At 69.9% G+C, this 51,171-nt stretch carries 37 protein-coding genes and 1 pseudogene; 18 read left to right on the top strand and 20 right to left on the bottom strand.

The window, feature by feature from the left end:
• Positions 1 to 125: 125 nt before the first annotated feature.
• The 3 genes from ACFW01_RS08060 to thyX form a co-directional block, all read right to left on the bottom strand.
• Positions 126 to 1,811, bottom strand: coding sequence for a ribonuclease J (locus tag ACFW01_RS08060; RefSeq protein WP_122615089.1), 1,686 nt, complete (start codon positions 1,809 to 1,811; stop codon positions 126 to 128).
• 153 nt (positions 1,812 to 1,964) lie between these two features.
• On the bottom strand, positions 1,965 to 2,864 hold the full coding sequence (dapA, locus tag ACFW01_RS08055; RefSeq protein ID WP_234961435.1) for a 4-hydroxy-tetrahydrodipicolinate synthase: 900 nt from the start codon (positions 2,862 to 2,864) through the stop codon (positions 1,965 to 1,967).
• A gap of 197 nt (positions 2,865 to 3,061) precedes the next feature.
• Positions 3,062 to 3,802, bottom strand: coding sequence for an FAD-dependent thymidylate synthase (thyX, locus tag ACFW01_RS08050; protein ID WP_384502638.1), 741 nt, complete (start codon positions 3,800 to 3,802; stop codon positions 3,062 to 3,064).
• Positions 3,803 to 3,978: 176 nt separating this feature from the next.
• Between thyX and ACFW01_RS08045 the strand changes: the two genes are divergently transcribed.
• Together ACFW01_RS08045 and ACFW01_RS08040 are read left to right on the top strand one after the other, a co-directional pair.
• Positions 3,979 to 4,218 carry a hypothetical protein gene (locus ACFW01_RS08045; protein ID WP_234961436.1) on the top strand — a complete coding sequence of 80 codons (240 nt, stop codon included), beginning with the start codon at positions 3,979 to 3,981 and terminating at the stop codon, positions 4,216 to 4,218.
• A 126-nt stretch (positions 4,219 to 4,344) separates the two neighbouring features.
• Positions 4,345 to 4,899 (top strand): hypothetical protein, encoded by a 555-nt coding sequence (locus ACFW01_RS08040; RefSeq protein WP_234961437.1) that lies wholly within the window; start codon positions 4,345 to 4,347, stop codon positions 4,897 to 4,899.
• A 47-nt stretch (positions 4,900 to 4,946) separates the two neighbouring features.
• Here the strand turns inward: ACFW01_RS08040 and ACFW01_RS08035 are convergent, their stop codons facing one another.
• The 6 genes from ACFW01_RS08035 to eccD form a co-directional block, all read right to left on the bottom strand.
• Positions 4,947 to 5,402 (bottom strand): hypothetical protein, encoded by a 456-nt coding sequence (locus ACFW01_RS08035; protein ID WP_234961438.1) that lies wholly within the window; start codon positions 5,400 to 5,402, stop codon positions 4,947 to 4,949.
• Positions 5,403 to 5,438: 36 nt separating this feature from the next.
• Positions 5,439 to 6,191, bottom strand: coding sequence for a 4-hydroxy-tetrahydrodipicolinate reductase (gene dapB / locus ACFW01_RS08030; protein ID WP_234961439.1), 753 nt, complete (start codon positions 6,189 to 6,191; stop codon positions 5,439 to 5,441).
• 26 nt (positions 6,192 to 6,217) lie between these two features.
• Positions 6,218 to 7,597, bottom strand: coding sequence for a M16 family metallopeptidase (locus ACFW01_RS08025; protein ID WP_384502637.1), 1,380 nt, complete (start codon positions 7,595 to 7,597; stop codon positions 6,218 to 6,220).
• Positions 7,594 to 9,813: a polyribonucleotide nucleotidyltransferase gene (locus ACFW01_RS08020; RefSeq protein WP_234961441.1), complete on the bottom strand. Its 2,220-nt coding sequence runs from the start codon at positions 9,811 to 9,813 to the stop codon at positions 7,594 to 7,596. Before ACFW01_RS08020 ends, ACFW01_RS08025 begins: the two co-directional genes overlap by 4 nt.
• Positions 9,814 to 10,145: 332 nt before the next feature.
• Positions 10,146 to 10,433, bottom strand: coding sequence for a 30S ribosomal protein S15 (gene rpsO / locus ACFW01_RS08015; RefSeq protein WP_064730122.1), 288 nt, complete (start codon positions 10,431 to 10,433; stop codon positions 10,146 to 10,148).
• 230 nt (positions 10,434 to 10,663) lie between these two features.
• The gene (gene eccD, locus ACFW01_RS08010) at positions 10,664 to 12,133 is read right to left on the bottom strand and encodes a type VII secretion integral membrane protein EccD (protein WP_234961442.1); all 1,470 of its coding nucleotides are present in this window, start codon (positions 12,131 to 12,133) and stop codon (positions 10,664 to 10,666) included.
• A 161-nt stretch (positions 12,134 to 12,294) separates the two neighbouring features.
• On the opposite strand from eccD, the gene eccCa reads away from it, so the two are divergent.
• The 7 genes from eccCa (at position 12,295) to ACFW01_RS07975 (ending at position 23,218) form a co-directional block, all read left to right on the top strand.
• Positions 12,295 to 16,260, top strand: a complete 3,966-nt coding sequence (gene eccCa / locus ACFW01_RS08005; RefSeq protein WP_384502636.1) for a type VII secretion protein EccCa — start codon at positions 12,295 to 12,297, stop codon at positions 16,258 to 16,260.
• A gap of 71 nt (positions 16,261 to 16,331) precedes the next feature.
• On the top strand, positions 16,332 to 16,820 hold the full coding sequence (locus ACFW01_RS08000) for a hypothetical protein (protein WP_234961444.1): 489 nt from the start codon (positions 16,332 to 16,334) through the stop codon (positions 16,818 to 16,820).
• 56 nt (positions 16,821 to 16,876) lie between these two features.
• Positions 16,877 to 18,379 (top strand): WXG100 family type VII secretion target, encoded by a 1,503-nt coding sequence (locus ACFW01_RS07995; RefSeq protein ID WP_384502635.1) that lies wholly within the window; start codon positions 16,877 to 16,879, stop codon positions 18,377 to 18,379.
• A 31-nt stretch (positions 18,380 to 18,410) separates the two neighbouring features.
• Positions 18,411 to 19,769, top strand: a complete 1,359-nt coding sequence (gene mycP / locus ACFW01_RS07990) for a type VII secretion-associated serine protease mycosin (protein ID WP_384502643.1) — start codon at positions 18,411 to 18,413, stop codon at positions 19,767 to 19,769.
• A gap of 64 nt (positions 19,770 to 19,833) precedes the next feature.
• A complete protein-coding gene (locus tag ACFW01_RS07985) occupies positions 19,834 to 20,265 on the top strand; it encodes a hypothetical protein (protein ID WP_234961447.1) in 432 nt (143 codons plus the stop codon).
• Positions 20,266 to 20,276: 11 nt separating this feature from the next.
• Positions 20,277 to 22,538: a DUF6571 family protein gene (locus ACFW01_RS07980; protein WP_384502634.1), complete on the top strand. Its 2,262-nt coding sequence runs from the start codon at positions 20,277 to 20,279 to the stop codon at positions 22,536 to 22,538.
• 338 nt (positions 22,539 to 22,876) lie between these two features.
• Entirely contained in the window at positions 22,877 to 23,218 is a 342-nt protein-coding gene (locus tag ACFW01_RS07975; RefSeq protein ID WP_234961449.1) for a hypothetical protein, read from the top strand.
• Between the two features lie 480 nt (positions 23,219 to 23,698).
• Here the strand turns inward: ACFW01_RS07975 and ACFW01_RS07970 are convergent, their stop codons facing one another.
• The 6 genes from ACFW01_RS07970 to ACFW01_RS07945 form a co-directional block, all read right to left on the bottom strand.
• Positions 23,699 to 24,061, bottom strand: coding sequence for a hypothetical protein (locus tag ACFW01_RS07970; protein WP_234961450.1), 363 nt, complete (start codon positions 24,059 to 24,061; stop codon positions 23,699 to 23,701).
• A complete protein-coding gene (locus ACFW01_RS07965) occupies positions 24,058 to 28,545 on the bottom strand; it encodes a putative T7SS-secreted protein (RefSeq protein WP_384502633.1) in 4,488 nt (1,495 codons plus the stop codon). Before ACFW01_RS07965 ends, ACFW01_RS07970 begins: the two co-directional genes overlap by 4 nt.
• A gap of 23 nt (positions 28,546 to 28,568) precedes the next feature.
• Entirely contained in the window at positions 28,569 to 29,069 is a 501-nt protein-coding gene (locus ACFW01_RS07960; RefSeq protein WP_234961452.1) for a hypothetical protein, read from the bottom strand.
• A complete protein-coding gene (locus ACFW01_RS07955; protein ID WP_234961453.1) occupies positions 29,066 to 29,569 on the bottom strand; it encodes an SseB family protein in 504 nt (167 codons plus the stop codon). The genes ACFW01_RS07960 and ACFW01_RS07955 overlap by 4 nt, the downstream gene beginning before the upstream one ends.
• Before the next feature lie 145 nt (positions 29,570 to 29,714).
• Positions 29,715 to 30,026, bottom strand: a complete 312-nt coding sequence (locus ACFW01_RS07950; RefSeq protein WP_234961454.1) for a WXG100 family type VII secretion target — start codon at positions 30,024 to 30,026, stop codon at positions 29,715 to 29,717.
• Between the two features lie 36 nt (positions 30,027 to 30,062).
• A complete protein-coding gene (locus tag ACFW01_RS07945) occupies positions 30,063 to 30,395 on the bottom strand; it encodes a WXG100 family type VII secretion target (protein ID WP_234961455.1) in 333 nt (110 codons plus the stop codon).
• Positions 30,396 to 30,741: 346 nt separating this feature from the next.
• Between ACFW01_RS07945 and ACFW01_RS07940 the strand changes: the two genes are divergently transcribed.
• Positions 30,742 to 31,038 (top strand): DUF397 domain-containing protein, encoded by a 297-nt coding sequence (locus ACFW01_RS07940; protein WP_234961456.1) that lies wholly within the window; start codon positions 30,742 to 30,744, stop codon positions 31,036 to 31,038.
• A 25-nt stretch (positions 31,039 to 31,063) separates the two neighbouring features.
• On the opposite strand, the gene mycP (ACFW01_RS07935) is transcribed toward ACFW01_RS07940, so the two are convergent.
• Together mycP (ACFW01_RS07935) and eccB are read right to left on the bottom strand one after the other, a co-directional pair.
• Positions 31,064 to 32,275 carry a type VII secretion-associated serine protease mycosin gene (mycP, locus tag ACFW01_RS07935; RefSeq protein ID WP_234961471.1) on the bottom strand — a complete coding sequence of 404 codons (1,212 nt, stop codon included), beginning with the start codon at positions 32,273 to 32,275 and terminating at the stop codon, positions 31,064 to 31,066.
• 96 nt (positions 32,276 to 32,371) lie between these two features.
• Positions 32,372 to 33,898, bottom strand: a complete 1,527-nt coding sequence (gene eccB / locus ACFW01_RS07930) for a type VII secretion protein EccB (protein WP_234961457.1) — start codon at positions 33,896 to 33,898, stop codon at positions 32,372 to 32,374.
• A 184-nt stretch (positions 33,899 to 34,082) separates the two neighbouring features.
• Here eccB and eccE point away from each other — a divergent pair, with 184 nt between their 5' ends.
• Positions 34,083 to 35,417 carry a type VII secretion protein EccE gene (eccE, locus tag ACFW01_RS07925; protein ID WP_384502632.1) on the top strand — a complete coding sequence of 445 codons (1,335 nt, stop codon included), beginning with the start codon at positions 34,083 to 34,085 and terminating at the stop codon, positions 35,415 to 35,417.
• Positions 35,414 to 36,214, top strand: coding sequence for a hypothetical protein (locus tag ACFW01_RS07920; RefSeq protein WP_234961458.1), 801 nt, complete (start codon positions 35,414 to 35,416; stop codon positions 36,212 to 36,214). The genes eccE and ACFW01_RS07920 overlap by 4 nt, the downstream gene beginning before the upstream one ends.
• A 36-nt stretch (positions 36,215 to 36,250) precedes the next feature.
• Here ACFW01_RS07920 and ACFW01_RS07915 read toward each other — a convergent pair whose 3' ends face one another.
• Entirely contained in the window at positions 36,251 to 37,837 is a 1,587-nt protein-coding gene (locus ACFW01_RS07915; protein ID WP_384502631.1) for a PQQ-binding-like beta-propeller repeat protein, read from the bottom strand.
• A 409-nt stretch (positions 37,838 to 38,246) separates the two neighbouring features.
• Between ACFW01_RS07915 and ACFW01_RS07910 the strand changes: the two genes are divergently transcribed.
• From ACFW01_RS07910 to ACFW01_RS07885, 6 genes are all read left to right on the top strand, one after another.
• The gene (locus ACFW01_RS07910) at positions 38,247 to 41,432 is read left to right on the top strand and encodes an SCO5717 family growth-regulating ATPase (protein WP_234961460.1); all 3,186 of its coding nucleotides are present in this window, start codon (positions 38,247 to 38,249) and stop codon (positions 41,430 to 41,432) included.
• A 304-nt stretch (positions 41,433 to 41,736) separates the two neighbouring features.
• Complete coding sequence (locus tag ACFW01_RS07905; RefSeq protein ID WP_384502630.1) at positions 41,737 to 43,596, top strand: ABC transporter substrate-binding protein; 1,860 nt, start codon at positions 41,737 to 41,739, stop codon at positions 43,594 to 43,596.
• Positions 43,589 to 44,701, top strand: a complete 1,113-nt coding sequence (locus ACFW01_RS07900) for an ABC transporter permease (RefSeq protein ID WP_234961462.1) — start codon at positions 43,589 to 43,591, stop codon at positions 44,699 to 44,701. The genes ACFW01_RS07905 and ACFW01_RS07900 overlap by 8 nt, the downstream gene beginning before the upstream one ends.
• Entirely contained in the window at positions 44,698 to 45,630 is a 933-nt protein-coding gene (locus ACFW01_RS07895) for an ABC transporter permease (RefSeq protein ID WP_234961463.1), read from the top strand. The genes ACFW01_RS07900 and ACFW01_RS07895 overlap by 4 nt, the downstream gene beginning before the upstream one ends.
• The gene (locus tag ACFW01_RS07890) at positions 45,627 to 46,667 is read left to right on the top strand and encodes an ABC transporter ATP-binding protein (protein WP_234961464.1); all 1,041 of its coding nucleotides are present in this window, start codon (positions 45,627 to 45,629) and stop codon (positions 46,665 to 46,667) included. Before ACFW01_RS07895 ends, ACFW01_RS07890 begins: the two co-directional genes overlap by 4 nt.
• A complete protein-coding gene (locus ACFW01_RS07885) occupies positions 46,664 to 47,707 on the top strand; it encodes an ABC transporter ATP-binding protein (protein WP_234961465.1) in 1,044 nt (347 codons plus the stop codon). The genes ACFW01_RS07890 and ACFW01_RS07885 overlap by 4 nt, the downstream gene beginning before the upstream one ends.
• A gap of 3 nt (positions 47,708 to 47,710) precedes the next feature.
• On the opposite strand, the gene ACFW01_RS07880 is transcribed toward ACFW01_RS07885, so the two are convergent.
• A complete protein-coding gene (locus ACFW01_RS07880; RefSeq protein WP_234961466.1) occupies positions 47,711 to 48,670 on the bottom strand; it encodes a bifunctional riboflavin kinase/FAD synthetase in 960 nt (319 codons plus the stop codon).
• Between the two features lie 99 nt (positions 48,671 to 48,769).
• A pseudogene (locus tag ACFW01_RS07875) lies at positions 48,770 to 51,171 on the bottom strand (hypothetical protein); the annotation flags it as partial.

Below are 51,171 nucleotides of genomic sequence, written 5' to 3'. Positions count from 1 at the left end.
CCACCACCCGTGGGGGGGGGCGGCGCGCCCCCTTGGCATTTGTTAGTTGGGCGGGTGGCGCGTTAACTCCACCCTCGCGCCCCCCCCCCGCTCCAGGTTGACGCTGCCGGAGATGCGACGGTCCGTCAGACCTCCACCACGACAGGGAGGATCATCGGCCGGCGCCGGTACGTGTCCGAGACCCACTTGCCGAGGGTCCGGCGCACCAGCTGCTGGAGCTGGTGGGGTTCGACGACCCCGTCCTGGGCCGAGCGCTCCAGCGCCTCGGTCACCTTGGGGAGCACCGCGGCGAACGCGGAGTCCTCGATGCCCGAGCCGCGGGCCTGGACGTGCGGGCCCGCGGTGATCTTGCCGGTGGACGAGTCGATGACCACGAAGACCGAGATGATGCCCTCGTCGCCGAGGATCTTGCGGTCCTTGAGGGCGGGCTCGCCGACGTCACCGACGGAGAGGCCGTCGACGTAGACGTATCCCGCCTGGACCTTGCCGGAGATTTTCGCCTTGCCCTCGACGAGGTCGACGACGACGCCGTCCTCGGCGATGACGATGCGGTCGTGCGGGACGCCGGTCAGGGCGCCCAGTTCGGCGTTGGCGCGCAGGTGGCGCCATTCGCCGTGGACCGGCATCAGGTTCTTCGGGCGGCAGATGTTGTAGAAGTACAGCAGCTCGCCGGCCGAGGCGTGGCCCGAGACGTGGACCTTGGCGTTGCCCTTGTGGACGACGTTGGCTCCCCAGCGGGTCAGGCCGTTGATCACGCGGTAGACCGCGTTCTCGTTGCCCGGGATGAGGGACGAGGCCAGGATCACCGTGTCGCCGTTGACGATGCGGATCTGGTGGTCCCGGTTGGCCATGCGGGACAGCGCGGCCATCGGTTCGCCCTGGGACCCGGTGCAGACCAGGACCACTTCGCTGTCCGGCAGGTCGTCGAGGGTCTTGACGTCCACGACGAGGCCCGGCGGCACCTTGAGATAGCCGAGGTCCCGGGCGATGCCCATGTTGCGGACCATGGAGCGGCCGACGAAGGCGACCCGGCGGCCGTATTCGTGCGCCGCGTCCAGGATCTGCTGGATGCGGTGGACGTGGCTGGCGAAGCTCGCCACGATGATCCGCTTGCGGGCGCCGGCGAAGACCTGGCGCAGGACGTTGGAGATGTCCCGCTCCGGCGGGACGAAGCCCGGGACCTCGGCGTTCGTCGAGTCGGACAGGAGGAGGTCGATGCCCTCCTCGCTGAGGCGCGCGAACGCGTGCAGGTCCGTGAGGCGGCCGTCCAGCGGGAGCTGGTCCATCTTGAAGTCGCCGGTGTGGACGACCATGCCCGCGGGGGTGCGGATGGCGACGGCCAGCGCGTCCGGGATCGAGTGGTTGACCGCGACGAACTCGCAGTCGAAGGGGCCGACGCGTTCGCGGTGCCCCTCCGCCACCTCGAGGGTGTACGGGCGGATGCGGTGTTCCTGGAGCTTGGCCTCGATGAGGGCGAGGGTCAGCTTGGAGCCGATCAGCGGGATGTCCGGCTTCTCACGCAGGAGGAAGGGGACGCCGCCGATGTGGTCCTCGTGCCCGTGGGTGAGGACGATGCCCTCGATGTCGTCGAGGCGGTCCCGGATGGACGAGAAGTCCGGCAGGATCAGGTCGATTCCGGGCTGCTCCTCCTCGGGGAAGAGCACTCCGCAGTCGACGATCAGCAGACGGCCGCCGTACTCGAAGACCGTCATGTTGCGGCCGATTTCGCCCAGGCCGCCGAGCGGGGTGACCCGGAGGCCGCCCTTCGCGAGCGCCGGGGGCCGGCCCAGTTCAGGATGCGGATGACTCAAAAGACTCTCCTCACCACACGCGCCACGTACCGGTGGGCACGTGGCGCGCGTGACGTTCGTGCAGAAGCAGTTGTCGTGTGGGGCGCGGGCACCGGTGGCCCGCCTATTCAGTTGTGAAGTCCGTGCGGCCGTGCGGTGGTGCGAAGTCTGTTGTCAGAGCTGTACCCCGCCGGCGGCAAGATCGATCTTGAGCTGGTCGGTCTCCTCGGGCGTGAGACCGACCATCGGCGCGCGCAGCGGTCCGGCGGGCAGTCCCTGGAGCGCGAGCGCCCCCTTGGCCGTCATCACGCCCTGGGTGCGGAACATGCCGGTGAAGACCGGGAGCAGCTTCTGGTGGATCTCCAGTGCCTTCTGTACGTCACCGGCGACGTGCGCGTCCACCATGGCGCGCAGTTCCGGGGTGACGACGTGGCCGACGACGGAGACGAAGCCGACCGCGCCCACGGAGAGCAGCGGCAGGTTCAGCATGTCGTCGCCGGAGTACCAGGCGAGGCCGGAGCGTGCGATGGCCCAGCTGGCGCGGCCGAGGTCGCCCTTGGCGTCCTTGTTGGCGACGATCCGGGGGTGCTCCGCGAGGCGGACCAGGGTCTCCGTGTTGATCGGGACGCCGCTGCGGCCGGGGATGTCGTAGAGCATGACCGGCAGCTCGGCGGCGTCGGTGATCGCCGTGAAGTGCAGGTAGAGGCCCTCCTGCGGGGGCTTGTTGTAGTACGGCGTGACCAGCAGGAGGCCGTGTGCTCCGGCGCGCTCGGCGGCGCGGGCCAGCTCGATGCTGTGCTGGGTGTTGTTGGTCCCGACGCCGGCGACGACGTGGGCCCGGTCGCCGACCGCCTCCAGTACGGCTCGTACGAGGTCCGCTTTCTCCGCGTCGCTGGTGGTGGGGGACTCGCCGGTGGTGCCGTTGACGATCAGGCCGTCGTTGCCTGCGTCCACCAGGTGGGCGGCGAGCCGCTGGGCGCCGTCGAGGTCGAGTGCGCCGTCCGCCGTGAAGGGCGTGACCATGGCGGTGAGGACCCGCCCGAAGGGGGTCTGCGGAGTGGAGGTCGGAGCCATGGGTTACACGCTACTCGTTGCTCAGGGCGAGGTCTGCCTTAGGGCCTGTCGAGAGGAAGGTGGAGCCCGGCACTGCCTGCTCGGGGGTTCAAGCAGTGCCGGGTCCCTTTGATCAGGCTAGATGAACTTCTCCAAACGCCGCAATACGGACACTTCGCGCGGCTGATGCGCACATGTGTGCCCGGCTTCGGGACGCGCTACGGCGCCACGCGGCCGTTGGCGTTGAAGGCGGCGTGGGTGAGGGGCATGAGCCGGGCCCACTCCGCCTCCATCTTCTCGCCGACCATCTCGATCTCCCGCTGCGGGAAGGAGGGCACCTTCGCCAGCTCGTGCTGGGTGCGCAGGCCCAGGAAGTGCATCAGCGAGCGGGCGTTGCAGGTGGCGTACATCGAGGAGTACAGGCCGACGGGGAGCACCGCGCGGGCCACCTCGCGGGCGACGCCGGCGGCGAGCATCCGCTGGTACGTGGCGTACGCCTGGCGGTAGGAGTCCTCCATGGCGCCGCCCACCAGCTCGTACTGCTCCCGGCTGCCCTCGACGAAGACGTACTTGCCGGGCCGGCCCTGCTGGACCAGCTTGCGGGAGGTGTCCGGGACGTAGAAGACCGGCTGGAGCTCCCGGTAGCGGCCGGATTCCTCGTTGTACGACCAGCCGACGCGGTGCCGCATGAACTCGCGGAAGACGAAGATCGGGGCACTGATGAAGAAGGTCATCGAGTTGTGCTCGAACGGGCTGCCGTGCCGGTCCCGCATGAGGTAGTTGATCAGGCCCTTGGAGCGCTCCGGGTCCTTGTCCAGCTCCGCGAGGGACTGCTCCCCGACGGTGGAGACCCGGGCGGCGAACAGCACGTCGGAGTCGGTCGCGCTGCTCTTGACCAGCTCGACGGTGACGTCGCTGCGGAGTTCGATCTTGGAGTCGTCGGGGGGTGTGTCGGTCACGGTGTGGAGGGCCTTCCCAGCTCGTCGTTTGGCGGGGCCACTCTACGGCCACCGCTGAATCGGGCTTTCACTGCCGTGCCGCAATGAAGTCGGTGAAACAGGGCACCTGGAGGGGCGTTCGTTCGTCTGTATGAGTAACAGCGAAGCAGTAAGTCCCCGAAGGGAGACGCAGCTCCATGATCCGCCGGCGTGAACCCGTGCCGTTCGCCTTCGTCGCCGAAGCCGACAGGTTCCGCAGCAATGTCACACCCCCTCCCCGCGAGCGGGCGTCCTTCGGCCAGCAGGCCGGACGCTGGCTGCTCGGTCTCACCGTCGTCGCCGGGATCGTGGGCTCCCTGCTGATCGGGATGCCCGCCCTGTCGACCGACCAGCCCTCGCCGCACAAGCAGCCGTCACAGGCGTCCGAGGGACGCTAGGCGGGCCGGGGGACGGCCGGGGGCGCCTCCCGTCCGGACCCCCGAGAGTGGTGACCGCAGACACAGGTCGGTAGCCTCACCGGGCACAGCACATGTCATGTGCCATGGAACGAGTGAGGACCAGCCGTGCCCCTGCCCTTCCTGACGGCCGACCGCGCCTTCGACGCGGCCGACGACGTCGCGCTGCCGTACGACGACCGCGACCAGTGGCGCCGGCCCTACCGGCCGGGGCCCTGGCGGGTGGGGGCGGCGGCGGTGATGCTGCTGCTCGCCTCGTTCGTGCTGTTCGCGGCGGTGATCATCGCCGCGACGGGCACCCTCTCCTCGGCCGGCGTGGTCTTCGGCATCGCGGCCGTCGTCATCGCCTGCGCCCTGCGGATGCTGCGCATGGGCGTGTGGGTGAGCGCGCACGGAGTGCGTCAGGTGAGTTTCCTCAGCACCCGCACGGTGGCCTGGCAGCAGGTCGCCAGCATGCGCACGGTGCAGCAGCCGGTGCGCTGGCTCGGGCTGCCGCGCACGGTGCAGGGGCAGGCGCTGCTCCTCGTCCGGCAGGGCCGGTCCTCGGACCCGCTGCCGCCCCTGCTGACCACGCACAACTCCGACTTCCTCGCCCGCGAGGGTGCCTTCGACCGGGCCGCCGACGCAGTGGAGGCGTGGGCCGCCGAGTACCGGCGGGTCTGAGCCGCGTAGAGATTCAGGCCGCGCAGAGGTTCAGACCGCGCAGAGGTTCAGGCCGCCTCGACGGGCCTGCCGTCGTGGAGGGCGATCGCCCGCTGCATCGCCTTGCGCGCCCGCGGGGTGTCACGGGCGTCGTGGTAGGCGACGGCCAGGCGGAACCAGCTGCGCCAGTCGTCCGGGGCGTCCTCCGTCTCGGCCTTGCGCAGGGCGAAGACCTCGTCGGCCGACTCGCGGTCGACGCGGCCGCTGGGGGTGCGCTTCAGGTCGTCCACGGGCAGTCCGCCCTCGGCGTCGAGTTCTGCGGCGAGCTGGTTGGCCCTGCGGACGAACTGGGTGTTCTTCCACAGGAACCAGAGGCCGATGACCGGCAGGATCAGCACCGCGACGCCGAACGTGACGGTGAGGGGTGTGCCGGCCTCGATGAGCATCACACCGCGGCCGCCGGCCAGGACGAAGTAGAAGACCAGGACGGCGGCCGTGACGAGGTAGGAGATCTTCGCGCGCATGGGGTCAGGGGCTCTGTTCGGGGTCCGGGCCGGGTCTCAGTTCAGGTCCAGGAAGTGTTCCAGGCCGAAGGTGAGGCCCGGAGTGGTGACCACCCGGCGGGCGCCCAGCAGGATGCCCGTCATGAAACTGCTGTGGTGCAGGGAGTCGTGCCGGACGGTGAGGGTCTCCCCCTCGCCGCCGAGCAGGACCTCCTGGTGGGCGAGGAGGCCGCGCAGGCGGATCGCGTGGACCGGGACACCGTCGACGTCCGCGCCGCGGGCACCGTCCAGGGCGGTGGCAGTGGCGTCGGGCGCCGGAGCGGAGCCTGCCTTCTGCCGCGCCTCGGCGATCAGCTGGGCGGTGCGGGTGGCGGTGCCGCTGGGGGCGTCCACCTTGTTCGGGTGGTGCAGCTCGACGACCTCGACGGACTCGAAGTAAGGGGCGGCGAGCTGCGCGAACCTCATGGTGAGCACGGCGCCGATGGAGAAGTTGGGCGCGATGAGCACGCCCGTCTCCGGGGAGGCGTCGAGCCAGGAGTTCAGCCGCGCGAGGCGTTCGTCGGTCCAGCCGGTGGTGCCGACGACGGCGTGGATGCCGTGGCGTACGCAGTAGTCGAGGTTGTCCATCACCGAGGCGGGGGTGGTCAGCTCGACGGCGACCTGGGCGCCGGTGTCGGCCAGCGTGTCCAGGCTGTCGCCCCGGCCCAGGGCGGCGACCAGCTCCATGTCCTCGGCGGCCTCGACCGCCCGTACCGCCTCGGAGCCGATCCGGCCCTTGGCACCGAGGACGGCCACGCGCAGCTTGCTCATGTCTCTTGCTTCCTTACCGGGGATCGTTAGGCGACGGCGTCGTGCAGCCGGGACGCCTGCTTGTCCTTCAGCGGGCCGATGACCGACAGCGAGGGCCGCTGCCCCAGGACATCGCGGGCGACCGCGCGGACGTCGTCCGGCGTGACCGAGGCTATCCGGGCCAGCATGTCGTCGACGGACATCTGCTCGCCCCAGCACAGCTCGCTCTTGCCGATGCGGTTCATCAGCGCGCCGGTGTCCTCCAGGCCGAGGACCGTGGAGCCCTGGAGCTGACCGACGGCGCGGCTGATCTCGTCGTCGGTCAGGCCGTGCTCGGCGACGTGGTCCAGCTCGTCGCGGCAGATCTTCAGCACGTCGTGGACCTGCGATGGCCGGCAGCCCGCGTAGACGCCGAAGAGGCCGCAGTCGGCGAAGCCCGAGGTGTACGAGTACACGCTGTAGGCGAGGCCGCGCTTCTCACGGACCTCCTGGAACAGACGCGAGGACATGCCGCCGCCGAGGGCGGTGTTGAGCACGCCCATCGCCCAGCGCCGGTCGTCGGTGCGGGCCAGGCCCGGCATGCCCAGGATGACGTGGGCCTGCTCGGTCCTGCGGCCGATCAGCTCCATGCGCCCGGCGGCCCGGACGGTGCGCCGTCCGTCGCGCGGGGCGACGGGCGCGGCCACCGGCTCCCGGAAGGCGCCGGCCTTCTCGAAGGCGGCGCGGACCTGGCGTACGACCTTGTTGTGGTCGACGTTGCCGGCCGCGGCGACCACCAGGTGGGTGGGGTCGTAGTGCTTCTTGTAGAAGCGGCGGATGCGGTCGGCGGTGAGGGCGTTGACCGTGTCGACCGTGCCGAGGACGGGGCGGCCGAGGGCGCTGTCGCCGAACATGGTGTGCGCGAAGAGGTCGTGCACGCAGTCGCCCGGGTCGTCCTCGGTCATCGCGATCTCTTCGAGGATGGCGCCGCGTTCGACGTCGACGTCCTCCTCCTGGATCAGGGAGCCGGTCAGCATGTCGCACACGACGTCGATGGCGAGCGGCAGGTCGGTGTCGAGCACGCGTGCGTAGTAGCACGTGTACTCCTTCGCCGTGAACGCGTTCATCTCGCCGCCGACGGCGTCGAGGGCGGCGGAGATGTCCAGGGCGCTGCGCCTGCGGGTGCCCTTGAAGAGCAGGTGCTCCAGGTAGTGGGTGGCGCCGTTCAGGGCCGGGGTCTCGTCGCGGGAGCCGACGTGGGCCCAGATGCCGAAGGTCGCCGAGCGGACCGAGGGCAGGGTCTCGGTGACGATCCGCAGGCCGCCCGGGAGGGTGGTCCGGCGGACCGTGCCGGTGCCGTGCTCGCCCTTGATCAGGGTTTGGGTACGGGCGACGGCCCGCGCCTCCGAGGAGGTGCGGGCCGTCGCCTGGGAGCCACGGGGCGTCACTTGTCGCCGTCGTCCTTCTTGTCTTCGCCGTCTTCTTCGCCCTCGACCACGGGGATCAGGGAGAGCTTGCCGCGCGAGTCGATCTCGGCGATCTCGACCTGGACCTTCTGGCCCACACCGAGGACGTCCTCGACGTTCTCCACGCGCTTGCCGCCGGCCAGCTTGCGGATCTGCGAGATGTGCAGCAGACCGTCCTTGCCGGGCAGCAGGGAGACGAACGCGCCGAAGGTGGTCGTCTTCACGACCGTGCCCAGGTAGCGCTCGCCGACCTCGGGCATGGTCGGGTTGGCGATGCCGTTGATCGTGGCGCGGGCGGCCTCGGCGGCCGGGCCGTCGGCGGCACCGATGTAGATGGTGCCGTCGTCCTCGATCGTGATGTCGGCGCCCGTGTCCTCCTGGATCTGGTTGATCATCTTGCCCTTGGGGCCGATGACCTCGCCGATCTTGTCGACCGGGATCTTCACGGTGATGATCCGCGGCGCGTTCGGGGACATCTCGTCCGGCGTGTCGATCGCTTCCATCATCACGTCGAGGATGTGGAGGCGGGCGTCACGGGCCTGCTTGAGGGCGGCGGCCAGGACGGAAGCGGGGATGCCGTCCAGCTTGGTGTCGAGCTGGAGGGCGGTCACGAACTCCTTGGTGCCGGCGACCTTGAAGTCCATGTCGCCGAAGGCGTCCTCCGCACCGAGGATGTCGGTGAGGGCGACGTAGTGCGTCTCGCCGTTGATCTCCTGGGAGATCAGGCCCATGGCGATACCGGCGACGGGGGCCTTCAGCGGCACACCGGCGTTCAGCAGCGACATGGTGGAGGCGCAGACCGAGCCCATGGACGTCGAGCCGTTGGAGCCGAGGGCCTCGGACACCTGGCGGATCGCGTAGGGGAACTCCTCGCGGGTCGGCAGCACCGGCACGATGGCGCGCTCGGCGAGGGCGCCGTGGCCGATCTCGCGGCGCTTCGGGGAGCCGACGCGGCCGGTCTCGCCGACGGAGTACGGCGGGAAGTTGTAGTTGTGCATGTAGCGCTTGCGGGTCACCGGGGAGAGGGTGTCCAGCTGCTGCTCCATGCGGAGCATGTTGAGGGTGGTGACGCCCAGGATCTGGGTCTCGCCACGCTCGAACAGCGCGGAACCGTGCACGCGCGGGATGGCCTCGACCTCGGCGGCCAGGGTGCGGATGTCGGTGACACCGCGGCCGTCGATGCGCTTCTTCTCCTTGATGACGCGCTCACGGACCAGGGACTTGGTCAGCGAGCGGTACGCGGCGGAGATCTCCTTCTCGCGGCCCTCGAACTCCGGGAGGAGCTTCTCGGCGGCGAGCGTCTTGACGCGGTCCAGCTCGGCCTCGCGCTCCTGCTTGCCGGCGATGGTGAGCGCCTGGGAGAGCTCGGGCTTGACGGCGCCGGTGAGGGCCTCCAGGACGTCGTCCTGGTAGTCCAGGAAGACCGGGAACTCGCCGGTCGGCTTGGCGGCCTTCGCGGCGAGGTCGGCCTGGGCGCGGCACAGCACCTTGATGAAGGGCTTCGCGGCCTCGAGACCGGCGGCGACGACCTCCTCGGTGGGGGCCTCGGCGCCGCCCTCGACGAGCTTGACGGTCTTCTCGGTGGCCTCGGCCTCGACCATCATGATCGCGACGTCGCCGTCCTCCAGGGCGCGGCCCGCGACGACCATGTCGAAGACGGCGTCCTCGAGCTCGGTGTGCGTCGGGAAGGCCACCCACTGGCCGCGGATCAGCGCGACGCGGACGCCGCCGATCGGGCCGGAGAAGGGCAGGCCGGCCAGCTGCGTGGACGCGGAGGCGGCGTTGATCGCCACGACGTCGTACAGGTGGTCGGGGTTGAGGGCCATGATCGTGGCGACGACCTGGATCTCGTTGCGCAGGCCCTTCTTGAAGGACGGGCGCAGGGGGCGGTCGATCAGGCGGCAGGTGAGGATGGCGTCCTCGGAGGGGCGGCCCTCACGACGGAAGAAGCTGCCGGGGATCTTGCCGGCGGCGTACATCCGCTCCTCGACGTCCACCGTGAGCGGGAAGAAGTCGAGCTGGTCCTTGGGGTTCTTGGAGGCGCTGGTGGCCGACAGCACCATGGTGTCGTCGTCCAGGTACGCCACGGCGGAACCGGCGGCCTGCCTGGCCAGCCGTCCCGTCTCGAAGCGGATGGTGCGGGTGCCGAAGGCGCCGTTGTCGATCACGGCTTCGGCGTAGTGGGTCTCGTTCTCCACTAGTGTCTTCTCCGTTACTTGTCGTCTTTCGTCCCGCCTCGCCCGTGTGGCGGGGGGACGGTCGCGGAGAAGCGCTCCGTGCAATGCGGGCCGGTCTTCGATCGAAGCACCCGGGATTCTGCCCCCGGGGGCCACTACCGAGGACCGGCGGCGGCGAAGCGCGCTTCTCCTCGTTTCGTTCGTCGAGTCCTACGTCGTACGTGCTGTGTCTGTAGGTGCTGTGTCTGTAGGTGTTGTGTCCGATACCACACTACAAAGGGACGGCGACACCGCGCACGTACAGCAAAGGGAGCGGCCCCCGAACGAATGGGAACCGCTCCCTTCACGGCGTCCTACTTGGCGCCCGCCGCACCGCGGCGGATGCCGAGGCGCTCGACCAGCGCACGGAAGCGCTGGATGTCCTTCTTGGCGAGGTACTGCAGCAGCCGGCGGCGCTGGCCGACCAGGATCAGCAGACCACGACGGGAGTGGTGGTCGTGCTTGTGGGTCTTGAGGTGCTCGGTCAGGTCGGAGATCCGACGGGACAGGAGCGCGACCTGGACCTCGGGGGAGCCGGTGTCGCCCTCCTTGGTACCGAACTCGGAGACGATCTGCTTCTTCACTGCGGCGTCGAGCGACACGCGTACTCCTCTTAGTCTGTGTGTGGCCACCGAGTGCCCCCGGTCTACGTCTCGGGGGATCTTCCGTAACTCGGAAGGCGGGGATCCGCTGGGCGCGGCCTCCGGGGCTGAGGCAGGGCTCAGGGCTCCGGGGGCGCGTACACATACGGCCGTCACACAGCGTACCAGTCCGGCGGTACCGCCCTCCCCGCGCTCGGGTCAGCCACACAGCCGGTCAGCCGCCCAGCCTGTCAGCCGGTCATGGAGCGGACCTCGGTGAGCACTCCCAGCGCCGCCAGGCAGAGGGGGACCAGCGTCAGCAGGACGGCTCCCTCCGTCAGGTCGAGCAGTCTGCCCCAGAACGGGGACAGACCCTTGCGTGGGACGACGAGCCCGATGGCGGTCACCAGAGCGGCGCCCGCCGCGATCGCCGCGGTCAGCCAGATGGTCCGCAGGTCGAGATCTCCCCGGTCACCGTGCAGGACGAACTCGGTCAGCGCGGCCGTGGGCGGGTTCAGCGCGAGGCCGAGCAGCAGCAGGACGATCGCCACCAGTCCCGCCACCAGCACACACGCCACCTGGGACGTGTAGCGGAACAGTCGCGCCCGGATCAGCATGGACAGGCCGACGGCCAAGGCCAGAAGCTGGGCCCAGGCATCGTCCGAGAAGCCGAGTACGGCCCCGGCCCCGACCACGACCGCGGCGGTGCCCCCGACCAGCCCCAGCAGCAATTCATGTCCCCGTCGCGCCTGGGCCGCGATGCGCTCGGCGTCGAGCGGCTCGATCTCCGGACCGTGCGCGAGATCCGGATCGAAGGTGTCCTGGGCCGCGGAGCGCGGCGCCGCGTAACCGATGGGCAGGCGGGCGAACCGCGCCGACATTCCCGGCAGAAAAGCGACCAGACCGATCGCGCAGGGGCCGCACACGGCGGCGCTCTCGGTCGCGGTCGCGTCCGCGACGATGGCAAGGAAGGTCGCGAGGGACCCGACGGCCGCGAGGAACGTGGCCGCCACGAACGGGGCGTCCGAGCCGGGGGCCAGCGCCACCAGGGCCACCGAGGCCACCAGCACGGTCACGCAGCCGAGCAGGAACTGCAGTTTCCCCGGCCCTTGCCCGGCGTCCGGGCCCACGATCCCTGATCCGGCGATCAGCAGCAGCGCCAGAGCAGGCAACCCGAGCGCGGTCGCCGAGGCACGGTCCGCGTACACGCGCACCCGTATACCGGCGAACGCGGTGAGCAGCGCGCCGAGCCCGCCGGCGACGATGCCGGGCAAGCCGTGCATGTCGTGGCGCACAGGGTCGGCGTACCAGAGGACGAAGCCGATCATCAGTGCCAGCAGTGCGCCGCCGACGAGGCCGGCCGCTCGCAGCAGGTCGTCGCTCCAAAGGTGACGGTCGCGCACGACAGCGGAGGCGACGGCGTCGGACACGTCGTCGTAGACGGCCGGCGGGAGTGACTCGGCGAAGGGGCGCAGACTCAGTACTTCTCCGTCGAGGACCCTCTCTTCGGCGAGCGTGCGCGCGCCGTCGATGACGCGACCGTCCCTGCGCACAAGGTGGTAACCGGTTGGCGTACCGGCGGACTGGCTCTGCTCGGCCAGGCGCAGGATCTCGGGATAGAGGTCGGCCACGGGCAGGTCCACCGGAAGTGCCACGTCGATCCGGGCGTCGGGCGCCACGACGGTGACTCGGCAGAAACCCGTTGCCGTGGTGGAACTCACCTTCACTGACCCCCTGTTTCGCTGATGTGCACTGCGTCGGTCACCCTACCGACAGGCACCCTCCGTCACGACGCGTAGGATCCCCGAGCAGCGGAGAACGGCCGGTGCCACGGGGGCGCCGGTGGGAATTGGCCGCTCCGCATGGGGGGATTGAAGCTTCGGTGAGCCAGATCGTCATCAAGCGCCCGCCTCGTACGCTGCCGCCCGACGTGCCCTCGGACGAGTTGCTCCTGGAAACTCCGCCCGAACTGCCGCGCGGGCAGCAGGAGGGCGTGCTGATGCAGGTGCTGCCGACGCTCGGCATGGGCTCGTCGGTGGTGTTCTACTTCGCGTCGCCCAACGCTCATCCCTTTATGCGGATCATGGGCGTGGTCATGCTGATGTCGACGGCCGCGATGGTGATCGCGCAGATCATCCGCTATCGCCGGGGCACGCAAGGGCAGATGGCCGATGTGCGCCGCGACTACCTTCGCTATCTCGCGCAGACCAGGCGCCGGATCCGCCGGACGGCGCTGCGGCAGCGTGACGCGCAGTTGTATCTGCACCCAGCACCCGACCAGTTGTGGGCCGTGGCCGCCGAGGGCAGCCGGGTGTGGGAAAGGCGGGTCGGCGACGGCGACTTCGGGCAGGTCCGCCTCGGTCTCGGGCCGCAGCAGCTGTCGACGCCCCTCGTCGCGCCGGACACCGCACCGGTGGACGAGCTGGAACCGCTGTGTGCGGGCGCCATGCAGCGTTTCCTCGCCGTGCACGGTCAGTTGGACGCCCTGCCGGTGGCGGTGTCGCTGCGTGCCTTCTACCACGTGACAGTGTCCGGCGACGCGGAGCAGTCCCGGTCCACGGCCCGTGCGCTGGTGGCCCAGGCCGCCACCCTGCACTCCCCCGACGACCTGGTCGTCGCCGTGGTCACCGCGTCCGGAGCGGTGAGCCGCTGGGACTGGACCAAGTGGCTGCCGCACTGTCAGGCGGCCGGGCAGCTGGACGGTGCCGGCAGCCGACGCCTGTTCGGTGACGACCTCGGCGAGTTGGAACCGCTGCTGGCCGCCCACCTCGACGGACGTCCGCGTTTCAGCCGTGACGGCCGGCCACTCTTCGACCAGCCCCACATCCTCGTGGTGCTGGACGGCGGCATGGTGCCGCCGACGTCGGCCTTCGCCTCCGCGGAGGGCCTGCAGGGCGTCACGATCGTCGAGGTGGTCGCCGGTGAGCTCGACCAGCCGAGGGGGGATCTCTCGGTCGTCGTACGTCCGGATCGGCTGTGGCTGGACTCCGGCGGCGGTGTCGCCTACGAGGGTGTGCCCGACACCATGCCGCTGCCCGCCGCGGAGGCGCTGGCCAGGCAGCTCGCGCCACTGCACATGGGCGGGGGTGACGACGACGAGCCGCTCCTGGCCAACCTGGACTTCACCGAGTTGCTCGGGCTGGACGACGCCGCCTCGGTGGACGTACGACGCACCTGGCGCCCCCGGTCCACGCCGGAGCGGCTGCGCGTGCCGATCGGCGTCGGCGAGGACGGCAGGCCGGTGATGCTGGACCTCAAGGAGGCCGCACAGGACGGCATGGGCCCGCACGGGCTGTGCGTGGGCGCGACGGGCTCCGGCAAGTCCGAGCTGCTGCGCACCCTGGTGCTGGGTCTGGCCGTCACCCACTCCTCCGAGACGCTGAACTTCGTGCTGGCGGACTTCAAGGGCGGCGCGACCTTCGCCGGTATGTCGCAGATGCCGCACGTCGCCGCGGTGATCACCAATCTCGCCGACGACCTGACCCTGGTCGACCGTATGGGTGATGCGGTCCGCGGAGAGCTGCAGCGCCGCCAGGAGCTGCTGCGCTCGGCCGGCAACTACGCCAACCTCCACGACTACGAGAAGGCCCGGGCCGCGGGCGCACCGCTGGAGCCGCTGGCGTCTCTCGTGCTCGTGATCGACGAGTTCAGCGAACTTCTCACCGCCAAGCCGGACTTCATCGACATGTTCATCCAGATCGGCCGGATCGGCCGCTCCCTGGGTGTGCACCTGCTGCTCGCCTCGCAGCGACTCGAGGAGGGGCGTCTGCGCGGTCTCGACACCTACCTGTCGTACCGGGTCGGTCTGCGCACCTTCTCGGCGGCCGAGTCACGTGCGGCCCTGGGGGTCCCGGACGCGTACCACCTGCCGTCCGTGCCCGGTTCGGGCTACCTGAAGTTCGGTACGGACGAGATGGTCCGGTTCAAGGCCGCCTACGTGTCGGGGCCCTACCGCGGGGGCGGGCCGGACACCTCCGCGAGCCCGGTGCCCATCGAGCGCAGGCCGGCCCTGTTCACCGCGGTTCCCGTGCCGGTGACCTACGCCGCACCCGACCCGGAGCGGGCCGTACGTGACGCCGCGCGACGACAGGATGACGACGCCCTGGCGGACACCGTTTTGGACGTCATCGTGCAGCGTCTGGAGGGGCAGGGTGTGGCAGCGCACCAGGTATGGCTTCCGCCCTTGGACGAGGCACCCACCATGGACCAGTTGCTGCCCGCGTTGGCGGTCACGCCCGAGCGCGGGGTGCACGCGCCGGAGTACACGCGGCTGGGCGGGCTGACGGTGCCGCTCGGCCTGATCGACAAGCCTTTCGAGCAGAAGCGGGAGGTCCTGTACCAGGACTTCTCGGCGGCCGCGGGACACATGCTGGTGGTGGGTGGCCCCCAGTCGGGCAAGTCGACGCTGTTGCGGGCGCTGATCGCGTCGTTCACGCTCACCCACTCGCCGTACGAGGTGCAGTTCTACTGCCTGGACTTCGGTGGCGGAGGGCTCGCGTCGATGAGCGACCTGCCGCATGTGGGAGGTGTGGCGTCCCGCCTGGATCCCGAGCGGGTGCGTCGTACGGTCGCGGAGGTGGCCGGCATCCTCAACCGCCGCGAGCAGTTCTTCCGGACGCACGGCATCGACTCGGTGACCACCTACCGCCGGCGCCGCGCGGCGGGCGAGCTGCCCGGTGAGCAGTGGGGCGACGTCTTCCTGGTCGTCGACGGATGGGGCAACTTCCGGAGCGACTACGAGGGACTGGAGGGGGTCGTCCACGACATCGCCGGCCGCGGACTAGGCTACGGCGTCCACGTGGTGCTCTCCGCGTCGCGCTACATGGAAGTGCGTGCGGCTCTGAAGGACCAGATCCTCGGCCGCCTCGAACTGCGGCTGGGCGACGCCATGGACTCGGAGTTCGACCGCAAGGTCGCGCTGAACGTGCCGACGGGGGTACCAGGCCGGGGGCAGGTGCCGCAGAAGCTGCACTTCATGACCGCGCTGCCGCGGATCGACTCGGTCCCGGACGTCGAGAGCCTCTCGGAGGCCACGGCGCAGCTGGTGCGGGCGGTCAAGGACAACTGGGCCGGACCGCCAGCGCCCAAGGTGCGGCTGCTGCCGCGCAAGCTCCCGGCCGACCAGTTGCCCAAGGGTTTCGAGTTCCCCCAGCACGGCATCGCCATCGGTATCGACGAGGCGAACCTGGAGCCGGTCTTCGTCGACCTGGACACCGACCCGTTCCTGCTGGTCTTCGGCGACAGCGAGTCCGGGAAGACGAACCTGCTCCGGCTGATCGCCAAGCAGATCGCGGAACGCTACACCCCCGCCGAGGCCCGGATCGTCGTCGGCGACTACCGGCGCACCATGCTGGAGGCGGTGTCGGAGGAGCACCTGCTGGAGTACGCCCCCATGGCGTCGGCGATGCAGGTCCACATGGACGCCGTCAACCGGTTCATGGAGATGCGCGCTCCCAAGCCGGACATCACCCCGCAGCAGTTGCGGGACCGCAGCTGGTGGAGCGGCCCGCAGCTGTTCGTCGTCGTCGACGACTACGAACTGGTCGCGGCGGGGTCCGGCAACCCGCTGGCGCAGCTCGTGGAGCACCTGCCGTTCGCCCGCGACGTGGGCGTGAAGTTCATCGTCGCGCGCAGCTCGGCGGGCGCGTCCCGGGCGATGTACGAGTCGTTCCTGCAGCGTCTGAAAGAGCTGGGCGCACAGGGGGTGATCCTCTCGGGCGACCCCAGCGAGGGCGACATCCTCGGCAACGTCCGGGGGCGGCCCATGCCGCCGGGGCGTGGCGTGTTCGTGTCACGCAAGCGCGGTACGCCGCTGATTCAGGTGGGCCTGCTTCCGCAGCGGCATTAAAGTGATCGTTCGAGTGGTGACTCGGCGTGACACGACGTGACACAACTGGTGTGAACGGGGAGGCGGTTGAGGTGGGTTCGAACGGGGGCGACGCACCGGACACGGGGAGGTCGTTCGACAACCTGTCCCACGTGAATCCGGCGATGGCGCTGGACATCCAGCACGACGCCATGACGGGCTTCAAGAAGCGTGTCGACGAATTGCTGCTGGAGCTCGACAGGTCCGAGGCAGCACCGGGCAAGGTCGGCCAGGACAAGCTGACACGCTCGCACCTGGGCTCGGCGGAGTTCAAAGAGGCACAGTTCCTCTACGACTCGTACGCCGTCGTCCACGACGAGCTGGAGAAGCTGTCCAAGGCGCTCAGCGCGCAGATCGAGGGCATGGGACTGGCGGTGCAGGCATCGCGGGTCGGCTACGAGAACCTCGACGGCGACATCCGGGCACGGATGCGGGCGGTCAACGCCGAGGCGGAGAAGTACTACGTGGCGGGGCGTGATCCGTATGCCGAACGACGCGGCGGGCCGCCGACGACGGACACGTCGAGCGATGAGGGGCTGTGATGGGTGAGCATCCCGGACCGCGGCAGCCCAGGCTTGCCCGTACCAACTTCGAGTCCATGACCCACGAGCAGCTCGCCTCCCTCCTCGACTCGGCCAGCCCGGAGAGCGCCTCGCACCTCGCGACCAAGCTCACCAAGGCCGCCTCGACGATCACCAAGATCGGCGACGACCTGATGAAACACACCAAGGGCCTCGAATGGCAGGGGGAGGCCGGCGACACCTTCCGCGACTGGGCCGGCCAGGCGGCGAGTTCCACGCTCCGGCTCGGCCAGTACGCCGAGGTCGCCTCGCGTTGGATGGCCACGGTGGCCCAGGCGGTCGTCGAGGCCAAGGCAGCGCTGCCGGACACGTCCGAGACGACACAGGCCAAGGCCGACCTGGCAGCGGCGAAGAAGACGCTGGCGGCCGCTCAGGACCCGGGCGCCCGCAACGACCCCGACGCCCGCAAGCTGGCCCAGACCGCCCAGGCCGACGCGACGTCGGCGCACCAGCGCATGGAGGCGGCCCGGGGCGAGGCCGTCCAGCAGCTGCGGAAGCTGGCGCAGACGTATGAGTACTCCGCGCAGCAGGTGAACAGTGTGGAGCCGCCTACGTTTTCGCCGCCGGGTGCTCACTTGGGCGACACCTACTGGAAACCCGGCGAGACCGAGTACGTGTCCGTCGCACCTCACGGCGGCTCACGTGCCGGAGCCGGATCGAGCACACCTGTGATGGTCCAGGGCAGCCAGGACAGCGGCCCTCGAGTCGAGGTTCAGCCACACCCGTACAGAGGGCCCTCGGAAGAGGACGTGCCCGGCCCCGGCAGCACGTCCGCCGAGAACCGTCGTCCCGTCAGCATGGACATCGATGGGCTGACGACCCTGCCGGACCGGCCGGCCCCGGCTCCACAGCCCGGGCCGAACACACCGCCCCCTCGCCCCGAGACGCCGTCCGGGCAGCCCGCCACCATTCCTCCGGTCCTGCAGCACGGCGGTGGTGGGACGAACAACCCGACGAGTAGCCGGATGCCACCGGTCCCCCGTTCACCGCTTCCCCCCTCACAGGGTCCGGGCGCAGGAGGTCTCCGAGTCCCACCGCCACGCGACAGCGGAATCGTGGGAGGGAAGCCCATCACCCCGACGACCGGGCGTCCTTCCGGAGGTATCCCCCGCGGAACGGTCATCGGCGGGCAGAGCCCCCAAGGCCGTGCCCCCATGGTCCGCGGCCTCACTCCCGGTCTTCCCGGTGGTCCGAGCGGCAGTGGCCAGAACGGCATGGTCGGGGGCCGTCGCCTCGCTTCCCAAACAGGTGGTATGGCCGGTGGCGTAGCGTCCCAAAACGGTCGTCTTCCCATGGGTCGTCCCATGACTCCGGGAGGGACGGGGCTGCCGCGCCCGGCAGGCTCTTCCCAGTCGCCCCGTGCGGCGGTGCAGGGCCGACCGACGGGAGTCGTTCCCCGCGCAGGCGACACACGATCGCGACAGCGGGATCAACGTGTACCCGACCGCCCCGACTATCTCTCCGAGGACGAAGAGACCTGGCAGCGCGGGCGCCGCCCGTTGCCGCCTGTCGTGGAGTGATCCCCCCACCCCGGCCAACCTCAGGAAAGTCATGCGTACCAGCAGTAGACGGAACATGCGCCCTGCCACAGTGCTCTCGGCTGCCCTCGGCCTGTTGCTGGTCGGCGTCGCCGCCACTCCAGCGCATGCTGAATCGGTTCGTGATCTCCAATGGCATCTTGACGCGATGCACGCCGATGAGATGTGGAAGGTGAGCACCGGTCGCGGCATCACGGTTGCGGTCATCGACACGGGAGTCGACGATTCGCTGCCCGGTCTCAAGGGGCGAGTCCTGAAGGGCAAGGACTACTCGAGTCAGTCGGGCGACGAGCGCACCGACCACGAGGGCCACGGCACCGGCATGGCCGCGCTCATCGCAGGCTCGGCGACGCAGGGAGACGAGAGCGGTGCCCAGGGCCTGGCTCCGGGTGCGAAGATCCTGCCCATCCGGATGCCCGAGAAGATCGAGGGTTGGGACTTCAATGCGAGTCACAGCGCTGCTCGGGACATGACCAAGGCCATCCTGTTCGCAGCGGACACGGACGCCAGAGTCATCAACATCTCGATGGGACAGGCAGGCGCAAAGGGCACCGCCGGCACTCCGGAGATGGATGCGGCCGTGAAGTACGCCGTCGGCAAGGGAAAACTGATCTTCGCGTCCGCCGGCAACGAGGGTGACGGAGCCAACCGCCCCGTCTATCCCGCATCCACACCAGGTGTCGTGGCCGTCGGATCGATCAATGAGAAGGTCAAGCGCAGCACCTTCTCGGAGTGGGGTCCGGAGATCGATGTCACCGCTCCCGGCGAGGACATGGTTCACGCATGCTCCGGTGGAACCGGGGCGTGCCGGACCAGCGGAACCAGTGACGCCACGGCCATCGCCTCGGCGTCCGCCGCTCTCATCTGGTCGAAGCACCCGACCTGGACCAACAACCAGGTTCTGCGGGTCCTGATCAACACGATGCAGGGCAACGAGGAGAAGTGGACTCACAACGAGTCCTTCGGTTACGGCATCGTCCGCCCCCGGGTCGCGCTGCAGAACCCCGGCGACCCCGGCCCGGCCGACGAGTACCCTCTCCCCGACCTCGCCTCGGCGGCGGCCTCCCGGCCCCCGTCTCCGGGGGCGTCCGCGTCCGCCTCCGGTGAAGCCGCCGCGGAGAACCCCGCGCCGGACGCGTCCCGGACGGCGGGGTCCGTTTCGGAGGACGACAGCGACACGGCGCTGTGGATCGCTCTGGGCGTCGCGGCGGCCGTGGTCCTGGGTGCCGCGATCACCTTCGTCGTACTTCGCACCCGGCGCCGGCGCGCCGAGCAGTCGGCGATGCCGGTGTCCCCGCCCCCGTCCGCTTACGCCCCTCCGCAGCAGTACCCGCCCCACGGGACACCGGGCCCGGGGCAGCAGCAGGGCTGAGGCATGGACCGGGCTCCCGGTATGCCAACGAGTCAGTCGTCAGTGACGCCAGAAGAGGACCGCCGTGTCATTCGATGAGATGTGGGGCCAGGTGCGCAGCGCGGCCACCGCGCGCCAGCACAGCAGCATGCAACTGAACCAGCTGCCGACGTCAGGTGGCGGAGGCGGCGGTGGCAGCGACTACACCGTGACGTCTCCCGACCTCAAGGCGGTCGGGAACGAGGCTCAGGAGCTGTTCCACGCCTTCGAAACGGGCGCCTTCCATGCAGGTGCCACGACCGACACCGCGTCGACCAGCCTGGACGACGACGGCTTCAAGACCGGGTCGGCGCTGTGGACCGCCTGGGACACCTGGCGGTCGCAAGCGGAGGCGCTCCTAAGTGCTTGTGCTCACATCCACAACCACCTCGAGGACACCAACGCGACACACGCCAAGCGGGAGGAACTGCTCGCCACCAACCTGTCCGTCGAGAAACTCGACAAGCACTTCAAGTAAGGCTCATACCCATGGTCACTTTCAACGACCTGCTCGACGCTCGCCTGGGCGGCCTGAAGAACGCGGTCGACGACTGGACGGACACGGTCACCAAGCTCAAGAAACTGGATGAGCAGGCGAGCAAAGGCCTCCTGAAGAAGGCCGAGAAAGCGGACTGGAAGGGCGAGAACGCCGGGATCACCCTGCCTTTCGTGAGGAAGACCGCAAAGGAGTTCGGGGACGCCGCCACTGAGGCAGAGAGCATCCGGAACATCCTTCGTGACGCGCACTCGGAATTCAAGGCTGCCAAGGAGAAACTCGAGGCGGTCGTCAAGGCAGCCCCTGACCAGGGCATCCGCATCGACTCCGACGGAACAGTCAGCTACCTGATCCACCCGGACCGCCGCTCGAAGGACTACGACGGTCCCGAGCCGAAGGAGGCGGACTTCGAACGGGTCCGTTCCGACATCAAGGCGGCCGTCCAGAAGGCCAACGACGCGGACGAAGTGGCCTCGCGTGCGCTGCGCACCTTGGTGGGGAAGGACAAGAACAACTTCTCCGGCACCGACTACGACTCCCTCAAGCAGGCCGGAAAGGCCCAGGACGCCGAGGACGCGAAGGCCGCCGCGAAGATCGTCGCGAAGGGCGACGACGCCACGGCGAAGGAGATCGACCGCCTCAACAAGTACCTCGAGGGCAACAAGGGCGATCAACACTTCGCAGAGCGCTTCGCGGCCGAGGTCGGAGCGAAGGGTGTCCTCAACTACTGGGCAGACATGGGCGATCCGAGCGACGGTTCCCGGCTGGGTTTGGACCATGCGGACTCGATCAAGAAACTCCAAGAGAACTGGGGCCTCACTCTCGCCAACGCGTCGCATTCCGACAGTCCTGCGATGAGCAAATGGAAGTCGGACATGGTCACGTACGGCGATGATCTCGTGCGCACCCGCGGTACGTCTGCCTACGGTTTCCAGATCATGAGCAACCTGATGCGTCACGGAAATTATGAGACACAGTTCCTCAAGGAGTACGGGAACCAGATATTCGCTGCAGAGAGACGCTTGTCCCGCGAGGGAGCAGTGAAGCCTGACCAGGTGTGGAACTCGCCGAACCTGGGCAGGATACCGAGATTCAATTGGGACGACAAGGGCCTTGGCCGGGATCCCATGGCAGGTTTCATGGAAGCGCTCGGACATAACCCGAAGGCCTCGGCCGAATTCCTGAACAGCAAGCTCGACCTCACACCCGACAACCCGAACGACCACAAGAATGTCGACGCGTTCAAGTATTTCACCGAGGACCGCGACTGGCCGGACGACAGCACGAAGGACGGGAATACCGACAAATACGGCTACGAGAGCCTCGGGCATGCGCTGGAGTCTGCCACGCTCGGTCACGCATATGACGATTCCACGCCCACCCTTGCACGCACGGATGAGGGTGCCAAGATCATGGCGAAAGTCGTGGAAACGTACGGCGACCCTGGACTGCTCAAGCAACAGGAGGCGCTGTCGGGGAGTATCGGCCGTATGACGGCAGGTTACATCGACGACATCAACTGGGCCTTGAACGAGAACAGGTCGGACAGCATGTTCGCGCCCAAGGACAATGCTCATGGGCACGCAGAGTTCGGGATGGACGGTACTCGTCAATTCCTCAGTTCCCTGGGGCAGCACCCGGACGCCTACTCCGAAGTGGCCGTCGCCGAGCGCGTCTACACGACCGTGACCATGGAGAACCAGGTCGGCTCCGACGGAAACATCAACGAGCCTGGCGTTCGTGAGGCCCTGCGGACCGGTGCAGAGGTACAGGGCATGCTGGACCAGTCCCGGGCCGACCAGGCGGAGGCCGAAGGGCTGAAGGCTGACAAGGAATACAACGAGGCGCTGGAGAAGCGCAGTGCGTGGATGGAACTCGGGGTCGGGGTGGGCATCGCCACCGGCGCCGCATTCCTTCCTCCGGTGGCAGCAGCCGGCGTCGCCGGCACTCTGGTCCCGCTGGGCATGGAGCATGGCCAGGCACTCCTTGAGCAGGTGCTCGGAGACGCCATCGGCGACTGGGCCGAGTCCAAACAGCAGGACAGTGGGGACGACATTCAGGAGCAACGCCGTGAAATCTTCAAGGCGGGCGAGTTCAACGCGGGCTACCCCATGACCCAGTTCTTGGAACGCCAGGGGATCAACCCTGATGAAAGCAACTTCGCACAGGATCTGGAAACCGATCTGACCTCCGGTTACGGAAAGGGAACCGATCGCGAGAACCAGCAGGGCGTTCGCCCGGAAACCGGGGACTGATGGAAAGGTCACGCATGTCTTCGCGCGCCACTGCGACATGGACTGCTACAGCATTGACGGTCATATTCTGCGCTACTGCGTGCCAGTCCGACGGCACGAAAGAGGAAGCAACCCCTGCACCGACGGTACAGAGCGATTGCCTAGGTTTTCTGGATAAGTCGGGGACGAGGGCCACAGCCGGTCTTCTGGGCACTGACTCCTACCAGACATCAGCGGCCCACGACGGTGCCGCCGGGGCAGCGGAAAAAATTGCTTCCGAGTATCAGACGAACGGGGTCGCTGAGAGCAAGGAGGTCGGGCTCTGCTGGATCTACCGCTCCACGAAGGACCTCAGCGACGTGACCATCACGTCCTCGTTTGCGCCGGGCGTCCCGGACAGTGGTGCGGTAGCTTCCACTTTCACGCCCTACAAGATGGGTGAACTGGCACTCGCTAGCAGCCGGAAAGCTGTCGTGTACCTGAAATGTGCCAGCCCGCGATTCGAAGCGGAGGGCAGTCAAAAGGCGCCGATACTGCGTCTGGAGACAAGCAACCGTTACGAGCCAGACGGTTCGCCCGCAGAGCTCCGGAGGAACAATCTCGCGATCACGTACTCCGCCGGTCTAGCTCTGATCAAGGCTCTCGGCTGTGAGAACAACGCCAATCTACCCGACACTTTCAAGATGCCTTCGGGCGCATGAAGCGGAGCCCCGGGCACAGTGCAATAATCAGAGGTCCGGAAGGCGTGCGTTAGGCGTCGTGAGAAGTTCCCTCCGCACCCCCAGGTCGAGTTTCCGGCATCACAACCTCCTGCAAGCAAGTAACAATTTCGTCGAAATCCGAGAGAGCCTTCTGGCAGAAGTCTTGCTCGTCCGCCGCAATTCGATGGATCACATCCGAGTACGCAGGGCCCTCGAGTCCTTGAGCTTCAAGAATGATCCTACTGGGTAGTAGAACCCAGTTCCTTCTTGTCCTGTCGAGTGTCCATTCGACCCGTGTAGGAGCGTCTTTCACCACACCTTCGATGAGCCGCGCCGTATGCTCGCTACGATCCTTTAAGCGCCATTTCATGCGTGGCACCTGAAGATAGCCGTAGACAGAATTTGACTCCGCCGAAATCCCGAACCACTCGATCTCACTAAACCTACTCAGGGCCCTTAACCCATCCCGCCATCGATCTTTCATTTCACCTCGCTCCCCAAATCATTTTCTTCCTCGAGGTAGCGCAAGACCTCTACAGCAAGCATTCGCAGGCGTTGCCACGCCAACGAAAGGCTTAGCGCGTCGATGCTCCATTCATCCTGAGTCGAGCGAGTCATTTCACTCAAGAGCTCGTCCATCGGCGCCAGGAGGTTCCCCAGGGGTGCCGGCAGCGACCCTTCACTAACCATGCCAGAAGCGACACGAAAGGCATCGTCAAATTCGAGCGCGAGTTCATCCGGACCAACAGACAACCGGTTGATGTACTCGACCTGTTTTTCTGCTTCCCACGACAGGTGCACCAGCGAGCGCCGCAGCTGGTGTGAAACCCTTTCCACTGTCATCTGATGATCCCTTCCTCATCGCCGCCGACAACGCCTTCCCAGTCCAAAACACGCCAATACGCTCCGTCGCCATGGTGCCCGCCACCGGGGTGCCACCGGAGCATACGGCCCGTCGGGTGACCTCGTTCGTTATATTCGCGTAGGACCCAACCCTGGCCCGCGTGATCGCCTTGCCCCAGACGTCCCTCCCTCCAGCCAGGTGTGTTCACCAGGGCACCTCGAACCTGGTCCGGTGTTACACCTCCGCTGAGCACGTCGGGATTTCGCATGATGTCGTCAATTCCCTGAACAGATCCGACCGGTCCGGCCTCATCACCAAGTTGTTCGCGAAGGCGCTCACCATTCGCAGCGTTATGAGGACCTTCAGCCCCGTTACGCCACTCGGCCGCCGGACACGTCTCTGGCGCCAGTCCCAGTGGATCACGCCACCTATGCGGGTTACGGACGAAAGTCTGTGGATTTGCTGCAGGAGACAGCCCAAGCGGATCCGGCGTCAAGTACCGCGCCGTTTCCGGATCGTAGTGTCGGAAGTAGTTGTAATGCAGCCCTGTTTCCGGGTCGTAGTACTGACCAGGGAAACGTAGAGGGGTGTAAGTCGTGCTGGACGTTGGCCAGGTTGTTGTGCCCCACATGGTGCTGCGAGTGCGCCAAGCTATGTCGCCCTGGTCGTCGATGAGTTCGGTGGGGGTGCCGACCAGGTCGGTGACAATGGCGAAGAAGCGGGAGTCGATTTCCTGTTCAGGGACGTCCGCTGCGGTGATGCGTTCCGACTGGGTGATGGGATGAAGGCCCCGGTGGTTCCAAGTCAGGGTGACCGGGTTCGGGAGGGTCGGGGCCCTCGTCGTCTGTTCGCAGAGGGTTGTGCCGTCCCAGGTGAAGAAAACCTGCTCGAGAACCGTCTCGCCGTCTTCGGCCAGGCGAAGTTTGGCCGTTCTGCGACCCAGAGGGTCATACGTGTAGCGCCAGCGGGCGCCGTCGGGAGTGGTCACCGCGGTCAGGCGGTCTTCCGCGTCCCAGGTGTAGTACCAGGTGTCCGGCTTGCGGGAGAGGCGGGGTTTCTGGCGGAGGGTGGTGCGGCCCAGGGCGTCGTGTTCGTAGCGGACGCGGCCGGCCCGGGTGAGGCGGGTGCCTGTGTAGGTGCGGTCGCCTGTCGCGTCCTGGCCGGGATGGGACGTCGGCCAGTCGGCCTGCGTCTGGTTGCCTGTTTCGTCGTAGGCGTAGTGTTCCGTCCAGTTCGCGGCGTGTACGGCCGTCACCCGGCCTGTCGAGTCCAGATCAAATCGGCGCGGGCCGGAGAGCTGGTCGTCGATGCCGATCAGGTTGCCGTCCGCGCGATAGGCGAATGCGCGGTGCTGTACCGAGCGGCCGTCTGCACTCGTCACCGACTGGGTTGTCAGGCGGCCCAGCGGATCGAAGGTGTGGTTCAGGGTGACCATCTCGCGTATGCGCCGGCTCAGTTCTCGACCTGCCTGATCGTAGGTGAAGTCGATGGTGCGGCCCGAGGCCGTCATGCCGGTGCGGCGACCCGTCGCGTCGTAGGTCCAAGTGGTGGTCGCTCCGGTAGGGGTGGTGCGGGCCGTGCGGCGGCCGAGATCGTCGTAGGTGTGGGTAAGAGTGCGGTTGTTGACCGTTTCGGAGAGGACTCGGCCGTGCGGGTTCCGGTCGATCGTCAGGGTCGTACCATCGGGGCCGGTGGCCTCAGTCAGCTTGTCGGTCTTGTCGTACTTGTAGGTGGTGACTCCGTCGGGCGTGTGCTTGGCAGTCACCTGGCCCAGCACGTTGCGCTCGTAGGAAAGGGTGCGGCCCAGCGCGTCTCTGCGGGAGGTCAGGCGGCCTGCCGCGTCGTACGTGTACGTGAGGGCACGGTCGTCGAAGTCGATTTCCCTGGTCAGGCGGCCGGCTGGGTCGTATGTGTAGTTCCAGGTCAGGCCCTGTGGGTTGGTGACCTTGGTGAGGTTCAGCTCTGTGTTGTGCTCGAACTCGTAGCGCACCCCGTCCGGGCCTGTGCGAGCTGTCAGCAGGTCGAAGTGCGTGTATTCGAAGTGTGTGGTGCCGCCCAGTTGATCGGTGTGGGTAGTGCAGTTGCCCTCGCCGTCGTAGGTCCAGGACTCGGTCGTACCGTCGTCGGCGGTACGGCGGGCCAGGCGGCCCTCCACCGTCCACTCCAGGCGGAGCGCTGCTCCTGTGGGGTCCGTGATCGTGACGAGGCGTCCGAAAGCGTCGCGTTCGTAGAACGTCGTCGCGCCAAGAGGGCCCGTGATGGACATGGGAAGGCCTGCATTGTCGCAGTGGACCGTGGTCGTGTGGCCGAGAGGGTCCACTACGGCAGCCAGGTGGCCCCGCTCGTCGTGTTCGAAGTGGGTGGTGTGCCCCGTCGGCGCTGTGAGAGATGTTCTGTTGCCGCGGGTGTCATAGGTCTGGTGGGCGACGGTGCCGTTCGGGCGCCTGACCGTCGTGGGGAGGTGGAGGGCGTTGTAGTCGGCTTGGGATTCGCGGCCGTCGGGGCGTACGACCGAGGTGAGGTTGCCAGCCTCGTCATAAGTGAAGCGGGTGGTGTGGCCGAGCGGGTCCGTCCGGGAGAGCAGACGGTTGTGGCGGTCCCGGTCGAAGCGGGTCACCGCGCCCACCGGGTCGACCTCGGCGACCACCTGGCACAGTTCGTTGACGAAGTACTGGTAGACGTGTCCGGTGTCCGTGGTGGCGGTGGTGGTGCGAAGGCCCGTCTCGGGGTTCCGGCCGGCGTAGTCGATGCGCAGGCCCATGTGGCCTTCGGCGCCGCCCTCGGCGATACAGCGGTCGTGGTCGTCGTACTCGTACGTGTAGGCACGATCATTGGTGTCGGTCCATGACGTGATGCGACCCGCGTCGTCATACGTGAACCGGAGTGGCAGGCCGGACGAATTCACCACCTCTGTGAGATCGCCTGCCGCAGAGTAGCCGTACCGGATCAGTTCTTGGTCGCCCCCGCCGGGTGAAGCACCGACAAGGTGCAGGGCAGTGATCCTGTCCACCTCCGTGGTGATACGAATCCGGTAGCCGCCGCTGTGGGAGATGGCCGTGGGTGTGCCGTCCGCCTCGTGCTCGAACGTGATCCGGTTGCCGTTGCGGTCGGTGATCTGCTTCAGCAGGGCATGGTCGTCCGCCTGTTGCGTGAAGTGCCAGGTACGGCCGACGGCAGAATCCGTGATCGTGTAGCCCTCGGGCTCGGACCGGAGTTCCCAGCGCGGCCCTTCCGTCGGCAGAGTCGAACCGCCGACGGCCGGGTGGGAGTAGGCCAGGATCAAACCGTCCTCGTGGACGAAGACGATGCGGTCGGCTTCGATCTCCAGCCGCTGGTCCACGGTGCACGACCAGGAAGGGCCGAACCAGCGGCCGGCGCGGTAACCGGACTCGGCGCGGCGTTTGAACACCAGCGGAAATGTCCCGGGAAGGATCACGTCCGTCTGCGGCAAGTACATCTTGCCGGTGGCCAGGTCGACCGGGTCGGTGGGGTTGTTCTGCGTGGCGTGGCCATCACTGTGGGAACCGGGGTCGCTCGCGTCGAGGTGGGCACCGGCCGTACCGAGGCCGGTCGGGCTGCCGAGGGCGTTACGGCCGTCCATGTGACGCGCCAGGCTCCCCACTCCCTTTGAGGCCGCTCCCCCGGCCAGGCTCGGGGCCATGTAACCGAGCATGCGGACCGGGTCCTTCTGGAACTCGTCCCAGGTGTTGGACACTCCCGTGTAGACGTCCTTCGAGAAGCCGACCGGGTCCCTGACCGCTCCCACGCCGCCGTCGATGACCATCGCGCCGTCGTGGAGGTAGGCCTTCGGTTCGGTCAGCAGCCGGCCGGGGTTGACCGCCAGGCCGAATTCAACGAGGTCGTCCCAGCCCTCCTTCGCGCCGTCGGTCAGGCGCTGCCAGCCACTCGGCCGCTTCGGGGCCCTCTCGGCAGCCTTGTGCAGAGTCCGCTTCGCGACGCCGGCCGCCTCCGTGACCTCGCCCTGTGCGCTGTTGATCCGCTCGATCAGTTCGGCCATCGCGGTCCTGCCCGGGTCGGTCTCGGGCGGCCGGGTGGGCAGCGTCGTGTCACCGCCCTTGATCGCCACGTTGTAGTCGTCCACTGCTTTGGCGTACTGGCGGGAGAGGTCGCGCGCCGTGGGTGCCTCGTGGTCCAGGATCTGCTGGGTGAGGCGCTGCGCTCCGTCCAGCACTTCGCGGTAGGCGAGTACGGCGGCCCCTGCTTCGACGAACGCGTCCATCGCGCCGTCGAGTTCCTTGGGCAGCTTCTTGACCGTCTTGCGAAACTCCTCGGCGGCCTCGCCCTGCCAGGGGTCGGTGTTGAGCTTGCGCAGTCGTTCCGCGCCCTCGCCGAAGTGTGCGGCCGCACCACCGAGTTTCTTGATCAGCCGGTCGAGCTCGGCGGGTTTGCCAGGGATCCAGTCCTGGACGGTGTCTTCGGGGGCGATCCATATACGGCGGAAGAGGAACCGTTTGTCCGTCATGCTGAGTGTTCCTGCTCCTGCCACTACTTCTGGGTCCGGCTGGTGCCTTCGTCCTGGCCATCGCGGTCGACCGGCTCCAGGCGGCCACGGAACTCGGTGCTTTTCTCGGCTATTCCGTGTCCCTCCACGAACGAAGTGAAGGGGTGGTCGTCCTCGAACTGCTGCTGCCGTTCGAGCATCATGGCCTTGTACCGGGTCTTGGTCTCGGTGACCAGGAAGTCGTTGATGGTGGCGCCCAGCGCGGAGACGATCACGTCGGCGTCGTCGGCGATACAGCCCAGGCCGTGGCACCACTTGTCGAGGAAATCGCCGGCCGCCTCGGTGACTTCGGCGGCTCCGGTCTTGTCCTCGGTGATCTGGAAAGGGTCGTCGAACATGTGCTCCGCCCGTTCCCCGGCGATCTTCCGGGCGGCGGCCGTGGACTCTTCGAGAGGCCGCGCGATCGACTGGAGGAACTGGACCTCCCACTTGAACTCGCCGCCGTCTGCACCCAACGGAATGAGCCATCCCTGTGCGTCGCTCATGCCGCACCGCCCCGGGGACGGTACGAGACGTGCAGCACCGGCTCTACGGCGGTGGCGGACGAGGCGAGTCGTACGGCGTGCTCGGCGGCCGGGTCCAGCCAGACGTCGAGTCCCTGAGGCAGCAGGTCGAGGAGGTCGGCTCCCGTCGTCGAGAACCAGGCTCCTTCGCTCGTGAACAGCTCGAACTGCTCCAGCGATGTGAACACGGGGACCAGCCGGGTCGGGGGCGGGGCAGGACAGGACGTGGTGATGGCCAGTTCGAGGATGCGGGAGCGCGATGATGCGTCACCAGCTGCGAGCTCCAGCGCGGCGACCGTCAAAAAGCCCGGTTCTTCTGGTCGCTCGCAGTACACGCGGGCATGGATGAACGCATCGAAGACGTCCTGGGGAGAGGCCCTCCCGCCCTTCGCCCGTCGTACGGTCTCCGCCAGGCCCACCGGGTCGTCCGGCTGCCGCCGCGGTCTGTCCGGCGTTGTGTCGGTCTCTCTGCCTGTCCTCATGTCGGCGCGCCCCCGTTCGCACGCATACGGTCATAGATCACACACGCTCTTCACGACGCGGCTCTGCGAACCGGTGCGTGGTGAAGCGCGCATGCGGGGAGGCTCCCCGAGCCGCCTCCCTCCTCAGCCCGGCAGTTCCGGGGCCTCAGTTCATCAGCATGCGGAAGCGGGCCGCGTTGCCCTTGTCGGTGTCCTGGTAGCCGATGACCGAGTCGTCCAGGAGCTGGGCGATGCGGGCCAGCTTCTGGCACATCTGGTCCATCTCCGTGGCGCTGCTGCGCTGGATCTCGCCGTAGGCGGTCTTCGCCTCGCCCTGCCACGTCTCGGCGACGGCCGCGACCTTGCGCATGAGGGTCTCCAGCCCCTCGGACAGCTCTCTGGTGGTCTTGCGCACGTCAACGGCGGCCTGGGTGACCGTGTCGTAGTTGACGGCTGTGCGGTCGTAGTTGACGCTCACTGTGCGGTTCTCCTCGGTTGCGTACGGCGCTTCGGGTCAGGCGAGGTCGGTGATGCGGCTGGTCACCTGGTAGGAGTTGTCCACCTTGCGGATCTCCGAGACGCGGTCCTGCTCGTGCTGGTTGAAGCCCTTGACGCTCATACGCATGACCTCTTCGAGGTCGACGAGGTTGTCCTGCAGCTTCTTCAGGTGCTGGTTCACACCGCGCTGGACGGAGTCGAACTCCTTGCCCGCGGCGCCCTGCCAGCCCGCCTGGATCATGTCCACGACGGTGTTGAGCGATGTCACCCGGCTGCTCACGTCCGTGTGAAAGGTACGGATCTTGTCCGCGAGGTCTGTCAGGTCCTGGTCGCTGTAATCGACGCTCATGGTCTCTTGCCCCTCCTCTGAAGCACTGGTGGCTGTCACCACCGCGACGGGTCCGCCCGGACCGATGTCCGGGCTCTCCTGGCGGGCAAGAACCGCTCCGACTCCCGCGCGACGCGTGGTCGCAACGTCGCACCGCCCCCGTGTCGGCACCACGCCCCACGTGATACCCGGGATCACTCTAGTCAGTTGATCCGTTGGTTCCAACGGAGGGCGCTGTTCAGGGCTGGTCGCGGACCGGGGGCCCGGACGCCGAGCGGCGTTCGCCGGCTTGCGCCGCCAAGGGCGGGGCCGGGCCAGTAAGGTTGCCGGGGATCGTTGGTAAGCCGCCTGAAAGGACACCTCCGCCATGGCCCAGGTGCCGGACGAGGACGTCAAAGCCCGCAAGGAGCGCGAGCGGGACGAGCTGTACGCGCTCGACATCTCGGGTGTGGAGTGGCACAGCGCGCCGGGGACGGAGGAGCACGAGGAACGGGTGGAGATCGCCTACCTGCCCGACGGCGCCGTGGCCATGCGGTCGTCGCTGGAGCCGGACACCGTGCTGCGGTACACCGAGGCGGAGTGGCGGGCATTCGTCCTGGGAGCGCGGGACGGGGAGTTCGACCTGGAGCCGGCGCCGGACGACACGGGCACCGCCGCCGAGTGACGCCGGTCTGCGTGCCGCGGCGCGGTCATGGACTCCGGCGGCGACGCAGATCGCGCAGGACCACGGCCGCACCCGAGATGATCACGACGAGGCCCGCGCCGAGGGACAGGGCGTAGACGGCGTAACGGCGATCGCGTTCCTCCGGGGTCTCCGCCAGTGAGAACGGTGCCACGTCCGGTGCCTCGGCGCTCGTCACGCCCGGGTCGGGGGTCGGGGACGACGGGGCCTTTCCGGTGTCCGTCGCCTGGACCGCGCGGACGGGGTCGACCACTCCCCAGCCGACGAAGTCGTCGTGGCCGTTGACGGAGCGCTCGGCCGTCTGCTCGATGCGGGTCACGATCTGAGCCGGGGTCCAGTCCGGGTGCTTCTCCTTCAGGAGGGCGGCCACGCCGGCGACGAACGGGGCCGAGAAGCTGGTGCCGCTGTCCGTGCACTGGCCGCCTCCGGGCACGGTGGAGACGACGTCGACGCCGGGTGCGGCCACACCGACGAAGTCGCCGGTCTGGGAGAACGCGGCACGCTCGTTGTTACGGTCCGAGGAGGCCACGGCGAGGACACCGTCGAAGGCCGCCGGGTAGGTGTCCTTGTGCTTGCCGTCGAGGCCGTCGTTGCCCGCGGAAGCCACCACGACCACGTCTCGTGCGAGGGCCGCGCGCACCGCCTCGGCCAGCTCGGAGGTGGCGGCCAGGGGTTTAGTGGTGTCCTGGGAGATGTTGATGACGTCGGCGCCCTTGGCGACCGCGTGTCTGATCGCCGCGGCCATCGAGTCCGAATCACCGCTGCTGTCCGCGTCGTTCTGACGGACCGGGATGACGGTGGCGCCCGGCGCGAGGCCCACGAAGCCTGTGCCCTCGGCCGGGCGGGCGGCGATGATGCCCGCGACCTTGGTGCCGTGGCCCACCTCGTCGTTGGTCGGGTCGCTCCCCTTGCCCTTGCTGAGCAGGTCGAGGCCGGCGACCTTGTCCACAGCCTTCGCCAGCTGGGGGTTCGCGTCGTCCACGCCCGTGTCGATCACCGCGACGCGTACGCCCGCGCCCTTGCGGGTGCCCTGCCAAAGCTCATCGAGCAGGACCCGCTGGAGGGGCCACGGCCGGGCCTTGAACTCCTGCTCGCTGGGGAAGGTGCACGAGCCGCTGCCGGACAACTGGAGAGGAGCCCGCGGGGCCGTGGGGTGTGCGGTGACCGGTCCGGGCGAGCAGGTGGCCAGCGCCGTCAGCGCGACGGCCGCGGCCAGCATGGGTGCCTTCGTCAGCGCCTGCTGCACGTCTTCCCCGTCTTTCCTGTCCTGGTACTGCTGTTCTGGAGTTCAGACGTCGCGCGTCGGCCCACGGGGTCAGGAACCCTGCGGCTGCCGAGCGCTGTTGGTGTCCAGCCGCGGCCCCTTGGCCAGGAACTCCGACCATGCCAGCGGCACCTTTGCCGGGCGTACGTTCTGGTAGCCGAGCTTCACCTGTGCCTCGCTGGGCTCCGGGCTGCCGTCCGAGGTCTTCTTCCCGTCGTCGGTGCCGATGTCCGACCTGTCCGCGTCGCTGTCGCCGTTGGCCTGCACGGCGTACCTCAGGCCGGTGTCGGTGACGAGGAACAGCGCACCCGAGTTCGTGCCGGCGCCTTGGATCTGCGTGTACAGCAGGCCGGTGCCCGGGGTGACGTACGTGCTCGTGCCGCCGGAAGTGATCTCGGCCGGGTACTGCGTCCCGGCCCAGGTGCCGAGTGTGGTGTCGCCGTCGGAGTCCACCTTCTCGAGGACGCTGCACACCGTGTCTCGTCCCGCTCCCGCGGAGGTGGCGTTGACCTGGTGGACACGTTGTCCGGGCCAGTCGCCCGGCTGGCCCTCGAACGGCTCGGGGTCGGCGGTGAAGTCCTGCAGGCCCACGGTGCGGGCCTCGCCGTTCATGTTCAGCGCGGCCGTCTGGGGTGAGGTGATCAGGAGCCAGGCGGTGAACTCGGTGATCGGCTGTACCTTGCCCGGCAGGACGACGTAGTACTTCGTCCCCTCCCCGGTCTCCGTCTTCAGGACCGTGCCCACCTTGTTCTCCTGCGCCGACAGGGCGCCGGGCACGCCCGCCGGGGAGCCGATGGCGGGCGGGAGCCGGGGGAAGCGGATCGGATCGCCCTGGTGGAGCGTGCCGAGCCATTCCTTGGTGACGAGCTGCGGCTTGCGGGAGCCCACGAGCGCGGTGGTCAGCGCGTCGGACTCGGTGCCCGTGACACGGTAGGCGGTTCCCTCGGCGTCGACCAGGTACCGCTCGCCCGTGCGGGTGGCCACGTACAGCGTGTCGCCGCCCTTGAGCCGGCCCGCGTCCTCCGTCTTCGCGGCCTCCTGCGGGGCGAGGACGAACGTCGCCTCCTGAACGGTCTCCCCCTTGCCGCCGGGCTGTTCGCAGACCGCCCAGCGCTTGCCCCGGCCGGCCTCTTCGGCGGAGGGCAGCCGGTCGGGCGCGTACGGGATGCCCAGGATCGGGCCGCGCGGGATTTCTCCCGAGTCGAGGACGTCGTCGCTCACCTGGACGACCTCGTAGGTTCCGTCTTTCATGAGCAGCCGGGCGGAGGCCAGGTTCAGGACGGGGTGCAGGCGTGTGTCGCCGTCCGTCTTGAGAACGACATAGCGCGTTGTCGACTCCCTGCCCACGATGACCCGGGCACCGGGGTCGTCCCAGCCGGAGGGCGCCGTCGGCTGGAACATGCCCCAGGCTCCGAAGACGGCCAGGGTCAGCGCTCCGGCGACCAGGCTCGGCACCACCGTGCGCAACGGTTTGGGGGCGCCCTCCTCCGTTCCCGACGGCGACGGCTGGAGGAAGGCTGCCAGCAGGCGCCGCTTCGCAAAAGTGTAGGCGTTGAGCTCGTCCCGCCGTGATGTCATGAGTGACCGTCTCTCCCCGTGCCGGTCCGGGGACGGTTCCTCGTCCACCCCGTACTGACAGACCGGCCCCTACTATGCCTGCTGACGGTGCCGCCATGATCGGCGGGTAGGGTGTTCGGGTCTTCAAGAGCCGTGCGCGTCATCCATGTTGCAGCCGTCGGCTCGGCAGATTCGGGGGAACTGAATGATGGCTTCCGGGACACGTCCGCTGAACCGCGGCCGGACGCGGGCCCCGAGCCCCTCGACGTCCGCGCCGGACCGGAGCCGGCGGACGCCCGCCGCGGCGAACGGAGCCATTCCGGGCACCGCTCAATTGAGGGCGCGTCCCGGACGCGGCAGGTCGTCCAAGCTGCAACGACTGTTGCTGGTGGAACTCGCTCTGGCCGCCGTGCTCGTCGGCTGGGTCGTGGGCCAGGTGGCCATGGTGTCAGGCGCCGTACTCGCCGTCGTACTGGTACTGGTCGCCTTCGCCCGCCGACGCGGTCGGGCGGTCCCCGACTGGTTGTCCGCCGCTCAAGGGCTGCGGCAGCGGCTCAGGCGGGCCGGTGCCCTGGACGTACCGCCCGGGACGGAACCTGCTCTGGTGCCGGCTCTCGAGTGTGAGCCCGCGCTGCGCACCTACTCCTGCGGGGCACGCGATCGGCGTCCGGTGGGCGTCGTCGGGGACGGCACCTTCGTCACGGCCGTCATCCAGGTCGAGGCGGACGCCACCGCCCTGCGGGCCGAACGGAGCCGGCAGCCGTTGCCACTGGGAATCGTGCGCGATGCCCTTGAGGTGGACGGAATCCGGCTCGAGTCGGCGCAGATCGTGCTCCACACCCAGCCGGCTCCCGCCCTGCACCTGCCGCGGCAGTCGGTGGCGGTCGCCAACTACGCGCCTCTGCAGGAACGGACGGGCACCCCCGCCGTACGGCTCACGTGGGTCGCTCTGAAACTGGACCCGGAGTTGTGTACGGAGGCCGTGGCAGCGCGCGGGGGCGGGCTCGTCGGAGCGCAGAAGTGCGTGGCCCGCGCCGCCCACCACCTGGCCAGCAGGCTCACCGGCACCGGGTTCCGCGCCACCATTCTCGATGAGGAGGAACTCGTCACGGCTCTCGCCACCTCGATGTGCGCCAACCCCCTGGTGACCGCGGAAGCGGGACGCACCGAGCAGCGCCAGCCGCGGACCCGCGAGTCGGCGCGCAGCTGGCGTTGCGACAACCGTCGGCACACCACCTACTGGATCCGCCGGTGGCCCCAGCTGGGCGGTGATCAGGCATCCTCGCTGCCGCAGTTCGTCGCGGACGTGACATCGGTGCCGGCGCTGGCGACCACCTTCAGTCTCCGCCTGTCGCACGCCGGGCAGGAGGTGTCGCTGTGCGGGCACCTGCGGGTGACCGGCCGCAGTGACGACGAACTGGTCGCCGCTCGGCGGGCGCTGCAGGACACGGCCCGGCGGTCGGGCGCCGGACTGGCCCGGCTCGACCGTGAGCAACTGCCCGGCGTGCTGGCCACGCTGCCCCTGGGAGGCGCGCGATGAGTTCTCCGCCCACCCTGCCGGCCGACGGCGCGGACGGGACGGCACGAAGCGAGCCCGGGGCCGGCCCGTCGCCGGACCCGCGGCGCGGCCCCCGGCGTCTCCTGAGGGGTTTCGGGCTGTTGGGCCCACGGCACGGCGCGCATGCGGTCGCGGCCGCGGAACTGGACGCGCTCGCGCTGCCCCTCGGTGACGACGGCGTCGTCATCGGTGTGGACGCCGAGGGCCGTCCCGCCGTACTCGGCGTGAACAGGCCCACCCCGTACGACGTGGTCCTCATCGCCGGTCTGTGGACCGCCCAGGTGATCGCCCTCCGCGCTGCCGCGACCGGCGCGCGCGTCGCGGTGGAGACGGGACGCCCCCAGGCATGGACGCAGTTGGTCCACGCCATCGGCGGCGGGCAGAACGGACTGGCGGTGTACGACGTCGGCCGCGTGCCGCCGCAGGGCGCTTCGGCGGGCACGCCGGTACTGGTGGTGCGGGACTGCGGCATGCGGCCGCCACGCGGGCGGGTCGTCTCCGGCCCCTGGCAGTCGGTGTTCACGCTGTTGCCGTATCTCAGCCCGGTCGCTCCGCGGCTGATACGTCAGGCACGCTTGACGGGCGTCCAGCGGGTCTCTCCGGACGAGGCCGCTGAGTTGGGGCGCGTCCTGACCCTCTCCCGGGCCGAGACGGAGTCCTTGCCGACGCTCGCCGAAGGCATGACCCTCTGGTGCGCGGACCGGGACCGCCAGTACGTGATGACGCAGCCCACGGACGGAGAGAACGGGCTCCTGGGGATGCCGCGCCGGATGGACTGACCACCGGGCACGCCCCGTCCCTCCGGGCCGGGTCCGTCAGGACTGCGGCGGTGCGCTGCTTCCGATGCCCAGCACGAGGTAGCTCCATTGCTTGGTCTTGGCGTCGGCGGGACCGTTCGCGGCCTTGACACCGAAGAAGAGGCGCCCGTCCTGGACGACGATGTCGTTCTGGTCCGTCATCGTCATCAGCTGTGCCTCACTGGGAAGGCCGAAGTAGAGGTGCGGCACCTCCTCGTCCGTCCTCGGGTCCAGGGCGACGAGTGCGTTCGGTGCGATGTGGTCGTCGCTCAGGCGCAGGGCGAGGAGACGGTCACCGCTCATGCGCACCGGGTGGAGCAGGGCGCCCGGGCCGGAGTCGAACTTCTTGGTGGTCTTCCCGGTGGCGAGGTCGAAGCCGATGATCCAGTTGGACGTCTGCTTCTCGAGTTGGTCCTTGCTGCGGATGAAGACCTGGTCCTTGCCGACGGCGATGGTCGGGCAGTCGTCGATCAGGAGATAGTCGCTGTCCGTGCAGTCGGCCACGTAGGCGCCGTTGCGGAGACTGATGGTGGCACGGTTGCGGCCCTGGTCGTCGAGGGAGATGAGGTCGGTGATCCCGGTGGCACCGGCGGAGACGGCGACGACCGCCGGTTCGGCGGAGGGCACGTGGAGGCTGCGGACGCCCTCGGCGGCGGAATACGTCCACAGGGCCTCACCCGTGGCCGGGTCCAGCTTGCGCAGCTTGAAGGTGGCGGACCGCCACGTTCCCACCGAGAGGGGGTCGCCCCCGCTCCAGCACTGTTCCCGGACGATCAGCCCGCGGCCGCCGACGACGCCCATGTCCTGACACGGTGCCGTCGTCGTCGTGGACCAACGGGTGTCGCCGTTCTTCATGTCGTACCCGATGGAGCCGCCGCCCCAGGTGACGGCGACCGTGCCGTGCGCGAGGGCCACGCCGGGCCGGTCCTTTTCGGTGCCCGTGGCGTCACCCGACTCACGGCCCAACTGGGAGACTGGGAATCGTTCCTTCCAGAGCAGGCGGCCGTCGTCGAGGTCGACGAAAGCGACCTGATTGCACAGGGCCTCTTCCGCCCAGTCGTTCGCCCGGAAGAGGACGGCGGTGCGGTTGTCGCCGGTGACATGGAGTGTGTAGCCGCAGATTGGGCCGTCGAGCGCGAGCCGCCACTTCTCGTCGCCCGGCGCGGCGTCGGTGCCGATGCTCATGCCGACAAGCGTCTTGTTGATGCCCTTGGCGAGGATGCGGTCCGTGGCCCACATTCCGGGCATCTCCACATGTTCCCCTGGCTTCATGTCGTCCACGGAGAACCGGAAGGCCATCTTGCCGTTGATGCTCGCGGGCCGCTTCTCGACGGTCTCGCGGACGTCGAGTGGGCCCTGCGCGTGTGGAGCTCTCGACTTGTCCGACGCCTCGGAGTCTCCGCTGCCGCGTCCCCACAGCAACCAGCCGCCGGTGGCCAACGCCCCGGCGAGGATCACCGCGAGCAGCCCGATCAGCGGATTTCGGCGGCCCTTCCGCCCTGGACCGCCGCTGTCGTCGGGGCCGTGGCGGCCATGCCCGTTCTCGGTGGGTTCCGCCGGAGTTGCTGGGCCCGAGGGCATGGACGGGGGCGGGCCGAAGCTCACTCGGGGGCCTCTTCTTCCTGGGAATTCCGGCGGTTCTCAAGAAACCAACGCGACGGGACGACGGAGATCGGTACCAACTATGCCGGGTCCACGATCACTCGTTGGAAGCGGGTGGTGACGGACGGGGTCATCCTCCGTGCGGGGACAATCAGATGAAGCGCGCGGCACGTCCGAGTCGACTGTGACGCAACGGGCAGGACTTCGAGGGAGGGCGGGGGCTGCCGGGGCGGGGCTCGTGGTGATTAGGCTGGTGTCGGGCGCGACACGAGAACCCGTGAAGGGGGCGTCGGCGTCTCAGGGGGAAGAGCCGGTTCATCGGACGACCTCGAACGGCCTTGGACAACTTCGAATGACAAGCAAGGGTCGCCCCAGCACGGCTTGAGGGTGCTCGACCACACCAGGAGGAACTGTGAGCAGCGACCGGGACGGGAACCGCGGGGGCTGGGCTACACCCGGCGATGACCAGCCCGACGCGGAGTCCTCGATCGAGACGACCGGCGAGTTCACCATCGACTACGCGCCGCCCGCCTGGTACACGCAGAACGCGTCCAGTGAGAGCGAATCGGGGCAGGAGGACGAGGGGGCGGGGGCCGGTTCGCCGTCCCGTGCTTCTGGGGGTTCCGGTGCCTCCGACTCCGCTCCGGCCTCGCCCTCCGCTCCGCCTGCTCCCCGTGGTCCGGTTCCGCCGTTGCCGGGGCTGACCCCTCCCCCGCACGCGGCGCCGGCCGGCGGGCCTTCCGCTGTTCCGGCTCCCGCTCCGGGCGCGCCCTTCACGCCACCGCCTCCCGCGCCCGCGCCCGCGCCGGGTGCCCCGTACACGCCGCCTCCGCCGCCCGGTCCCGGGGCGCCCTTCACGCCGCCCGCGCCGCCTGCCGGGGGGCCGACCGGGGTGCCGCGGCTGCCGGTCGGGAGCGGGTTCGAGCCGCAGGCGCCGCAGCAGCAGCCGTCGGAGACGCCCGAACCGGAGCCGGCTCCTGAGCCCGAACCCGAGGTGCAGGCGCCGGAGGCCGCGCCCGCGCCCACCCCGAGTGCGGATTTCAGCTCCCCCACGGCCGTGCCGTCCTTCCCGGCCGGAGGGTTCCAGCTCCAGGCGCCCGCTGCCCCTCCGACTCAGGCGGCGGAGCCGCAGCCCGAAGCCGAACCGGAGCCGCAGCCCGAACCGGAACCGCAGCCCGAGCCTGCGCCGGAGCCGGAGCCGCAGCCCGAGCCCGAGCCCGAGCCCGCCAACGGTGATCTTGAGAGTGGCGCGACCATGCGCTTCTCCGCGGCCGCTCTCCAGCAGGAGATCGCCGAGCGTGCCGCCGCGGACACCGACACGGACACCGACACGGACACCGACGACGACGCCGTGGAACCGGAGGCCGAGGACGCCGAGCGCTCCGAGACCGGTGACGCCGACGAGGGCACGGAGGGTACGGACGACACCGCTGTCGGCGAGGTCGCCGACGCGGAGCCCGAGCCCGAGCCCCAGCCCGAGGACAGCGTCCCTTCGGTGGACGGGCCCGAGGACGACGCCCCGCAGGACGCCGTTCCCGAGGACGCGCCGCCCGCGGCACAGGCTGAGGTGCCGCCGGTGCCTCCGTCGTACCCGCCGGCCGCACCCGCCCCGGCCCACCAGTGGCCCGCGCAGCCGGCACCGGGCGCCCCGGAGCAGCCCGCCGTACCGGCCCAGCAGCCGCCGTTCCAGCCGCAGGCTCCGCAGCCGGCGCCCGCCGCATGGAACCCGCCGCCCGCGCAGCCCGCCCCGCAGGCCGGTTACGGCTTCCCGCAGCCCGGCGTCACGCCTCCGGCACCGCAGCCTCCGGCCCAGCAGCCGGGCGGCGCTCCCACGCCCGGGGCCGATGGCGGTTACGGCTTCCCGCAAACCGCCCCGCAGCCTCCCCAGCCGCACTCCCCCGCCCAGCCCGGTGCCTACGGGTTCCCGCAGGCACCGCAGGGGCAGTCGCAGCCCGACGCCGCTCAGGTTCCGTCGGCCGCGCCGCAGGCGACCCCACAGGGCTACGCCCCGCAGGTTCCGCCCGCCCAGCCGATGCCGCAGCCGGGCCAGGCACCGCAGTCGCCACCCCAGACACCCCAGCCGCCGCAGGCGATGCAGCCCGGTGCGCCCGGTCAGCCCGGTCAGCCCGACTATCAGCCGCAGCAGCACCAGCACCCCCAGGCACCGCAGCAGCAGCCTCACATCCCCCAGCAGCCTCAGGCACCCCAGCCGCACCCCCAGCAGCCAGCGCCGCAGCACCAGTACCCGCAGCAGCCGGACGCCCCGCAGCCCCCGCAGCAGCCCGTCGACCCCCGGCTCGGGGCCGCCTGGCCGCAGCCCATGCAGCACGACCAGCGTCAGCCCACCAACCCGGGTGCCGCGCCGCTCGGATACACCGCGGCCGTGGAGCTGTCGTCCGACCGGCTGCTCAACAACAAGCGGCAGAAGGCGAAGAGCAGCCGTCCGGCGGCCGGCGGTTCGCGGTTCAAGCTGGGCGGCAAGAAGGAGGAGGCCGAGCGGCAGCGGAAGCTGGATCTGATCCGCACCCCGGTGCTGTCCTGCTACCGCATCGCGGTCATCAGCCTCAAGGGCGGTGTCGGCAAGACGACCACCACCACCGCCCTCGGCTCCACGCTCGCCACCGAGCGGCAGGACAAGATCCTCGCCATCGACGCCAACCCGGACGCCGGCACGCTCGGCCGCCGCGTGCGCCGCGAGACCGGGGCCACCATCCGTGACCTCGTGCAGGCGATCCCGCACCTCAACTCGTACATGGACATCCGGCGGTTCACCTCGCAGGCCTCGTCCGGTCTCGAGATCATCGCCAACGACGTCGACCCGGCCGTGTCCACGACGTTCAACGACGAGGACTACCGGCGCGCGATCGACGTACTCGGCAAGCAGTACCCGGTCATCCTCACCGACTCGGGCACCGGGCTCCTCTACAGCGCGATGCGCGGCGTGCTGGACCTCGCCGACCAGCTGATCATCATCTCCACGCCCTCCGTGGACGGTGCGAGCAGCGCCAGTACGACCCTGGACTGGCTGTCCGCTCACGGATACGCCGACCTGGTGTCGCGGTCGATCACGGTCATCTCCGGGGTCCGCGAGACCGGCAAGATGATCAAGGTCGACGACATCGTGGGGCACTTCCAGACGCGGTGCCGGGGCGTCGTCGTGGTCCCCTTCGACGAGCACCTGTCCGCCGGTGCGGAGGTCGACCTCGACATGATGCGGCCGAAGGTGCGGGAGGCGTACTTCAACCTGGCGGCAATGGTCGCCGAGGACTTCGTCCGCCACCAGCAGTCGCACGGCCTGTGGACGTCCGACGGCAACCCGCCGCCGGTCGCCGCCCCGCCGATGCCGGGCCAGCAGCAGCCGATGCCGGGCCAGCCCCAGCCGGGCCATGCCTATCCGCAACAGCCCGGTCAGCCGTACCCGCAGCAGCCGGGGCAGGTGCCCCCGCAGCAGCCCGGCCAGCCGTACCCGCAGCAGCCCGGGCAGGTCCCGCCGCAGCAGCCCGGGCAGCCCTACCCCCAGCCCGGGCAGCCCCACCCCCAGCCCGGGTACGGGTATCCGCAGCAGGGGCAGACGCCTCCGCCCCCACCGCAGCAGTAGCCCGCCGGAGTCCCGAAGGCCCGCGTCGTCCCGGACGGCGCGGGCCTTCGCGTGTGCGCGGGCAGAACCGGTGAAGCACGGGCGTCAGGCTCTCACCAGGGAGGCGCCAGAGGTCTGTGCCAATGAGAGTGACGGGTTGGTCAACTCGCCGTTTCCGCAGGCCACATGGGGTTTGACGGGCCGTTGACGGGCGCAGACTGCCGCTGGTAGACACACACTTCATTCCGCGTTCACCACTGTTCAAGCCCGCCTCACGCGGGGGCGCCCGGCGTTCCCGTGTGCGATGACGCGAGGTCAGGTAGTCATGAGCACTCACGATCAGCACGGCAGTGGACGTACCGCCCCCCGCCGGTTCAGAGCCCGGCTCGTCGCCGCCGCGGGCGCCTGCGCGCTGCTCCTCACGTCGGGGGCGGTCGCTCCCGCGGCCACGGCCGAGGACGGCGACGGGGGCGGCGACAAGACGCTCACCGTCGCCGTGGCGCAGAGCGTCGACTCGCTCAGCCCCTTCCTGGCGGTACGCCTGCTCAGCACGAGCATCCACAAGCTGACATACGAGTACCTGACCAACTACGACGCCAAGGACAACCACGTCATCCCGGGTCTGGCGACCGAGTGGAAGGCGTCGTCCGACAAGCTGACCTGGACGTACACGATCCGCTCCGACTCCAAGTGGTCGGACGGGCGGCAGGCCACCGCCGAGGACGCGGCGTGGACGTTCAACAAGATGATGACCGACCAGGGCGCCGCCACCGCCAACGGCAGCTTCGTCGGCAACTTCGAGAAGGTGACCGCGCCCAGCCCGACCCAGCTGGTGATCCGGCTGAAGAAGCCGCAGGCCACGATGACCGCGCTGGACGTGCCGATCGTGCCCAAGCACGTCTGGGAGAAGGTCGGGGACTTCTCGAAGTTCAACAACGACAAGGACTTCCCGGTCGTCGGCAACGGGCCGTTCGTCCTCACGGACTACAAGCCGGACAGCTATGTGCGGCTCAAGGCCAACAAGGACTTCTGGCGGGGCGCCCCCAAGTTCGACCACCTGGTCTTCCGCTACTACAAGGACCAGGACGCCGCCGTCGCCGCCCTGCGCAAGGGCGAGGTGTCGTTCGTGGCCGGGTCGCCGTCCCTGACGCCCGCCCAGGCCGACTCCCTCAAGGGCGAGGAGAACATCCGCGTCAACGACGCCCCCGGCCGCCGTTTCTACGCCCTCGCCACCAACCCGGGCGCCCGGGCGAAGGACGGCACGAAGTTCGGTGACGGCGATCCCTCGCTCCTCGACCAGCGGGTGCGCAACGCGCTGTTCATGGCGGTGGACCGCGAGGCGATCGTCGACAAGGTGTTCCAGGGGCACGCCGTCGAGGGTGCGGGCTACATCCCGCCGCGCTTCTCGCAGTACTTCTACGAGCCGACGGCCGAACAGGAGCTGGCGTACGACCCGGCCGGGGCGGCGCGGCTGCTCGACGAGGCGGGCTATCGGACGAACGGCGACGGCAAGCGCGTCGGCAAGGACGGCAAGCCCCTGAACTACCGCGTCCTGTGCCACGCCACCGACCCGAACGACAAGGCGGTCGGCAAGTACCTCCAGGAGTGGTGGGGCGAGCTGGGCATCTCGATCACCCTCGACTGCCTCGACAACGTGACCGACCCGTGGCTGGCCGGCGAGTACGACCTCGCCTTCGACGGCTGGTCCGTCAACCCCGACCCGGACTTCGTGCTCTCCATCCACACCTGCGCGGCGCTCCCGGCGACGCCCAAGGACACCGGCGCCACCGACAACTTCATCTGCGACAAGCAGTACGACGACCTGTACGCCCGGCAGTTGGGCGAGTACGACGCCGGCGAGCGCGCGGACCTCGTCAAGCAGATGCAGTCCCGGCTCTACGACACCGGCTACATGAACGTGATGGCGTATCCGAACGCGGTCGAGGCCTACCGCACGGACCAGATCGAGTCGATCACCATCATGCCGTCCGACGCGGGCAACATCTACGGCCAGGACGGGTACTGGAGCTGGTGGTCGGCGGTCCCCGCGGACTCCGTTGGCTCCTCGGGCGGTTCGTCGTCGACGGGCACCGTGATCGGGATCGCCGCGGGTGTCGTCGTCCTCGCCGGCCTCGGGGTGCTCTTCGCCGTCCGCCGCCGTGCGACGGCGGACGACCGTGAGTAGCGCGACGGATTCCGCGCCCCCCGACTCCCCCGGCTCGCCCGGCTCCCCCGACTCGCCCCTCGCCGCGACCGGCGCCGCGCTCGGCAAGCGGCCGTCCGGGACGGAACGGGGGCGCGGGGGTCGCGCGGGCAGCGGCTATCCGCGGTACGTGGCGGGGAAGCTGGGCGGAGCGGTGGTCTCCCTCTTCGCCGTCCTGGTCACGAGCTTCTTCCTCTTCAGGCTGATCCCCGGCGACCCGGTGAAGTTCATGACCGGTGGCCGTCCGGTCTCGGCCGAGCAGCTCGCCGTCTACCGGGAGGAATTCGGGCTCGACCTGCCGCTGTGGCAGCAGTTCACGGACTACTGCCTCAAGGCGCTGAGCGGGGACCTCGGCACGTCGTACCAGTTCCACGCGCCGGTCACCGACAGAATCGTCGAGGCGCTGCCGAACACCCTGCTGCTCACCGGTACGGCCTTCGTGATCTACACCGCGCTGGGTGCCTTCCTCGGCACCCGGTCGGCGTGGCGGCACGGCGGGCTGGGCGACCGGCTCCACACCGGTCTGGCGCTGACGCTCTACTCCATCCCGTCGTTCTGGCTCGGGCTGCTGCTCATCATCGTCCTGTCGGTCGGCGTGGACCCGATTCCGGGACTGTTCCCGACCGGCGGCATGGAGTCGGGCGGCGAGAAGGGCTTCGCCCACGTGCTCGACGTCGCCCACCATCTCGTCCTCCCCGTGGTGACCCTGGTCGCCGTGGAGTACGGGCAGACGCTGCTGGTCACCCGGTCGGCGCTGCTGGACGAGATGGGCGGCGACTATCTGACGACCGCGCGGGCCAAGGGGCTCAGGGACGACCTCGTGCGGCGCCGGCACGCCGTGCCCAACGCGTTGCTGCCGACCGTGACGCTGGTCTTCGTCAATCTGGGCCGGACCGTGGCGGGTGTCATCCTCGTCGAGACCGTCTTCTCCTGGCCGGGGCTCGGCGGGCTGTTCTACCAGGCGCTGAGTGTGCCCGATCTGCCGTTGGTGCAGGGGCTGTTCTTCGTCTTCGCCGCCGCGGTGATCCTGATGAACACGCTGGCCGACCTCCTGTATCCGCTGCTCGACCCGAGGGTGGGCCGATGACCGCCGAGACCGCCGAGAGCCCCGCGAAGGGCGGTGCGCCCACTCCGCGCGCCCTCGCCCGGCGGCGGCGCCGTGCCTCCGTCGCGCGCTTCTGGAAGGAGTACCGCAGACACCGGGCGGGCCTTTTCGGGCTGGCCGCGCTGTCGCTGTTCGTGCTGGTCGCGCTCACCGCGCCGCTGACGGTCGGGGCGGACGTGGACAGCGTGACCGACGCCCCGGGGCAGCCGCTGGAGAGCCCGAGCGGCCGGTTCCCCCTGGGCACGGACCAGTTCGGGCGGAACCTGCTCGGCCTGCTGATCTGGGGCTCGCGCGTTTCCCTGCTCGTCGGGCTGCTCGCGGCCGCGCTGTCGGTGGCGATCGGCGCGGTCATCGGGATCACGGCCGGGCACTTCCGCGGGTGGTACGCCACGGTGATGATGCGGATCACGGACTGGTTCCTGGTGATGCCGACGCTGGTGCTGGCGATCGTGCTGGCGACGGTCATGTCCCGTTCCCTCGCCACGATCGTGCTGGCGATCGGGGTGACCACGTGGCCGACGACGGCGCGGCTGGTGCGGGCGCAGACGCTGGCGGTGGAGTCACGGCCGTACATCGAACGGGCGAAGGCGCTCGGCGGCGGGCACTGGCACATCATGTCCCGGCACGTGCTGCCCAACGTCATGCCGCTGGTCCTCGCGCAGACCACCCTGATCATCTCCTCCGCGATCCTGGCCGAGGCGACGCTGGCCTTCCTCGGGCTCGGAGACCCGACGGTGGTGTCCTGGGGCGGGCTGCTCCAGAACGCGCGGGAGGCGGGGTCGGTGAGTTCCGGCGACTGGTGGTACCTGGTGCCGCCGGGCGTCGGGATCGCGGTGGTGGCGCTGGCGTTCACGCTGTGCGGGCGTGCGGTGGAGGCCGTTCTCAATCCCAGGCTGGGGGTGTCCCGTTGAGTCTCCTGGAGGTACGGGACCTGAAGGTGACGTACGCCGGTGGCGCGGCCGCCGTGCGCGGGGTCGACCTGCGCCTCGACGCGGGCGGGAAGCTCGGCATCGCGGGCGAGTCCGGTTGCGGCAAGTCCACGCTCGCGCTGGCGCTGCTGCGGCTGCTGCCGCCCGGCGCCCGGACCGGCGGGGAGATCCTGCTGGACGGCGAGGACGTGCTGACCATGAAGTGGGGGCGGCTGCGGGCGGTGCGCTGGGCGGGGGCGTCGATCGTCTTCCAGGGCGCGATGCACTCCCTGAACGCCGTGCACCGCATCGGTGACCAGATCGCCGAGCCCGTCCTGCTGCACCGCCGGGCGACGGCGGCCGGCGCGCGCCGGAAGACGAGCGAGCTGCTGGAGCAGGTGGGGCTGCCCGCCTCGCGGGCGAGCGCCTACCCGCACGAGCTGTCCGGCGGGCAGCGGCAGCGCGTGATGATCGCGATGGCGCTGGCCTGCGAACCGCGTCTGATCGTCGCCGACGAGCCGACGACGGCGCTCGACGTGATGATCCAGGCGCAGATCCTGCGGCTGATCGAGGGTCTGGTCGGCGAGCAGGACGTCGGCCTGATCATGATCAGTCACGACCTCGCGGTACTGGCCGACACCTGCGACCGACTCGCGGTGATGTACGCGGGCCGGGTGGTCGAGGAGGGTCCGGCCCGGCAGGTCTACCAGGACGCCCGGCATCCGTACGGCCGCGCGCTGTCGTCGGCCTTCCCGACGATCGGCGACCCGGCCTCGCGGTTCGCGCCCCGCGGCCTGCCCGGCGACCCGCCCGACCCGACGGCGGTGCCCGCCGGCTGCGCCTTCCACCCCAGGTGCCCGGTCGCCCTGGACCTCTGCGCCACGGAGGACCAGGCACTGCGCGATGCGGGAGCCGGTCGGCGGGCGGCCTGCGTCCACGTGGGCGCGGAGGACGGCGCGGCGCCCGGCAGCACGGAGGCGGCCGCCCGTCCCTCCGGCGGCGCGGTGCCGAACGACGGAGTGAGGAGCAGTACCCCATGACGCCCACGACGCCCACCACGCCCCCGTTGCTGAGCGTCCAGGGGCTGCACGTCACGTTTCCCGGCCGGCGCGGGTCGGCCGACGCGCGGGCGGTGGACGGGGTCGATCTCGACATCCGGCGGGGCGAGATCGTCGCGCTGGTCGGCGAGTCGGGCTGCGGCAAGACGACCCTCGCGCGTTCCCTGCTCGGCCTGGTCCCGCCGACCGGGGGCCGCGTCACCTTCGACGGCGCCCCGCTCGCCCGCTCGGGCCGCGCGCTGAAGGCGTACCGCAAGCGGGCCCAGCTGGTCCTCCAGGACCCGAGCGGCTCGCTCAACCCGCGGCACACGGTGTACGACATCGTCGCCGAGGGCCTGCGCATCCACGGTCACGCGGGGGACGAGCGGACGGCGGTCGCCGAGGCCCTGTCCCGGGCCGGACTGCGGCCGCCCGAGCGGTTCTTCCTGCGCTACCCGCACGAGCTGTCCGGCGGCCAGCGGCAGCGGGTCGTCATCGCGGGCGCGCTGGTCCTTGAGCCGGAACTCCTCGTCGCGGACGAACCGGTGGCCTCCCTCGACGCGTCGGTACGCGGCGAGATCCTCGCGCTGCTGCTGCGGCTGCGCACCGAACTGGGCCTGTCGGCGCTGGTCGTGACCCACGACCTGGGCCTGGCCTGGAACATCGCCGACCGGGTGGCGGTGATGTACCTCGGCCGGATCATCGAGACGGGCCCGGTGGAACAGGTGCTGACGGCGCCCCGGCATCCGTACACGCGGGCGCTGCTGTCGGTCCTGCCGGAGGCGCCGGGCACGCCGGTCGTGCTCACCGGCGAGCCCCCGGACCCGTCGTTCATCCCCTCCGGCTGCCGCTTCCACGTCCGCTGCCAGGTGCTGACCGGCGGTGAGGCGGAGCGGGCCGGGGTGGCCGACGCGTGCCGGCACGGGGAGCTGGAGGTCCTGTCCGGCGGCGAGGGGGCCCAGGTCGCCTGCCACTGGGCCCGGTCGCGGGCGGAGCGGCCCGCGGCCGGAGCGGGCGACGAGGCGGCCGTCCGGCCGGGCTGAACGTCAGGGGCGGTGGACGTCCGACGCCGCGATGATCTCGCGGCACCTCTGGACGTCCTGGCCCATCTGCTCGAGGAGCGCGTCCAGGGTCTCGAACCTGGCCTGGCCGCGGACGAAGGCGAGGAAGTCGACGGCGACGTGCAGGCCGTACAGGTCGAGGTCCACGCGGTCGATGGCGTACGCCTCCACCGTGCGCTCGGTGCCCTCGAACTGCGGGTTGGTGCCGACCGAGATCGCGGCCGGCATCACCTCGCCCTGGGCGTGCAGCCAGCCGGCGTAGACGCCGTCGGCCGGGATCGCGGTGTGCGGGAGGGTCTCGACGTTGGCCGTCGGGAAGCCCATCTCGCGCCCCCGCTGGGCGCCGCGCACGACCACGCCCTCCACGCGGTGCGGGCGGCCCAGGATCTCCGCGGCGCCCCCGACGTCGCCCTCGGCGACCAGGCGGCGGGTCAGGGTGGAGGAGAACGGCTCGCCGCCGCCCGCGTCACCGGTCACGTACAGGTCGACGACCTCGACCTCGAAGTCGTAGACCTTGCCCTGCTCGGTGAGGAAGTCCACGTTGCCCGCGGCCTTGTGGCCGAAGCGGAAGTTGGGGCCCTCGACGACCGCCTTGGCGCGCAGCCGGTCGACCAGGACCTTCACCACGAAGTCCGCCGCGGAGAGCTTCGAGAACTCCGTCGTGAACGGCAGGATCAGCACCGCGTCCACGCCCAGGTCCGCCATCAGTTCGGCGCGGCGGTGGTGCGCGGCGAGCAGGGGCGGGTGGCTGCCGGGGCGGACGACCTCGCTGGGGTGCGGGTCGAAGGTGACGACGACGGCGGGGACGCCCAGCTCGCGGGCGCGGTCCACGGCGTGCTTGATGATCAGCTGGTGCCCGCGGTGGACGCCGTCGTAGGAGCCGATGGTGACGACGCTGCGCCCCCAGTCCTCGGGGATGTCCTCCAAGCCACGCCAGCGCTGCACTGTGTCTGCTCCTTGGTGGTTTCCGTGATCTCGATGGGTCCGGTGGCGACCCTTACGCAGGTACGCAGGTCTAAGGGTGCCATGCCGTCCGGGCCGGGGTCAGGCGGGGACCCGGGCTCCCGCGAGGTTCTCGATCGTGCGGCGGGCGCTGGGGCCGACCAGTGCGGCCCAGTCCGGCGGCGCGTCGGCCAGCCAGCCGGTCAGCCGGGTGGCGAAGCCCGGGAGGTGACGGGCCAGGTCGACCAGCCCTCGGTCGAAGCGGGTGGCTCCGTCGGGGGTGCGGACGAGGAGGAGACCGGTGCGGTGGACGAGGGCGCGCTGGTCCTCACCGGTGCACCGGGCGGCCGCGTACAGCAGCGCTTCCAGGACGGCGGGGGCCTGCTCGTGGGCGAGGAGGCGCTCGCGCAGTTCCCGGCGGAGCGGGCCGGCCGCGGCGGTGCCGTCGGCGGGGAGGACACCGGCGAGGGCGGCCCGCGCGGGCTCGGGTCCGTCGTCGAGGAGAGGGGTGACGAAGGGGAGGAGTACGGCGCGGTCGGCGGGGTCCCGGTCCAGGCGCCGGTCGACGTAGGCGGCCAGGTGTCCGGCGGTCTCGGGGCGGTCCGCGACGGCTCGCGCCACGAGGGCGGCCACCCGGCGGGCCAGCGCGGGGGTGGCGGCGTCGGCGAGCACGCGCAGCGCCTCCCCCGCTTCGGGGCCGCGCAGCCGGGCCCGGAAGGCTTCGAGGACGGCTTCCGGGTGCGTGGGCAGGGCGCTGGCCACCGCGCTCGGCGGGAGGTGGGGGTCGCCGGCCGCGAAGTGGTCCAGGACTCTCGGGAGGTGGCGTTCGCGGCTGTCCGGGTCGTGGACGAGCAGGGCGAGCGCGCCGCCGTGCAGCAGGCTGTCGGCGGGCCCGGCGAGCAGGACGAGGGCGGCGTGCCGGAGCAGGGTGCGGTCGGCGGCGGTGCGGGTGTGCGGGGCGGTGCGCAGGCCGTGGGTGACGGCGGCGCTCCGCCGCTCGGGGCGCTCGTCGCGCGCCCACCGCTCGACGGCGCGGCACAGGGCCGAGGGTTCCTCCTCGGCGAGGACGGCGAGCAGTTCGTCGGCCCGTCGGTGGGTGCTGTCGACGAGGACCTCGGTGAGTCCGTCCAGGCCGCGGTGACGGTGGGTGTGCAGCAGCGCCTGCGCGGCCGTCGCGACGGTGGCGTGCGGGGTGGCGGGCAGCGGCCGGTCGTCGTCGAACCAGCGGACGAGGAGCGGCTGTACGGCGCCGGGTGCCGCGGTGAGCAGTGCCGCGACGGTGTCGAGGTGGCGGGGGCCCGGTTCGCTCGGGGGGCCGTCGGCGAGGACCAGGCGGCGCAGCAGGTCCAGCCGGAGGGCGTCGGGCAGCCGCAGGCCCGTCCAGAAGGCGGGCCCGAACTCCGCCGGGGCCGGCCGTCCCTCTCCGCGCCGTTCCGCGAGGCCGTCGGCGAGGAGCCGCAGCACCTCCGTGTACGGCGTCGCGTCGGGCACGCGCGCGAGGACGCGGGTGAGCAGCCGGGGGGCCCACCAGGAGTGGGGGTCGGCGTCGAGGGCGTGCACCAGCTCCTCGAGGGTCAGGGCGAGTTGGAGGACGCCGTGCTGCCGGGCGAGGAGCAGGACGGCCTCGACGACGGGGCCGATGCGGTGGTGGGGCACCGGGAGGGTGTGCGTGTCGTGCGGGGTGCCGCGGCGGTGGACGAGGGCGCGCAGGGCCTCGTCCAGGTCGAGGTGGACGCCCTGGATCCAGTCGGCCAGCTCCTCGTGCGCGAAGCGGTAGCCGGGGCCCGCGGGGACGAGGAGGCCCTCGGCGAGCACGGCCGACGCCCAGCCGGTGCCGCCGCCGAGCCGGGCCGGGGCGGGCCCCCACGGGAACAGCGCCTCGAAGGACTCCCGGTCCAGCGCGCCCTGTCCGGGGCCGAGACTGCGCCGGGCGGCCTCGTGGACCTGCCCGGAGACCTTCGCGGCGAGACGGCGTACGGCGGTGCCGTGCAGGCCGTTCTCCCGGGCCAGGCGGGTCGCGACGCGCAGGCACATGAGGTCCAGGTACGCCTGGAAGACCTCGTCCCGGTCGACGGGTGCCGCGGGCAGGTCGAGGCCGACGTGCACCTCACCGAGCAGGCGCAGGGTGAGGGGGTGCCGGTCGTCGGGGGCGACGAGGGCGCCGTCCGGGACGCCATGGCGGGCGCGCGCCTCCCGGGCCTCTTCTTCGCCCAGGTCACCGAGTGGCACGCAGGGCGGCAGCACCGGCCGGGGGGCGGCCGGCTCCGGGCCGCCGAACCCCGACGTGGGTACGCCGAACGCCGTCCCGGCCCCCGGGCCTCCCAGGGGCGGCACCGACGGCCGGGGGAGGGTGGATGCCGGGTTCGGCGACCAGGGCCCTGGTCCGGTCCCCACCGCCCGAGCCGGCGGGCGTGCCCCGGCGACCGTCCAGGACGGCACGGGTACGGCGGCCCCGCCCTGGGCGACCGCCGTCCCGGCTCCGGGATGCCCCACGGGCGGCGCCG

Origin of the sequence: Streptomyces sp. NPDC058985 (assembly GCF_042740985.1) — a bacterium.
Lineage (GTDB): Bacteria > Actinomycetota > Actinomycetes > Streptomycetales > Streptomycetaceae > Streptomyces.
The sequence above is the reverse complement of the archived record's forward strand: the minus strand, read 5'-3'. Positions and strand labels throughout refer to the sequence as shown.

Bases quoted from the DNA above. Each gene is read 5' to 3' on its own strand.
- dapA (WP_234961435.1), bottom strand. From the start codon at position 2,864: ATGGCTCCGACCTCCACTCCGCAGACCCCCTTCGGGCGGGTCCTCACC.
- ACFW01_RS08045 (WP_234961436.1), top strand. From the start codon at position 3,979: ATGATCCGCCGGCGTGAACCCGTGCCGTTCGCCTTCGTCGCCGAAGCC.
- ACFW01_RS08035 (WP_234961438.1), bottom strand. From the start codon at position 5,402: ATGCGCGCGAAGATCTCCTACCTCGTCACGGCCGCCGTCCTGGTCTTC.
- dapB (WP_234961439.1), bottom strand. From the start codon at position 6,191: ATGAGCAAGCTGCGCGTGGCCGTCCTCGGTGCCAAGGGCCGGATCGGC.
- ACFW01_RS07995 (WP_384502635.1), top strand. From the start codon at position 16,877: ATGACCCACGAGCAGCTCGCCTCCCTCCTCGACTCGGCCAGCCCGGAG.
- mycP (WP_384502643.1), top strand. From the start codon at position 18,411: ATGCGTACCAGCAGTAGACGGAACATGCGCCCTGCCACAGTGCTCTCG.
- ACFW01_RS07980 (WP_384502634.1), top strand. From the start codon at position 20,277: ATGGTCACTTTCAACGACCTGCTCGACGCTCGCCTGGGCGGCCTGAAG.
- ACFW01_RS07970 (WP_234961450.1), bottom strand. From the start codon at position 24,061: ATGACAGTGGAAAGGGTTTCACACCAGCTGCGGCGCTCGCTGGTGCAC.
- ACFW01_RS07965 (WP_384502633.1), bottom strand. From the start codon at position 28,545: ATGACGGACAAACGGTTCCTCTTCCGCCGTATATGGATCGCCCCCGAA.
- ACFW01_RS07960 (WP_234961452.1), bottom strand. From the start codon at position 29,069: ATGAGCGACGCACAGGGATGGCTCATTCCGTTGGGTGCAGACGGCGGC.
- ACFW01_RS07955 (WP_234961453.1), bottom strand. From the start codon at position 29,569: ATGAGGACAGGCAGAGAGACCGACACAACGCCGGACAGACCGCGGCGG.
- ACFW01_RS07945 (WP_234961455.1), bottom strand. From the start codon at position 30,395: ATGAGCGTCGATTACAGCGACCAGGACCTGACAGACCTCGCGGACAAG.
- ACFW01_RS07940 (WP_234961456.1), top strand. From the start codon at position 30,742: ATGGCCCAGGTGCCGGACGAGGACGTCAAAGCCCGCAAGGAGCGCGAG.
- mycP (WP_234961471.1), bottom strand. From the start codon at position 32,275: ATGCTGGCCGCGGCCGTCGCGCTGACGGCGCTGGCCACCTGCTCGCCC.
- eccB (WP_234961457.1), bottom strand. From the start codon at position 33,898: ATGACATCACGGCGGGACGAGCTCAACGCCTACACTTTTGCGAAGCGG.
- eccE (WP_384502632.1), top strand. From the start codon at position 34,083: ATGATGGCTTCCGGGACACGTCCGCTGAACCGCGGCCGGACGCGGGCC.
- ACFW01_RS07920 (WP_234961458.1), top strand. From the start codon at position 35,414: ATGAGTTCTCCGCCCACCCTGCCGGCCGACGGCGCGGACGGGACGGCA.
- ACFW01_RS07905 (WP_384502630.1), top strand. From the start codon at position 41,737: ATGAGCACTCACGATCAGCACGGCAGTGGACGTACCGCCCCCCGCCGG.
- ACFW01_RS07895 (WP_234961463.1), top strand. From the start codon at position 44,698: ATGACCGCCGAGACCGCCGAGAGCCCCGCGAAGGGCGGTGCGCCCACT.
- ACFW01_RS07885 (WP_234961465.1), top strand. From the start codon at position 46,664: ATGACGCCCACGACGCCCACCACGCCCCCGTTGCTGAGCGTCCAGGGG.